Raw genomic sequence first — 57,671 nt, 5'->3', positions numbered from 1 at the left:
ACGTGCCAAGCGTTCCGCTCGGATCCTGGTACCAACCTGGCGACAATGGCGTTGTCGCCTGACTCTTATCTTGTGGTTCGGAGTCTCTAGTGATTGACGGTCGCTTCTGGGTGTCGGCCGCGGCCGGTCGCTCGGCGAGTTGTGTTGGTGTTGAATTAGTTTGAGGTGCGGATGCGGATAATGCGCTGGCGAATTGACTGCAGCTGTCGTAGCGGTCTTCGGGGCGTTTTGACAGCCCCCGCGCGAGAACGTCATCATAGGCAGCCAGGTCGGGCCGAGTCGCAGATAGCGGAGCAGGAACTGCGTTGAGGTGACGACTGATCACCACCGCGGGGTTCGGGTCTCGAAACGGTGGCGTCCCACTGAGCAAGTGGTAAGTCGTTGCGGCAAGGGAGTACTGGTCGGCCCTGCTGTCAAGGTTGTCACCCAGGAGTTGTTCGGGAGCGGCGTAGTCGACGGTTCCGACCGTCATATTCGTCTCGGTTAACCCGCTCTCATCTTCGAATACCCGGGCGATGCCGAAGTCGGTCAAGAACGTTCGATGCTCCGCGTCATTGTCTGCATTCGAGAGCATGATGTTGGCAGGCTTGACATCCCGATGCAGCAACCCCCGCTTGTGGGCATAGTCCAACGCGGATGCCACTGCGCGGATGATCGTGATCACAAGGTCGTGGGGCATGCCCGCCGGGTAGCGGTGACTCAGGAGCCCTCCGGCATCCTCGCCGTCGACATAATCCATCGAAATCCACAACTGGTCGTCAACTTCGCCACGATCGAGGACGCCGACTATGTGTGGATGTCGGAGAGTGCAGGCGAGATCGGCCTCGCGAAGGAACCTGGTGCGAAAGCTATTGTCCGCTGACACTCCACTGGATAACAGCTTTAGCGCGTCACGGCGAGGCAACCGGGGATGCTGGGCGAGATAAACCTCTCCCATACCGCCAGCCCCCAGTTTTCCAACAATCCGATAGCCGGCAAACGTTTGACCAACCCCCAGTGGCATCGCTGGATCCTACCTGTCGGTTCTTGCACTCCCACAGATCTACGAGAGTTATTAATCGGTTCGCTGCATGCAAAACGCTCGAAGTTTCAGCTATCCCACGGCAGAACCGGCGGGGCCAACCGGTTGTTCGCCGCGCGACTTTCGACGTAGGTAGACGGTAACGGGAGCGACTACGGCCGATGACTCGTGAGATAAATCGACCCGAAATTTGTGCGGGGGTGCTAAACACTTCCTGGAGTGGAGGGCAGATGCAGACGGGCCGTCCTGACTGCGATCTGTGCAACGAATACGGGGGCAAAGGTGCACATCTCGCGTGTTGAGATCGAGAATTTTCGTAACTTCGAGCAGCTGCGGCTGGATCAATTTCCTTCGCCAGCAGTGATCGTCGGCGAGAACGGCGTTGGTAAGTCGAACCTCCTAGAGGCCATGCGGCTAGTTCTGGATCCTTCACTTCCGGACACGCGCAGGATGCTTCGCGCCGAGGACGTATGGGAGGGTCACCCGCAAGGATTGAGCGGCGGCGCGGAGGTCAAAATCGTGATCGAACTCCAAGGGTTCGATAACGACGAAGCGGCCAAGGCGGTGCTGGGAGCCTGCGTTGTGGCGAGCAACCCGTACACAGCACGACTTACCTACCGATTCTTTGCGCGGAAGGCCCTCGACGGGGCGGATGGCTCAGGCAAGCAGGGCAGCGGCAAGCCGACACAGCCGCTGACTCCGCAGGACTATGACTTCGTCGTCTTCGGGGGCCTTGCGGAAGACGAAGACATTCGCTCCATCAGGCGTGACATCGCGATGCGTATGTTACCGGCGTTGCGAGACGCAGAAGGCGACTTGCAATCGTGGCGCCGCAACCCGCTCAGAGATCTCCTTGAGAGTCTCCCAATCGAGCCTGAAAAGCTAACGGCGACAGCAAACGCCATCGCAGTGGCGGTCAATGAGCTTACAAAGGACAAGAATGTTGATGCCCTGCAGACTCATCTGTCCAACCGATTGGGCGACATGCTGGGCCCTCGGTTCTCGGTGGACCCCACGCTCGGCTTCGCATCGACACGTGCCGATGAATTGTTGCGAGCTGTGCGGCTCTTCGTCGACAAAGAACGGTCACGCAGCGTGTCCGACAGCAGCCTTGGCAGTGCAAACGTCATCTACCTCGGCCTACTGCTGGAAGTGCTTACTCGGCAACGGGCCGCAGACCAATTCGTCGCGACCCTAGTAGCTGTCGAAGAACCAGAAGCCCACCTCCACGTCGGTTTGCAACGGCGACTGTTCCACTACCTGCTTCGCAGCGAGTCATCGCTCATACTGACAACTCATAGCCCGCACGTAGCTGCTGTCACGCCCATTGCTTCCTTTGTCGTTCTCCGTCGCGACAGCAGGGGCGCCGCGACCGTTGGAGCGACAACCTCCCATCTCCCCATCACAAAGACCGAAGCGGAAGATCTCGAGAGGTACATCGACGTCAGTCGTGCAGAAATCCTGTTCGCGGCTGGAGTCATTGTCGTCGAAGGCTTGGCGGAGCTTTACGTGCTTCCTGCGATAGCCTCTGCAGCCGGTTTTGATCTGGACAGTCACGGTGTGGTCGTCGCGAGCGCCCACGGCACCGATTTCCGACCCTACCGTGCACTTCTTGGGCAGCAGGGAATCAAGACACCACACGCGATTGTCACCGACGGCGATACGGATCCTGATAAGCGTGGACGAACCAGCGCGGGCATTAAGCGTGGGGCGGCACTTCTAATCGCGACGCAGAAAGAAAACATACAAAAGCGCATCAACGAACTTCCTGCTTTGGGCGATGACGACTTCGAGGACAAGACGAAGTCAATAGTCCACGAGTTAGAACGCGCCGAAATCTATGTGGGTTGGCAGACGCTGGAAGCTGACCTCTGCACGCTCTTTGGAGATGAAATCAAGGCGGCATTCGGAGAGCTGTCGTCGTCGACGGCCGAGCGCAACGACGTTAACGCTGGCGTCGACAACCAATCTGAAAACTCGGTAGACGTCGCGATCCGCGATGCGATGTTGTCCCGCATCACCTCTCTTGGTAAGGGAAGGTTTGCCCAACGCCTCGCTGCCCACATCTCGAAGGTTGATCTTCGGGCTCGGGTGGCTGCGCACGCGACTGGCGACCCGGCGATGGATCTGCCGGTCGGTGTCTACGACAGCTTCTCCTCCGGCTATATCTTCAAAGCGCTAAGTGCGATTTCAGAATTGGTACGAGGAGAACCCCTTCTACAACAATCTATTACGATCCCTTCGGAGTGACCGAATGATCCGGGTAAGTGATCACCTTGCGGCTGAACTATCCGACCTCAACACTGAACAGCTGGCTGCAGTTCTGCACGATGGCGATGCTGTTTTGAGCGCTGGACCCGGCAGCGGAAAGACGCGCACACTAGTCGCCCGTGCGGCCTACCTGCTAGAGGCGGATTTGTCCATCTTCCGGGGTCTTGCGTGCCTCACTTACACGAATGCAGCGGCGGATGAAATCGTACGACGTGTCTCTGCGATTGGCGCTCATGCTGGCCGCCGCCTGGCCTGTTCCACAGTTCACGCGTTCTGCAGAAACGAAATCTTAATCGCATACAGCGGTCTGACCGGATCTCAACCGCCGTCGGCAGGATCTGTCATGGGCGAAAGTGGACAGCGAAAGCTTCTGCAATGGTGCTTCGATGAGCTAGGCATCGCTGACCTTGATCCGAAATATAGGACTGCGACAAGCAACAGAATTCGTCGCGCGATCGCCTGCAAGGAAGACCTCGCGACGTTCGACCAACGCGAAGTGGCCGCGGCTCATCTCTATGAAGCGGAACTGGTAAACCGCGATAAGACGGACTTCGAAGCGATGGTTGTTGAAGCGTTGCGGATCGTTACTACCTTTCCGGCGGTCCGCGACTTACTCAGCGCGAAGTTCCCGCATCTGTTGGTGGATGAGTATCAGGACATGGGCGGCGTCCTTCATCAGCTGGTCGTCACGCTCCACGATATAGCCGGCATCTCAGTTTTCGCGGTCGGCGACGGGGATCAATCTGTGTTCGGCTTTTCCGGCGCGGACCCTCGCTACTTAAATGAGCTGCGCGAGCGTGAAGATTTCACTGACTTTCCACTGACGACGAATTACCGATCCGGCCAGGACATCATCGCTGCTGCGGAGGCAGCGTTAGGTATCGCACGTGGGAGAAAGGCCCGCGAAGGCGCACCTCCCGGCAACCTTGAAATCACTGGAGTGGAAGGGGGACTCGACGAGCATGCCAACGCCGCTGTCGAGATCGTTGCAGGCGCAATCAATGCCGGTGTTAAGTACGAACGAGTAGCGATCCTCTACCCAGCGCGTGGCCAGGTGCTCGATCGACTGCTCGCCGCGCTAGACGCCAGCAAAATTCCCTTCCTGCATGAACGCGACACACGACTACCGCCCGGCTCGGTGTCGAATTTCGTACAGCACTGTGCAAGCCGCACCATTGCCAACATGCGGATCCGTGAATCGCAAGCGGAAGTCGTGGCTGAGCTAACGCGGTCGACGCATGCCCCTAGAACGATGGATCTTGCCTACAGGCTAGAGCGGCTTCGCCGCGACTCTGAAATGTCGCCACCATCAACGCGATTGACGCTGGCGCGAACGCTGCAAGCTACCCTGGACCCGCCCGACGTGGGCTACGACCCAGAAGGGTCGGCAACCGACTGGCTCGACCGCCTGGTGACTAACCTTGAACTCGACGTCATAGCTTCGCGGCACCCGGACGAAGACAACTCCGCCGCTATCGATACGTTGTGCCGCGTCGTTGAGGAAGACGAGTTGTGTCTCATTGACATCGCGCGTTTCGCGGTAGTTGCGGGGAAGGTTGTTCTCACGACTTATCACAGTGCGAAGGGTCGAGAATTCCATACGGTCGTCCTGCCGGGTCTGCTGAAGGGCATCGTCCCGATGCAAGTGAAGAGCGCCGGTGGGTGGAGGCATCCGAGTCCCAAGGAGATGGAAGAACCTCGGCGTTCCCTCTACGTAGCGATCACTAGAGCCGAGCACGACGTTCAACTGATCGTCGGCCCCGGCTACTTCACTCCCTATGGCCGCTGGATTTCCGACGGTCCATCGCCTTTCGTAATCGATATGGCAGCCACCCTTCAGAAGAACACGGGTTGATCACCCTGTAGTTCAACTCGACAGATTGGGGAGTTCAGCGTCGGATTTGTGGACTCGGTGTCCGGGGGAAATCGCCGCGTCGGATAACCGATCGTGATCGCAACGAGAAGCGTCCACTGTTTCAATGCTGCAGTGCCTGAGTTGGCTTTGAGGAAAGCTGGATCGCCGAACCCGGCTGCCACCCGACCAGAGGTGGCTGCCTTCGTGGCCCTCCCGTCTGTCCGTGGCAACGAAACAGTTTGACAATGTCAAGACGGGCGGCACGTTTTCCTGCGATTCCGTCCGTTTTCGCCCGGATTCGTCAAACTAAAACCGCAGGTCAGTGCGTTCTCGTCGGGTTCAATTCCCGGCAGCTCCACCAGAGAAAAGCGGGTCAGGACGAAAGTCCTGACCCGCTTTTTTGTTTGCACTACCACCGCGGCTGTGAATGATCGCGGATCAGCCCCGCAAGCCGTCTCGGCTCGATGAACATCTACATGTGCCAGGCGTTGTCGAGCTCTATGCTGGGTGTGCGCGCGTGCATCGCGCTCATCGCCTCCGGTGTGGACACCTGATCCTGGGCGGCAGCGACGATCGTCGGGGCAGGAGATCGACGAGGTCTCCGTCGAACAATCGAATGTCGCGATTGCCCTCAGAGCAAGAGACCATGCTGCGCGGTCGGCCTCGACGAGCATCCTTCTGACCTGGCGTACGACGGGGCCGTCGGCAGCCAGTTCAGCGGGGCTGAACCACAGCGTCAGCCTCGACACCAATTCGGGTGCCCGGATGGCTAATTCGAGCGCGACCTGCCCGCCGTAGGAGTGGAGTGACCCACCACGTGCCACAGTGGTTCGGCCTCGATACCTAGCGTCGGCTCCTCGACGTCGAACGTGGTCGGGTAGAGGTATATCCATCGAGAAGGGGCCAGTGCTCTGTCCGAGACTGCGGGACCGAGGGGACACCATGCAGCAGTGGATAATTCGCTACTGCAGAAAGGTGCGGAGCAGTTCGGCTGTGGCCCCGACATGGTCCTGCATTACCTGTCGGGCGCGGTTTGGGTCACCGGCGCAGATGGCAGCAACGATCTGAGCGTGTTGCTCATGGGAGTGCTCCAACGCAGGACCCATGAACGGTACGACCTGCAACAGATTCTCGTTCAGAATCAACTGAACGTTGGCTATTGCGTCCACGAGCGCGCGGCAATCGCTCAGTTCGGCGATGTAACCGTGCAATTCCGCGTCTGCGACACGGAAGTTCGGTCCCCTTGTGGTGGCTTCAGCCAGACGCAATTCGAGAGCTTTGCGTTGAGCTGCGCTCAATCCGCGCTCAGCCGCCAGCGCGGCGGCGCCGGGCTCGAGCACCGAACGAAAACGAAGCGAGTCGAGCAGGCGGTCGCGCATCTGGTCGCTCAGCCGTCGATGGCTGCCGTCCTGAGTTGTCCTGTCCCAGATGACGGTGCTTCCACCAGATCGTCCCCGCTGGGTTCGCACGTAGCCCGCCTGCTGCAAGGCTCTGATCACTGCCCGAAGAGTTGTCCGGCTGATTTGTAGTTCCTCACTCAGTTCGCGCTCGGGAGGTAGCCGCATGCCTGCCTGTAGGTCACCATTGCGTATCCGCGAAACTACTTGGCCAAGAGCCTCTTCGAATGGGTTGCGCCCACTTTCGTCGCCTTGCTGCGCAAGGTCACCAACTGCGGCCGCGGGTTTCGGCATGAGTCACCCTTCGTCGTGTGCAGAGAGCATATCGCCGCCATCGATTTGTACCAACCATTTGCGGTATCGTCGCTCACATCCTAACATTTGGTGTGACCAAATCGACGGAAATTCGGACGCGCTTACCTCTGGCGAGGGGCCACCGACTCGAGAGGAGCGCGACATGCGTGCACCGATGACTATTGAGGATCTACGGCGGCGCGCGGCTGACGACACCATCGACACAGTCGTCGTTGCCATGCCCGATATACACGGCCGCCTGGTCGGCAAGCGACTCGATGTGAAGCACTTTCTCGATGACGTCCTAGGGCCTGGTGTGAACGCCTGCTCTTATCTGATCACCCGCGACATCGATATGGAGATCGTCGACGGCTTCGAGATCGCGGGCTGGGACTCTGGTTTGGGTGACTTCACCCTGATGCCGGACCTTGGCACGCTTCGGCCGGTGCCGTGGATGCCGGGAACCGCGATGGTGATTGCCGACGCTCGATGGGAAGATGCGCGTCCCGTCGTTCAGTCTCCGCGGGAGATACTCCGTCAGCAGCTAGCTCGCCTCGCGGAGCGTGGCTGGACAGCGCTCGTCGCAACCGAACTCGAGTTCCTCCTGTTCGATGACGATTACCGGCTCGCTCACGAGAAGCACTACCACGACCTCAGGCGGTCCACCTACTACAACATCGACTACACGATCTCGGGTACATCGAGCGCGGAGCCGCTCATGCGTCAGATCCGTCGTGGGATGCGTGACGCCGGTATGGAAGTGGAGGCGCTTAAGGGGGAGTGCAACGTGGGGCAGTTCGAGCTGGGTTTCAAGTACTCCGATGCCCTGACCACCTGCGACAACCACGTCATCTATAAAGATGGCGCGAAGGAAATCGCCACTGCCAACGATGTTTCGTTGACTTTCATGGCGAAGTTCGATGACGGACCGGGCAACTCATGTCACGTGCACCTCTCGCTCATTGATGAGGCGGGGGAACCCGTCTTTGCCGGCCGCGACGGCACCGGGTTTTCGAAGACTTTCGAACAGTTCCTGGCGGGGCAGCTTGCAACGGCACGCGAGTTCGGTGTCGCGGTTGCCCCGAATATCAATTCTTACAAGCGGTTTCGGGACGGGTCGTTTGCGCCGACAGCACTCAGTTGGGGACGAGACAATCGCACGTGCGCCGTGAGAGTGCTTGGAGAGAGCCGAAGTCTGCGATTGGAAAACCGCACGCCTGGGGCCGATGTGAATCCGTATCTGGCGGTGGCCGCAATCATCGCCGGCGGCCTGCACGGCATCGAGCAGAAACTCGAACTGAAATCCGCAGAAACAGGAAACGCTTACGAGAGCTCCGCCGAACGGATGCCAACCTCGCTCGCGGAGGCCGCCGCTCTATGGCAGAACAGTGAGATCGCAGCAAAAGCCTTTGGAGCCGACGTGGTCCATCACTATGCGAATGCTGCTTTTCAGCAGGTCGCGGCCCACGAGTCGGCTGTCACCGACTGGGACCGTGCACGTGGTTTCGAACGAAGTTGATCCAGGACGGACAATATGAACTCAATGAGGAGATTGATGTGAAAGCAGCAGTGCTGCGCGATGACTCGGACACTCTGAGCATCGAGGCCATCGAAGTCGACCACGTCGGACGGCACGAAATCCTGATCGAGACTGCTGCTGCCGGCCTCTGCCACAGCGATCTGTATCACCTGCGGGGAGTCTTTGACATTCCCCGGCCCACGGTGCTCGGCCACGAATCGGCCGGTGTGGTGCTGGAGGTTGGCGCCGGGGTAGAGATGTTCGCACCGGGTGACCACGTCATCACATGCCTGACGGCGTCGTGCGGGGTGTGTGAACGGTGCCTCAGCGGGCGGAGTTATCTCTGCAGCGGTTCGCACAGTGTCCGGGGGCACGGTGCTTCGCCGAGGCTTAAGCAAGGTGCCGACGAGGTGCATCAGTTCCTGAATGTGTCGAGTTTCGCCGAACAGCTCTTGGTGCACGAGTCTGCCGTGGTCCGCATCGACCAGGATATGCCGCTGGACCTGGCCGCCCTCATCGGGTGCGGGGTCACCACCGGACTGGGTGCCGTCCTCAACCGAGGGCAAGTCCGGCCAGGGCAGACGGTCGCAGTGATCGGTTGCGGTGGTATCGGTTTGAGCGCCATCCAGGGAGCGCGGTTGTCAGGGGCTTCTCGGATCATCGCGGTCGACCTCAACGCTGACAAGCTCACGACGGCATCATCTCTGGGGGCGACCGATGTCTTGGACGCCCATTGTGACGACGTGGCCGCCGCCATCCGTGACATGACGGGCGGTGGAGTGGACCAGTGCTTTGAGGCAGTCGGATCGCCGACAACAGCCGCGGCGGCTTTGGAGGCGCTTGACGTCGGAGGAACAGCAACCATCATCGGTCTGATGCCGGCAGGCAAGACGTTCCCCGTCCAAGGCCGCCTGCTGCTCGACGACCGGCGCCTGCAGGGCTCTTACATGGGCTCGGAAAACTTTCGCCTGGCGATGCCGAAGTACGTCGAAATGTACCTCGACGGAAAGCTTCTCCTGGAAGAGATGGTCAGCTCCCGGATAGGCCTTGATGGGGTTAACGATGCGTTCGCATCGATGGAGCAGGGGCGCGCGTTACGCGATCTGGTCGTGTTCTGATCCTTCGGAGGTGTGCGGTGCCCAAAGGCGCCGCACACCTCCGGAGTCGTTGCCGTGGTTGGGTTCAAGTGTGTGCGTAAGTCTCGATGTCGGAGTTGAATTCGGTCACTTGTTCCGCCGTCAGAGTCGGTCGAGTCACTCCCACTACATCCATAGAGTCCTGTGTTCGGCTGAAGCAGCGCGAGCCGCAGACGACGCTGCGTTCAAATGTGGTCTGGCCGCCGCTCGTGCGACGTGCGCGACTTCGGCCGGGGGGTGTAGTGCGCGGTGGATCGAACCAGCGTCGAGATACCTATGTGTGCTTCGTCCACATAACGCCGCCACAACTCGCCGCGGGCTTCTGCGTCCGGCGGACCGATCGGAAGAACGCAGTCGAATCGGCCATGGCGTAGAAACGCGGAGTCCAACTCACGCACCGAGTTGGTGGCCCAAACCAAGAGCCGTCCCGGCCGATCGCGGAACTGGACGAGACGCTTCAACAGTTCGTTCACGACCGCGGTCGTAGCGGGAGCGCCCCGCCCAGCGGCGAGGCCGCCCTCACCCATGGGCAGGTGCGCCGGGAACAGTTCGACGAACGGCCAGCCGAGCCGGCTCGCAATCGCGCGTACGAATGTCGTCTTACCGGTTCCTGGCGGAACGAAAATACGATCGCCTGTGGAGGCGTGACTCCGTGTTCCGCAGCCTGCTCCGGCAACGAGTGTGGAATCACGATCCGACGGTCGATCAACACTCCTCACCGAGTTGGCAACTGCAGACGCGGCGCGCACCCATCGGTCCACAAGGCCGATAGGTGCGCGTCTGCGGCGCCAGGGCGTCTTACATCGCGAGGGAATCGCTTTCGTCGAGTGAGCCGGCATCGTGCCGAGGCGCCACCCGGGTACTCATCACAAACCCGACGACGAAGAACACGAGTGGTACCAGTCCCATCAATACCGCGAGAAGCACGGTGCCGCCGACGATCACGGGCAGATTGACGATGATGAGAATCATGCTGGCTGAAAGAGCGATGACAGCAAGGCCACCGACAACCGTGGTCGTTGTCATCCCTTTCTTTCGTGCGAAGAAGACTGTGACGGCAAGTGCCGTCAACAGCCACAGAGCTGCCAGGCCCGTAATGCCCACGCCACCCATGGGGCCGAAGATCTCCAACAGCGGGTCGAGATGCAGTATGGCGAACAGACCGATGATCACAACGGAAAGAGCAGACACGACCAGCGATGCACGCGATGGCGCCCGATGCCGTTCGTGAGCAGTGCCCCATGAGGCAGGATAGATTCCCTGTTCCGCCAACACGAATTTGTATCGTGCCGAGATGTTATGGAAGGACAACGCGGCGGCGAACAGACTGACAACCAGCAGCACCTGGGTGATGTCCTTGCCGACCATGCCAAGGAACACGCCTGCGGTGTTCACAGTGAAGTTGTCGGGGTCTTCGGTGGCGATTGCGACCGCATCCGAGCCCCCGTTGCCCTCGATCAGGGCCCAGCTGGAAATGGCGTAGAAGACGGCGATGATGCCGACCGCCCAGTATGTTGCCCGACGTATGGTGCGTTGTGGATCTTTGGCTTCGTCGCGAAAGATGGCCGTTGCCTCGACACCGACAAAGCCGAAAAGGGAGAACAGGACTGCAACGCCGAATCCTTCGCCGATTCCGGCAGGTGTGAAGGAGTCGAAGGTGATTCCGTGAGTTCCGCCGCGGACAAAGATGACCGCGTCGAGGATGACCACAACGGCGATTTCAGAGACGAGGAAGACTCCCAACACCTTGGCGCTGAGTTCGATGTGGCGATATCCGAGAAATCCGCAGGCGCCCATCACCACAAATGACATCACCCACCATGGGAGTGACGGACCACCGAAATCGCTCACCAGAGTGGATAGCACCGCTCCGATGAAGCCATAGACCGCAAGCATCGTCGACATGTATGCCGCGTACGCAACCAAGGCAGAAGCGACGCCTGCTCGGCGGCCAAGCCCCCTCTCGATGTAGGCGTAGAACGCGCCAGCTTTGTTGACATAGTGCGTCATCGCCACGAAGCCTGCAGCGAAAAGCCCGAAGACCCCGCCGGCCACCAGGAAGCCGACGGGCGCACCGACGCCTTGCCCGAGAGCGATCATCAGGGGAACGTTCCCCGCCAAAGTCGTCAGGGGAGCGGCCGCGGCGACGACCATCAAGACGATTGCGGCAACGCCGAGATTTCCATGGAGACGGGCATTTTCGGGCGGATCGAACTGGTCGCGGATTAAGTCAGACATGATGGGCTACTCCTGGTGGCAGTGTGATCCGACGAGGATCTCGGATCAGTGTGGTAGGTCACAAGGAAGCCCCATACCGACATATTGTCGGAACGTGGTGCTCCTGCGGTCAGTGTGTCGGTCATCTCGCCACCCGACTGTTGGTCGCTGCTCATCGCTTGTCGCACAGAGACGTGACCATCACGGCGACGTGTAGCGACGTCCGAATGGCGGGATCCTCGAGCTGAACTCCGAGGACCGACTCGATCTTGGCGAGCCGCTCGTAGAGCACCGGTCGCGAGAGAAGAAGACGTTTCGCTGCGGCGGATTTGGGGCCGGGCGTTTCGAGAAAGCCTTCTAGACAGGAGAGCAAGGACGTCCCTCGCTCGTTGTCATAGGCGAGCAAAGGGCCGAGCTCACGGCGGGCGAACAGGCGCAGCCGTTCATCGTCCCGCAAGAGGTTTAGCAATCCGCGCAAGTGGACATCGGCGAGTGTGATCCACGGGCGTTGATCGTCAGGGTCCGTCGCGGCCATGATGCTCTTGGCGTCGATGAGGGTCTGGTAGGTAAGTTCCAGTCGGTCCACGACTTCGCCCCGAGCGACGTTGATGACAAGCGACTTTCGTACTTCTCGGGTCAATCCGGACAGGATCGCATCAGGGGAGAGGCTCTGGGGGCAACTGATGAGGGCAATCACGTGATCGGTCTCCAACCCCGCCAGCATCGAGAGATTCAACGTGCGGGCGACTTTCGCCAGGGTTGCGGCAACATCCGTCAGCGCCCAGTTCCTACCCGATTCGCCAACTATGTCCTGCCGCACCGCTATCGCAAAGAACTTGCGTCCGCGGACTGGAAAGTTGGCCGCTTCGCAACGCAGTTCCAGCTCAGGAGTGATCCTGAGTGCACGCAGATCTGCGATCAACGATGAATGGGTATTGCGTTCCACGCTGTCCCGGGCGCGGGCCCGCATCTGATGCAGTGACAGGGCAGCGGCCCCGCGCTCGATCAAGACATACTCGCGCCGGGTAGGCGGAACGTCGGCGATCATCACCAACCGGCCCCAGTCGTCACCCCGGGATCCCACCGTGGTCGTCAGCCATCCAGTCGGCCGGTCGTACCCGGTACGGCCGACGACACCTACGCCGCGCGACCGACGTGACCAATCGGGAAGGACGTCTTTGGGCTGTCGTCCCGCAAGGTGGTATCCGATGACCTGGCGGCTGGATGACTCCAGGACAATCGGCAATCCGGCGATCTGCGCGATCGCCGCCAAGATATCTTCAGGTCCCGCTGCATCCACATCAAGACGAGTGAAGGTTTCGTGGATGTGCTCGCTGGCTTGCAGGTCTGCGATTTGCGTAGCCAGGATCTGGGCGCCGACTTCCTCAACGACGCCGGCGAATCGGACGATTTTGTGAAGCGCCACCAGAACGAGGTCAGCAGCTTGGCAGGCGTTCACGAGTGAATGTGGCACTTGGGTCCAGCGTCGACCGAGTTCGACGACGAGACCGGCGGCACCGATGGCGGCCAGGGATTGGACGTAGTCGTGCATCGCGCCGACATCCTCGGACAACACGATGCCGGTGATCAGGACCAACTCGCCGCCGCGCAGAAGATGCGCGATGTCGGCAACCTCCGCTGGGTGGAGCCAGCGTACGACACGGTCGAGTTTGTCCGTGCCCGTGAGGATCTCTGGATCGGCAGATGCCAGCAACGGGGTAGCGAGCACCTGTCGGACGGTGATCGACACATTGCCTCCTCAATCTTCGGTGCGTGCGGTCGGCCATCACACGTCCACTATTTGTACACACCATTGCGCTCCAGTGGGGGGCTATTCTAGTATTTGGTGTGACCAATTATGGCGACGTCGATCGCTCTCCGGGCACGGACCCCTCTCTCCCACGGCAACTGCTGGTCGGAGTTTCAATGCCCCTCGAACGGGCTGCATGGAGAGTCTGGGCCGGCGAGGTTTACCTACTGAACCGGGCGTACGCCGACCATCTCCGTCGCGCACGACTCGTCCCGATCTTCTTACCTGTGGGGGAGACCGGTCGCGAAGCTGCACGGATGATCGATGGACTCGACGGCCTTGTGATCTCGGGTGGTGCTGACGTTCTTCCCGATTGGTACCGGCGTGAGCCCCATCCGGCGGCGGGCCCGTTCGACAGCAATCGGGATGTCTTCGAGTTTTCCCTCATCCGGGAAGCTGCGGACCATCGGATTCCGATCTTCGGGATCTGCCGCGGAATGCAGATGCTGAACGTCGCACTCGGCGGGAACTTGACCCAGCATCTTCCGGACGTGGTAGGCACCGATGTGCACAATCCGGTCGCAGGCGAGTTCGCCACGCACAGAGTCACTCTCGATCCTGGCAGTCGACTCGGCGGCGCCCTCGGGCCCGCGGCGGATGTGTCTACCTATCACCACCAAGCCGTCGACACAGTGGCACCGCAGCTTCGTCCGGTGGCATGGGCCGAGGACGGCACGATCGAGGCTGTGGAAGATCGGGAAGGACTCCTCCTGGCTGTGCAGTGGCACCCCGAGATCTCCATGTCCAACTCAGTTTTTGATCACTTTGCAGCGATGTGCCGCAGCGCGGCCCTCGCTACGCCGTAGCTATCACCCCCCAAACTTTCCGAGTACCGACGCAGCCAAGGACCTGACGATGACTACTGCCAAAATTGTTACCGCGAACTTTGAGCCTCTGCAAAATGCCAGGCAACAAAGGGATTTCATCGATGATGTCTGGAAGATCCCCTTCGCGACGTCTGCCACGATCGACGACCCCAACACGGGCGATGTGCGTCAATACCAGGTCGAGACCCCAGCTGCTTCGATTGATCATGCGATTGCGGTCGCGGCGAAACTGCATGCCGAGGGCGTCTGGGCCGAGTCGACGCTGGATCGGCGAAGCGCATTGCTCGACGCATTTGCTGCCGGGCTCGCAGCCCGTGCCGACGATATCGCGTACGAGGATGCCCTCGCCTCGGGCAACCCGATCGGGTTCGCACGAGTGATGGCATCGTCGTTGGCGCCACGTGTACGGGGGGCGCGAGAGCAGCTCGAAGTAATCGGAGATTCCGGTCGTCTGGAAGCCGGAGACAGGACAGTTCTGCAGTTGCGGCGAGCTGTCGGTCCTGCGGCGATCCTGGCACCGTGGAACGCCCCCACTTTTGTCGCGGTGGCGAAGACCGCCAGCGCCTTGGCGGCAGGTTGCCCGGTTATTCTGAAGCCATCGGAGTGGGCGCCAGGCGGCTGCCAGATCGTTGCCGAGATACTGGTTGACGCTGTTCGCGAAAGTGGTTTACCACCAGCGGTATTCCAGTTCGTGCACGGAGGAGTCAAGGCAGGCTCCCATCTCACCGCCGATGCGCGCATCCGAGCCATCTCATTCACAGGCGGCATCAGCGGTGGACGCGCAATCGCAGCCGCCGCAGCTCCGCACTTCACCGCCGTCCAACTGGAACTGGGCGGCCACAATCCGGTCATAGTTCACCGCGATGCCGATATCGGCAAGACTGCGACTGCGCTCGCCGAGGGTATGACCAAACTCAACGGCACCTGGTGCGAAGGTCCTGGGAAGATCCTGGTGCCCGACGAGTTGCACGACGATCTGGTCGACGCCCTCGCGACCGCCCTGAAATCGATTCAGATCGGGCATTGCCTGAACGAGGCTTCCGGGCTTGGCCCGCAGGCATATGCCCTGCAGCGTTCCCGTCTGACTGGACAGATCGACGGTTTGGTCGGTGCCGGGGGCGAAGCAATAGCTGCAGGATCGATTCCCGATTTCGGCGGATGGTTCATCGCACCGACGCTCGTGGTCGGCCTACCAGCGGAAAAATCTCAGGAGGAACTGTTCGGCCCAGTGGTGACAATGCACAAATTCGGTTCCACTACGGATGCACTGGCGGCCGCGCACGGACCTCAGACCGGGTTGGCCGCCTATGTATTCGGGACGGATGTGGATGCCGCACTACAGACCGCGAGCAAGATCATCGCAGGCGAAGTGAAGGTCAATGGGTGCAAACTTGACGACCTCGCCCCTGACGCCGAGCAATCATTCTGGAACAATGCTGGAATCGGTGGGCACGGTCCCACCGATATGGTGCGATTCTTTCAAGGCCGGCGCGTCGTCGGCGTCGACGACCCCGAGTTGCTCATATAGGGGGCGCTGGCGCTCGGAAGATACTGCGGTTCAGCGACTCCCATCGCATGGCCTTCCGACGAAGTGTTGGGCTACTCACCAGGGAACCGACACTGTGACGGTTCACATCGCGGCGGTTGACCGAAATAGTTGAGGCAGAAAGTGCTTCGGCTTTCCAGGATCACACCAGCGAGGATCACATGGGCAGTACACAATTCGAGCAAGTCGAACGTGGAACCGAATCAGCCGCCGACCGAACGCTCCGCCTGGACCGCCGACATGTATTCCACTCATGGTCAGCCCAGGCACAGCTGAATCCGATGGTGATCACCCGTGCCCGTGGGTCGTTCATCTGGGATGGAGCCGGCAACCGGTACCTGGATTTCGGCAGCCAGCTGGTCAACATGAACATCGGCCACCAGCACCCGCGAGTTGTCGCTGCCATCCAGGCCCAGGCCGAGCACATGTGCATGATCGCCCCCCAGCATGCCAACGACGCACGCAGTGAAGCGGCTCGTCTCATAGCAGAGCGGACCCCCGGTGACCTGGACCGAATCTTCTTCACCAACGGCGGAGCCGACGCCAACGAGCATGCGGTTCGGATGGCGCGCTTGATCACTGGCCGCTACAAGGTCATGTCCACCTATCGGTCGTATCACGGTGGCACCACCACCGCAGTCAACATGACCGGCGACCCTCGCCGCTGGCCCAACGATCACGCAAACACAGGCACGCTGCACTTCTGGGGGCCGTTCCTCTATCGGTCGGCTTTTCACTCCCGGACAGTGCAGGAGGAATGCGAACGCGCACTCGATCATCTCGAGCGGACCATTCTCTTCGAAGGACCGGACACCGTTGCAGCGATCATTCTGGAGTCGATCCCGGGCACTGCCGGGGTGATGGTGCCGCCTGTGGGCTACATGCGTGGGGTACGCGACCTCTGCGATCGCTTCGGGATCAAGCTCATCGCCGATGAAGTGATGTGTGGCTTCGGGCGGGCTGGGGCCTGGTTCGCCATCGCTGACATGGGCGTCGAGCCCGATCTGATCACATTCGCCAAGGGCGTCAATTCAGGTTACGTACCACTGGGTGGTGTCGCGATCAGCGACGAGATCGCCGACTTCTTTGCCGACCGGACGTACCCCGGCGGTCTGACCTATTCGGGTCATCCGTTGGCCACAGCGGCTGCGGTCGCAACGATCAACGTCATGGAGCGGGAAGGCATGGTGGCCAACGCGGCCCGGATCGGACGCGAGATCATCGAACCCAGACTCGCCGAGATGGTCGACCGTCATCCGAGCCTTGCCGAGGTCCGGGGAACCGGAGCGATGTGGGCCCTCGAGCTGGTCTCGAACCCGAAGACTCGCGAGCCGCTCGCTCCCTACGGCGGCACCAGCGCGGCGATGGCCGAAATGGTCTCATTTTTGAAATCACATGGGCTCCTTCCCTTTGTCAACTATCACCGCATGCATATCAAGCCACCACTGAACATCGCCGATGAAGATCTGGTCGAAGGACTCCGGCTGACAGACATGGCGCTGTCGATTGCCGATTCCTATGTGTCGATCTGATGGGGCGCCCACCCGGAAAGCAGACAATATGTCCACTCTCACCTATCTCGACGCGTCGCCTCGTCCGGATCCGCTCGGCGACGCACAAGCGCAGTTATCGGCAGCGGTAGGTATTCTCGGGTACGACGACGGGCTTGCAGGCATGTTGGCGGCACCTCGCCGGCAGTTGACAGTCAGCATCCCGCTTCGCCGTGATGATGGATCAGTCGAGGTCCTGACAGGACATCGAGTCCAGCACAATCTCTCTCGCGGACCGGCCAAAGGTGGTTTGCGTTTCAGCCCCGACGTGACGCTCGACGAAGTTCGTGCGTTGGCGATGTGGATGACGTGGAAGTGCGCGCTTCTCGACGTCCCCTACGGCGGGGCGAAAGGCGGCGTGCGGATCGACCCAGATCGCTATTCACACGGCGAACTCGAGCGGGTCACGCGTCGATATACCACCGAGATCAGTCCGTTCATCGGCCCCGAACGTGACATACCCGCGCCGGATGTCGGGACGGATGAACAGACGATGGCGTGGGTTATGGACACCTACTCGCATCAAAGTGGCCACACCGTCCTCGGTGTCGCAACGGGCAAGCCACTCGCGCTCGGAGGGTCGTTGGGGCGTGCAACGGCGACATCGCGAGGGGTGGTCCATGTGGCGCTGGCCGCACTTCTGGACGTGGGTATCGAGCCGGCCGAAGCGGCCGCTGCAGTCGAAGGATTCGGCAAAGTCGGGCGGTATACCGCAAGGTTCCTGGCCGAAGCGGGAGTGCGCGTTCTCGGAGTCAGTGATGCGCACGGCGCGGTGGCAGCTGCTGGAGGACTGGACATCAGCGCACTGGAGTTGCACGTCGATGCACATGGCACCGTGGCCGGGTTCCCCGGTGGCGAGGCGATCGCGCGTACAGACGTTCTGGAGCTCGAGGTAGATCTCCTGGTACCGGCCGCAGTAGAGGGAACGATCAACGCGCAGAATGCCAATCGAATTCATGCCATGGTGATCGTCGAAGGTGCCAACGGCCCGACCTCCGAACAAGCGGATGACATCCTGCGTAGTCGCGGCGTGGTCGTAGTACCGGACATTCTGGCCAATGCAGGCGGAGTCATCGTGTCCTATTTCGAATGGGTGCAAGCAAATCAGGCCTACTGGTGGAGCGCCGACGATGTGGAGAGCAGGCTGAAAGAGCGAATGCTGCAGGCATGGAACGGGGTTCAACAAAAGGCGCGCAGTCACGGCGTCTCTTTGCGCACGGCCGCCACGGTGATGGCGGTCGAGCGCGTCGCCAACGCCCACCTGCTCCGGGGACTCTATCCGTGAATCATGCGAACGAAGCACGCGGAAAATCCATCGATCATCCGAAATTCGAAAGTGAGGTCTGATGACCACTGCAACAAAGGCTTCCGAGGGTCTGAGCCTTCCAACCGCCAAAGACTATTCGATGTTCGTCGACGGTCGGTGGGTGACCTCGGAGAGCGGCCGGTGGACCGAGGTGACCACCCCCATCGTCCGCGGTCGCGTCATCGGTCGGACGCCGGAGGCCTCTGCCGTCGATGTGGATTCCGCGGTGCAAGCCGCACGCCGCGCCTTTCCCGGCTGGCGCGCACTGCACTTCTCTGATCGCCAGCGTGCCTTGGCCAGAATCGCGGACTCGGTGGAGGCGCGAAGTGGTGAGTTCGCACGGCTGACGGCGCTGGACACCGGAAACGCCATCCGCACCCAGGCGCGGCCCGAGGTGGCGGCGACAATCAACCTCTTTCGCTATTTTGCCGGCGTCGCCGGCGAAGTGAAGGGGACGGTTCTTCCCGCAGGGGACAATCAACTGCAGTACACACGTCAAGAGCCATTGGGCGTGGTCGGGTGCATCCTGCCCTGGAACTCGCCGCTTATGATCGCGGGGTTCAAGTTCCCGGCTGCGCTGGCGGCAGGAAATACGTTGGTGGTCAAAGCCGCAGAAGCCGCCCCACTGAGCCTGCTCCTGCTGGCCGAGGTCTGCGCCGAACATCTTCCTCCCGGTGTGTTCAACGTCGTCACCGGCCGCGGATCCGTGGCCGGTGAGGCGCTCACTACCCACCCCTGCGTCGACAAAGTGTCGTTCACAGGTTCTACCGAAGTGGGCCGGCACGTCGCGAAGGTCGCCGGGGATCGGCTGGCGCACGTGTCACTCGAACTCGGCGGGAAGAACCCTTCCATCGTCTTTCCCGATGCCGCACGCGACGATGACCTCATCGAGAACCTGCTCATCTCCTCCCGTGTGCACCGGCAAGGACAGAGTTGTACCGCCGGCTCACGATTGTTTCTCCACACGTCGATTTACGACGATGTGCTTTCCCGGCTAACCGATGAGTTGGCCCGTCAGGTGGTGGGTAATCCGCTCGACGAAACCACCGATATCGGCGCGATCATCAACGCGGAGCAGTTCCAATCGGTGAACAGCTATATCCAGGAAGGGCTTTCCGACGACAACATCAAGGTTGCGCTCGATGGGACAGCCGTAGATCTGAGTTCGGACGGGTACTACTTGGCGCCGACAGTATTCATCGGATCCGACAACACGTGGCGCCTGGCCCGCGAGGAGATCTTCGGACCCGTTCTGGTCGCTATCCCATGGTCTGATCGTGATGAAGTCGTCGCTATGGCGAACGATTCGCACTATGGCCTGGCCGCGTACATTTGGACGCACCATCTCGACGATGCCCTGGCGACGGCCCATGCCCTGGAAACTGGTTGGATCCAAGTCAATCAAGGCGGAGGTCAGGTCGTCGGGCAGTCCTATGGCGGCTACAAGCAGAGCGGGCTTGGGCGAGAGGTGTCTCTGGAAGGCATGATCGCTGGTTTTACCCAAACCAAGCAGATCAACGTTCGCATCGCGGTGTAGAGCTACGACCCGTACTTCCGAGAGGCAGAATTGATGTCAGCTGGACCGCTCGATGGAATTGTCGTGCTGGATCTTTCCCGTGCACTGGCAGGACCCATCGCCGCGATGGCGATGGGCGACATGGGTGCTCGCGTGATCAAGGTCGAGACACCCAGTGGCGGTGATGATTCACGGAGTTGGGGACCTCCCTTTGTCGGCACCGAAGAGGATCGTCACTCGACCTACTTCATGTCCGCCAACCGCAACAAGGAATCCGTGGTGGCGGACTTGAAGTCCGATCACGGGCAGGAGACGCTCACCAAATTGATTCGCCGCGCTGATGTCTTGATCGAGAATTTCAGACCGGGCGGATTTGCCAGACTCGGCTTCACGCCGGAAGTCCTCGAGCAGATCAATCCGCGTCTGATCACGCTGTCGGTGACCGGGTTCGGCCACGACGGGCCCGAAGGCGCGCGGCCAGGCTACGACCAGATCGCCCAGGGTGAGGCAGGGCTGATGTCGGTAACCGGCTCGCCTGAATCTGGTCCGACGCGCATCGGAGTGCCGATCGCTGATGTCCTTGCCGGCATCCACGGCGCCCTTGGCATCGCATCGGCGCTCATAGCTCGCCAGGCAACCGGCCATGGGGCGGTGGTTCGAACGTCTCTTCTCGCAGCGAGCATCAGCGCGCACGTCTTCCACGGCACCAAATGGACGGTGGGCAAGGAGGTTTCCGAACCTACCGGCAACCATCACCCGCAAATCGCACCCTATGGAAGCTTCCGAACCAGGGACGGATGGGTTCAGCTGGCGGTAGGCACGGAGGCGATCTGGAAGTGCTTCGCAGTGGCCATGGGCATTGATGCCGATGACCCTCGATTCGCGACAAATCACTTGCGCGTATCGAACCGGGATGTCTTGGTGTCCCGTATCGAGGAGGCGCTCGCCGCATCCGAACGGAGCAGCCTCGTTGAGCAACTGACCGAAGCCGGTGTGCCTGCGGGTGCTATTCGCACTCTCGACGAGGTCTACGAATGGGATCAGACGCTCAGCCAAGGCCTCGTGATCGATGTCGATCATGCGGCACTAGGTCCGATCCAGCTGCCAGGTCCGGCGATCCGCATCGAAACTGCCACGGGTGCCAGCATTCTGCGGAATACGCACGACGCACCACCTGTGCTCGGGGAGGATACCGAGACAATCCAGTTGTGGCTTGAAGAGACCGCAACCGAATTCGGCGAGCAGCGGACCGCGTAACTCTACTCAGATCGGCTCCATCAGATCGTCGGCCAGCAGCATCCGGGGTTGCTGAGTGAAGGCCCACCCACTTGCCGGCGGGGGTCAGAACGAACACCGTGTCATAGCGGCTCTCCGGCCAGGTCGCCGCAACTCTGCCATTTGGTTCTTCGTGTATCTACTGTTCACCGGAAGGATGAGCGCAGCCGCCAGCGGTGACGCGGTCTCGAACCACCGCTTACTGTCGCCGTCGCCAGGGTTGCGAGCGAAAATCATTGTCGGACTGCATACCCGGTGCGGGTGGGCAGTTGAGTGTTCTGCGCATCGCGAGGTCGAACAGCCCGACCAGGGCGCCGGCGCCGCATCCAGCCGCGCAGATCAGCGACGGTTGTCCAGGTTTCCAGCCTTCCTCGTCTGGATCGTGGGGATTGCGTGAGGTCCACTCGCCGAACGTCGCGATCTCCGCATCCGCTTTTTTGTTTCCCGTCCACGCCTACCATCCGCCGACCCAGCCCTCGAAGATCGCCTCGGGTTCGTCCTCGGGTCGTTGGGAACGCCCGACGAGGAAATCGAAGTCGCAGCCCTGGTGGGCCTGCAACACGTGGTCGACGTACATGGCGGTGTAGCCGCGCACATGCCGCGTCGCTGCGGGCGCCAGCTCGGCTCGGCGCGCCGCCAATTCGTCATCGGAGACGAGCATGTCGAGCTTTCCCGCATGGGCGTCGAGTGCGATGACGTCACCGTCGCGCACCAGGCCCAGCGGCCCTCCCGCCGCGGATTCCGGGCTGACGTGCAGCACGCAGGTGCCGTACGCGGTTCCGCTCATCCGGGCATCGGAGATGCGGACCATGTCGGTGACACCCTGTTTGAGGAGCTTGCTGGGGATGGGGAGTTGACCCCACTCCGGCATGCCAGGGGCACCGCGCGGCCCGGTCGAGCGCAGAATCAGGACGGAATCGGGGCTTACGTCCAGATCCGGGTCGTCGAACCGGCGCATCAGATCCTGCATGTTCTCGAACACGACGGCAGGGCCCTGATGTACCAGTAGCTCGGGACTTGCCGCGCTGCACTTGATCACCGCACCGTCGGGTGCCAGGTTGCCGCGCACCACCGCCAGGCCCTGCGGCGGCTGGAACGGCTCACCCAACGAGGCGATGACGGACGTGTCGGAGGATGCAGTCGTCGGCAGATTGTCGGCGACGGTCTTACCGGTGACGGTCAGGGCGTCGGTGTGTAGCAGCGTCTCCACCGACTTCATCACCGCCGGGATTCCACCGGCGTGGAAGACCTGCTCGACGAGGTGCTCACCCGCCGGGCGCACGTTGACCATCAGCGGTGTGCGGGCCGAGAGCTCGTGAAAGCGGTCCAGCGACAATGGAACTCCGACCCGTCCGGCGATCGCCAGCAGATGCACGATCGCATTGGTCGACCCGCCGACGGCCAGCATCAGCGTGATGGCGTTGTCAAAGGCCTCCGCGGTCATGATCTGCGACGGCCGGAGTCGCTCGAGTGCCAGCCCGACGGCCCGCGCACCGCATTCCTCCGCGACCTGCATTCGGCGTGAGTCCATGGCGGGGATGGCGGCACTCCCGGGTAGCGTCATGCCGAGACCTTCGACGAGCGTGGCCATTGTCGAGGCGGTGCCCATCTCGGGACAGTGGCCCCGCGACGGTCCGGCCGCGGCCTCCAGTTCCTCGTAGCCGGCCATCGACATGCGGCCGGCCCTGACGTCGTCGATGTATTCCCAGAGGTCGGTTCCCACCCCGAGCTGCTTACCCCGGAACACCGCCGGAGAGGCAGGTCCTCCCGTCAGTGCAATGGCGGGGACGTCGGCGCTGGCCGCACCCATCAGCTGTGCGGGGACCGTCTTGTCGCAACCGCCGAGCAGCACGACGGCGTCGAAGGGATAAGCCCGGATGGATTCCTCGACGTCCATCGCCATGAGGTTGCGGAACAGCATGGTGGTCGGCTTCATCAGCTGTTCGCCGAGTGACATGGTGGGGAATTCGAGTGGGAAACCTCCTGCCGCAAGCACTCCGCGGCGCACCGAATCGGCCAAGCCGCGAAAGTGCATGTTGCAGTTGACGACTTCGGACCACGAATTGCAGATGCCGATGATCGGTTTACCCTCGAAGGCCATCCGGGAGAACCCGGAAGCCCGCATTGCCGAGCGGTGGACGAATCCGGGAACATCTTGTCCGGCGAACCATTTTGCGCTCCGTAAGCGCCCTGGTGTGGTCGTCATGGCTAGCGGACGCGTGCGGCGTAGGCGGTGATCTTGCGCAGCGCGGGTTGGCGCGCGGCCTGGTACCCCACCCAGCGTCCCGGCCTGGTCGACATCAGGGTGCCGACCAGCCGTTGTTGCCACGGGGCCTTGCGGGTACCGCCTCGCGGGGTGGGGCTGCGCGCCGGGGCGGTGACACCCGCGGCGTCGTCGAGGGCGACCTTGGCTGCGTTGTGGCCGTTGGCGCCCATCACTCCACCGCCGGGGTGGGTACCGGAACCGCACAGGTAGTAATTTCCCACCGGGGTGCGGTAATTCGACAACTCCGGGATGGGACGCGCACCGAACAGCTGGTCCAGCATCATGCTGCCGTGGAAGATGTTGCCGTCGGTGATCAGGTACTCGTCGTTGAGATCGTCGGGCGTGATGATCGCGCGGTCGAGGATGTGCTCGCGAAGGTTGGGCGCGTAGGTGAAGAGATCTTCAAGCACGAGGTCGGCCCACTTCTCCTTCTCCGCCGCCCAGGTGGTTCCGGTCAACTCGGACGGGAGCTGCTGGATACCGAGGGTCATCGTGTGCAGGCCCGCCGGGGCCAACGAGTCGTCGGTGACCGACTGCGTGACGGCCTCGATGACGAACGTGCTCGGGAAGGTCCCGCGGCGCTGTGCCTCGTAGGCCTCCTCGAATGCCTCCCGGCTCGGTCCCAGCAGCTGATGGCCGTGGTGTTGCGGGCCCTCGGTGGCGTCGGGAAACGGAAGATATTGTGGCAGTTCGTCGATCAGCAGGTGGATCCTGGCCATCGATCCGCGGGTGTCGATGGCCTTGACGTCGCGGACCAGTGTGGCCGGTAGTACGCCGGGCTCGATCAGCTGCAGCAGGGACCGCTTGGGGTCGGCGTTGGAGAAGACCTGTCCGGCCGTGATGACGGTGCCGTCGGCGAGGCGTACTCCGGTGGCCGTGCCGCGCTCGACGACCACGGTGTCGACCGGGGTCGAGGTCCGGATCTCGGCGCCGTAGTGACGGGCGCCGGCGGCCAGCGCCTCGCTGATCGCACCCATCCCGCCGCGGGCCATGCCGAACTGTCCGAAGTTGCCGTTGAACTCACCCCAGGAGTGGTGGCCGTAGGTGTAGGCCGTTCCCGGTGACGACGGTCCGCCGAAGATCGACACCATCCCGAAGAACGTCAGCATGCTCTTGAGCCGCTCGTCGTCGAAGTACCTGTCGAGCAGGTCGCGCACCGACAGCAGGGTGAACTCGTTGAACAGCGTCTGCTCACCGGCCGCCTCGAAGGCGGCAAGCACCTCGGAGCGCTCCGGCGGGGAGGTCAGCAAATAGGGGGTGACGAGCCCGGCGAAGCGCTGCAACCGGACCCCGAAGTCGAGGAAGGCCTGGGCGTCCTTCTTGTTGATCTTCTCCAGTTCGCGCAGCGTCCGGTCGGTCTCCTTCCACATGGTGAACGAAGTGCCGTCGCGAAACAGGCTGAAGGACAGAGCATCACCCTGGTACAGCTCGAGGCCGAACCTGGCGAGCTCAAGTTCGGCGATGATCTCCGGGCGCAGCAGCCCCGCGATGAACGCGCAGGAGGACCATTTGCTACCGGGGATCAGCTCCTCGGTGACGCAGGCTCCGCCGACCACGTGGCGCGCTTCGAGGACCAGCACGCGCTTTCCGGCGCGCGCCAGATAGTTGGCGGTCACCAGGCCGTTGTGGCCGGCGCCGATGATGACGGCGTCGTAATCTGGTGTATCGGGCATGTCAATTCTCCTGTGGCAGCGGTGATTTGCGGGTCAGCAGCGTCGAAACGCTGTCCGGCTCGACGAGTTCATCGAACCTCTCGACCACGGGTTTGAGCTCCGGCGCGGAGTCACGGACCCGTTCCCATTCCGGCCACGACGAGACCGTCATGATCTCGACGACGTGGGTTTCGGTGGGTTCGGAATCGGTGGGTTCTGCCAGGAAGACGTCGAATTCGAGTACGACGTCGAAGGACAGGCACGTCGGCCGGTCCAGTTCGGCCGAGAACTTCTCGAACTCCTCGGCGTCGACCCCCGGACGTAGCCGGAAGGTGTTGACGGCACTCACCGCCATGTCAGGCGATCTCACGGTTGATCATGACGTGCTTGATCTCGGTGTACTCCTCGAGGGCATAGACCGACATGTCCTTGCCGTTGCCGGACTGCTTGAAGCCGCCGTGCGGCATCTCGGGGGTGACCGGCAGATGGTCGTTGATCCACACGGTGCCGAACTGGAGATCACTCGAGGCGGACATGGCCCGCGAGATGTCGTTGGTGAACACCGATGCGGCGAGGCCGTATTCGGTGTCGTTTGCCCAGGCGATGACGTCGTCGCGGTCGGTGAACCTTGTCACCGAGGTGACCGGTCCGAACACCTCGGTGCTGACGATCTCGTCTCCTTGGCGGGCGCCGACGACCACGGTGGGGGCGGTGTAGAAGCCGGTGCCGGGGTTGTCGCCCTGGATCAGCTCGGTGTGGCCGGTGGCCTTGGCCCGCTGGACGAAACCCTCGACCCGGTCGCGGTGCGCCGCGGTGATGACCGGTCCCATCGTGGTGTTGTCGTCCGCGGTGTCACCCAGATCGAGTTCCTTGACTGCCTTTTCGAGACCGGCTACCAACTCGTCGTGCACAGACTCGTGAACATAGAGCCGCGACGCGGCCATACAGTCCTGCCCGGAGTTGCAGAATGCGCCCTCGATGATCTTGCCGACGGCCAGCGCGACGTCGGCGTCGGGGTACACCAGCACAGGCGCCTTGCCGCCGAGTTCGAGATGCAGCCTCTTGAGGTTGGAGTCGGCGGAGGCGCGCATCAGAGCCCGGCCGGTGTCCACCGATCCGGTCAGCGACGACATCCGCACCCGGGGGTGGGCGACCAGGCGCGCGCCGACATCCTCACCGTCACCGGTCACGACGTTGAACACCCCGGCAGGAAACAGGTCCTGTGCGAGTTCGGCGAGCCGCAGGACCGAGAAGGGTGTGTGCTCAGAAGGCTTGAGCACCAGTGTGTTTCCGGTGAGTAGGGCGGGGGAGATCTTCCAGATCGCCATCAGCAGCGGATAGTTCCATGGCGCGACGGACCCGACGACGCCGAGCGGATCGCGCCGGATGATGCTGGTCTTTCCGCGGACGAACTCGCTGGCTGCGCGGCCTTCCATCGTGCGGGCGGCACCCGCGAAGAACCGGAGGTGATCGGGGATCATCTCCATCTCTTCCAGCGCCAGGCTGATTGGTTTGCCGACATTGCGAGACTCGATCTCGGCGAGCGTGCGCTGGTCGGCCTCGATCCGGTCGGCGAGGGTCAGGAAGGCCCGGGCCCGTTCGCCCACTGGCGTTCTGGCCCAGTCGGGGAAGGCGGCATCGGCCGCTGCCACTGCGCGATCGACGTCGGCGACGCCGCCGTGCGCGATCTCGGCGAAGGTTTCGCCGGTAGTGGGTGCAGGTACCTGATCGACGGCGCCGTCTGCAGCGTCGGTCCAGTTGCCGTCGATGAACATCTTGCTCTGGTAGGTCATGATCACTCCTTGGTCGGTGGTGTTCGGTGCTTGCCGGTCTGTGCTCCGTCGGCTGCCATGGTCAGAAGGTGGCGAACCTCCTTCTTTGAAATCGGTTGCTGTGCAATGGACATGCGCACCATCAGGCCCTCGACGACGACGTCGATGAGCCGGGCCGTGGCGCGGTCGAAGTGCTCGGTCAGGGCGTCCTCGGCGCGCTCGATCCACCGTTGCGTCAGGCGCCGGGTTTCGGGCTTGCGCACCGCATCGCCGTACAACTCGTAGGTCACGGCCAGCTCATTGGGGTGAGCGGCCAGGTCGTCGGTGATTGCCGCGGCAATGCATTCGATGATGTCGTCCGCGTCGTGGCAGGACGCCAGTCGCGCTTCGAAGCGGCTGGCCAGGTTGTCGACGTGGGTTTCGAACGCCTGGTAGACGATGTCGTCGAGGGTGGCGAAGTGGTAGGTGATCGAGCCCAACGGCACATCAGCGGCAGTGCCGATCGCGCGGTGCGTGATGCCCGCGATGCCGTCTCGGGCCAGCACCTCCAGCGCCGAGGTCACGATGCGCTCCTTTCTCTCGGGGTCGTGTCGACGTGCCCGTCGCGGTGTGGATGCCATGGGCCCTCCGTTGTTAAGAACGTTTGTACGCATCGATGCGGACAAATGTACGTAACGGTGGACGCCACTGCGCGCCGAATCGTGGAAAGAGGCGGTCGCTACTGAGCTTCGGGGGCGGGTTCGTCCAGCTCGCGCTCGTTGAGCGCCTGCCCTACGAGTGCGTACCTCGCCGGCGCGAAGATGCGCAGGTAGCCGCCATAGAGGAGACCTGCCAGTAGGGCGAGGAAAACCAGCGACAGCATGAACGTCGCCATCACGCCCTGGACACCGAGCAGAATATCGAGGCTGTTCAAGGTCAGGACGAAGAACGCGCCGAGTCCGAGGATCGCGAGGATCGGGGCGATCACTGTGTTCCAGGGGCGTTTGTCGACGTCCGACTTGCGGAAGAACGCGAAGATCGCGATGCCTGCGATGAGCTGCGACAGGATGACGCCGATCGTGCCGATCCCCGTCGCCCAGGTGAACAGAGTGGCGAACGGGTCCTGGCCGAAGACAGCGAACAGGGCGATGACGATGCCCACGGTCACACTCTGCACGATGCCCGAGACCCACGGCGTCTGGCGGCGCGGCAACGTCCAGCCCAGCGGTTTCCACACCAGTCCCTGCCTGCCGAGCGAGAACTGGTACCGCGAGACGTTGTTGTGGAAGGTGACGATGGCGGCGAAGGTCGCCGACACGATCAGCGTCTGGAAGACCACCGAGATGTTGTGGCCGATGATGGCATCGCTCGCCGCGAAGATGAAGTTTCCTCCGGTTTCGTTGGCCATCCCGACCACCTTGTCGATGCCCAGCGCATTGATGATGAGCCAGCCGGATACGGCGTACAGAACGCCCATGAACGCGATGGACAGATACGTCGCGCGCGGGATGGTGCGGGCCGGATCGCGCGCTTCCTCACCGTAGATCGCCGATCCCTCGAAACCGATGAAGGATGCATGAGCGAACATCAATGCGACGCCCAACGCCCCGCCGAGGACGACGCTCGGCTCGAAGGGCTCGAAGGAAAACTGCGATACCGGCACTGATTTACCCGACAGGCTGAACGCACTGAGGATGGTGATCATGGTGACTTCCAGTGTCATGAAGACCCCGAGCACCTTCGCCCCGGAGTGGACGCCCTGCACGCCCAGACCCAGGCACAGCACCAGAGCGCCGAATGCGTAGGCCCACCAAGGGATGTCGATACCCAGGGCCGGGTTGAGCAGCTCGGAGGCGTAGTACCCGAAACCACCGTAGAGCCCGGCCTGGATCGCGTTGTAGGCGAAGATCGCGAGGAACGCCGACCCCAGTCCTGGGATGCGTCCGAGGCCGAGCGTCACGTAGGCGTAGAACGCGCCCGCATTGGTGACGTGCCGACTCATCGCGACATACCCGACCGCGAAGATCATCAGGACCACCGCGGCGATGACGAACGCCCCTGGCATGCCCACACCGTTGCCCGCTCCGATGATGATGGGGAACAGCGCCACGACGACGGTGAGAGGGGATGCCGCGGCGATGATGTAGAAGAAGATGCTCGGCACGCCGAGGCTGTTCTCTCTGAGTCCGTGATTGCGCCGCCCGGCAGGCGGTGAGGTGCCGGGCGGAGACGACGACGGCGTCGCAGTGGGCCGTCGCGGTGGCAAGGATGCGGTGACGTTCTCCATGGTCGTTCATCTCTCGTGTTTTGGCGTGTCGATGATGCGTGCTGATCAACTCCCGGTTCTGCTCCGCAGCAGGGTCCGCGAACCGGGCGGGGGAGCGGTCTCTCACCTCCTCATGTCGAGGGCGAGATCGATGAGCAGATCTTCCTGGCCGCCGACCATCGACCTGCGGCCGGCTTCGACGAGCAGATCGCGCGTCTCGATGCCGACTTCAGCGGCAATACGCTCGGCGTGCAACAGAAAGCTGGAGTACACACCGGCGAAGCCCAAGGTCAGCGTCTCGCGGTCGACGCGGACGGGTCGTCGCTGCAATGGCCGGACGATGTCGTCGGCGGCGTCCATCAGCGCGTAGAGATCACAGCCGTGGTGCCAGCCGTTGAGTTCGGCGACGGCGACGAAGGCCTCCAGCGGGCAGTTGCCTGCCCCTGCGCCAAGACCGGTCAGTGATGCGTCCACCCGGTGTGCGCCTTCCTCGACCGCGGTGAGTGAATTCGCCACTCCCAGCGCCAGATTGTGATGTGCGTGCACGCCGATCGTCGTCGTCGACGCCAGGACGCTGCGGTAGGCACGGACGCGATCGCGAATCCCGGTCATGGTGAGGCGGCCACCGGAGTCGGTGACGTAGACGCACCCGGCACCGGCGTCCTCCATCATCTTCGCTTGCGCCGCAAGTTCATCCGGCTGCGCGAGGTGCGACATCATCAGGAATCCGGCGACGTCGAGGCCGAGAGTGCGGGCGGTGCCGATGTGCTGACCAGCGATGTCGGCCTCGGTGCAGTGGGTGGCCACCCGCACGGAGGTCACTCCGAGGTCGGCGGCGGCGCGCAGGTCGTCCAGGGTGCCGATGCCCGGAATGAGAAGTGTGGTCAGCCTGGCATTCTGGACGACGTCGGCTGCGGCGGCGATCCATTCGGCGTCGTCGTGGGACCCGGCTCCGTAGGTCAGGCTGCCGCCGGCCAATCCATCGCCGTGAGCCACCTCGATGGCCGATACACCCGCCTGGTCGAGTGCGCTCGCGATCCGCCTGACCTCGGTCACGGAGAGCGAATGCCCCACGGCGTGCATACCGTCGCGCAGTGTCACGTCCTGGACGTACACGTCGGTAGTCATCGTGCCGGCTCCTGGGTGACGCCGACCTCGGCCACGCGAACTGCGGCGGCCGTCATGATGTCGAGGTTTCCTGCATACGCGGGAAGGTAGTCGGCGGCGCCCTGCACTTCGAGGAATACCGTCACCTGAAGCAGTTCGGCGAACTCGCCTGCGGGGCCGGCCAGCCGCCGACGTCGATCTCCCATCGGGACCGGAGAGGTTCGGATCTCCTGCGCCAGGCGGTACCCCGGTACGTAGTGCGCCACCTCGGCGACCATCGCGGTGACCGCCGACGCGATCTTCGCCTCGTCGGTCGCCGACACCAGCGCGGCGACGGTGTCGCGCATCAGCATCGGCGGTTCGGCCGGGTTGAGGACGATGATCGCCTTGCCCCGCACGGCACCGCCCACGGACTCGATAGCGCGGGCAGTCGTGGTGGTGAACTCGTCGATGTTGGCACGCGTTCCCGGACCTGCCGATCGCGACGAGATGGACGCGACGATCTCGGCGTAGTGCACCTCGGTCAGGCCGGCGAGCGCCGCGACCACCGGAATGGTGGCCTGCCCGCCGCACGTCACCATGTTGAGGTTCCGGTACCCGCTGAGCCGGGACATGTTGACCGCGGGCACGACGTAGGGACCGATCGCGGCAGGAGTCAGGTCGATGACCCGCTTTCCGGCCCGCGCCAGTTTGGCATCGTTCACGCGGTGCGCGCCGGCGCTGGTGGCGTCGAACACCACGGCTACGTCGTCGAAGACGGCGAGGTCCAGCAGTCCGTCCACGCCGTCGGCCGTGACCGCCACGTCGAGAGCGGCAGCTCGCGCGAGACCGTCACTCGCGGAGTCGATTCCGGCCATTGCTGCGATATCAAGCACCTCGGAACGGCGAATTTTCATCATCAGATCGGTGCCGATATTGCCTGACCCGATGATCGCCGAAAGGTGGCGTTGTCCCACTTTTTCCTCCGTTCCGAGGTGCCGATGTCGTGTTGTCAGTTCGCGAGCGCTTGCGCAGCAGTACGCGGAACCGGCGATACTGCGACGTCTGAGGCATTGGTCTGCACGAGCTCGTTGAGAATCGCGGCGTGGCGGACCTTGTGGCGGACGAGCTCCTCGTGGAACTCGGGTCTGACCCAGCCGTTGTACATGACGGCCTCCGACTCGCCGGGCTCGATCTTGAAGTACACCGGTCCCGCGACGCGGGCGATATCGCCGGCCTCCCATAGCCGATTCATCCCGCCGAACGACTCGAAGGTCTCGGCCCAGACGTCGAGCGGGATGTCGACCGAGTGTCGGATGGCGGCGAGCATCGGGCGGGAGAGATCGCCAACGGGATTGACGCTGTCGGCGCCGAGGTCCTGCAGGATCCGGATGGAGGCGGGGTTGGCGTGGCCGGCGTAGACCGAGATCTTGAATTTCGCATCAGCAGGGATGTGGCCGGCGTCGCGCGCCTTGTTGAGGATGTCGAGAACGCCCTCATCCCACACCAGAACGCCGCGGATACCGGTCGAGAAGATCCTGAGGTAATCGTCGAGCAGGTAGCGGATGTTGTCGAGGCCGCGCACGCGTCGCCCACCGGCCTGGCCTTCGGTGCTCAGCGCCTGACGTCCGAGATCCCACCCGGTCCGCGGTCCGGGAACGGCGACGAGGTCGATGGAGTTCTCCGCTGCCAGAGCGGCGACATCACTGAGTTCCTTCGTGGTGAGCAGCGTGGTGCCGCCACCGAATGCGATGACGCGGTGAATGAACACGCCCTGCTTGTCGGCCTCGTCCAGCATGGCCTCCAAGGTCGAAAGCCGTTCTACGCCAGAGATTTCCAGACGGTACTTCCCGCCGTCGTCGAATGCCTTGACCGACGGCGTGAGGGCGTAGTCGTCGGCCGTCTGAAGGTTTTGCGAGGCCAGGATGCTGGCTCCGTCGACCTTGGAGTTACGGCTGTCGGCTGCGGTAGGCATTGCGTCTCCTTCGAGGAACGGATAGCGCGAAATCCGTATTTCACTGAGTGATATCTAACTGCGCTAGATGAAATCTATGTGGTGTGCACCACTCTGTCAACCGGAAAGCGACGAGCCGATCCAGCCGCGGACGGCGTGACACTGGGTACTGGTAACCTTCACTGAGTGAAAACAGCCGCCGTATCAGAGAAATCCGCCAGCCTGATCGGAGTCGAGCGCACGGCCAGGATCCTGACCGCCGTGGCGGAGTCCGAGGTCGGCAATCTCACCGAGATCGCCAGGCGCACAGAGCTAAACGAGGCGACCGTGCTGCGCTACCTGAACAGCCTGTCCGCGCTTGGATACGTCGAACGGTTCAACGCAAACCAGTACCGACTGGGCTGGGAGATCTTCAGGCTCGGGCAGCGCGCCTTCTCGAATCAGGTTCCTTCCGAGGCGGTGCTGCCCACCATGACGCGGTTGATGAATGAGTTCAACGAAACGGTGAACTTTGCCGTGCACAAGGACCACAGCGTCGTCATCCTCGAAGTCGTCGAGGGTAAACGCGCGGTCACGAAAGTCAGCGACGTCGGACAGACCGATCCCTGGCACGCCTCCGCATTAGGCAAGGCCATGCTGGCCACGATGCCGGACAGCGTGTGGCGTGACATCGTCGCCTCAGCCGGACTCCCGGAGTTGACCACCCACACCATCACGTCGATGAAGAAGATGGCGGTGGAGATCAAGGAGATTCGCGAACTGGGCTTCGCTGTCGATCGGGAAGAGGCCGCAGAGGAACTCACCTGCGTGGCGGCTGCCGTACCCTCTTCGAACGGAGGGCCATCTCGTTACGCGCTGAGCATCAGCTTCCTGACCCACAGGTTGGACCCGGAGAACCTGGAACGCGCGGGTGCCCAGGTTATCGCAGGCGCCCGTGAGATCGCGGCCAAGCTCCCCTGAGCCGTCCGCTCGGCCGGTTCGACACTGGCTCAGACGAGGGGTTGCGACGTCGTCGGTCCCTAGCGATGGACTTGGTTGGGTGCCCACGTGGTCGGGGCGGGAGGCTGGTGGTATTGCCGCAGGCTGGGGGTCGTCGTGGGAGCGGCGCTCGTTGAGGTCGCGGCGCTTGTCGAGGGACCCGCGGGTGCCGACGGGGTCACAGCTACTGGCGGGGCCACGGTTGCCGACGGAGCGACGGTTGCCGACGGGGCCAATGTTATCGGTGGGGCGACGGTTGCTGATGGGGCGACAGCGGGCGAGGGGGCCGTGGTTGCGGAGGCGACGACGGGCGGAGGAGCCGCGCTCGGTGCCGGGGGCGCGATGGGCAGGGCCGGGGCGTCTGCGGCCTCCGTAGGCTTTACCGGGGCCGGCGTGTAATCAGGGCCGCCGCCCGGCTTGTGTAGAACCGTCAGCACCACGATGACTGCCACGACTGCCGTCAGCGCCGTCATCACCACCCCGCGAACGGATGCGTGCCGTATCAGCCAGTGGTCCTCGATCCCTCGCACAGCGCCGAAGGTTACCGCATTCTCGACGCGCTCAACGGTTTCACGTTCGCATCCGTGTCCTCGATCAGATGAGTCTGTTGGCCCAGCCGTCGTCGTTGTGCGCCAACAGTTGCAATTCGCGCTCCCAGGCTCTTGTGCGCGATCGATCCAGCCATCTGCGCAAACCTGCCGCCACGAGGGCGGCAGCCGCCACCGCGCTGAGCCACACGGCCCAGGCCCGGCTCGTCATGCTGGACCTGACCTCGTCGGCCGTCGTCGGCGGGTGAACGATCTTTCCTGAACCGTCGAGCCAAACCGTAAGAGGTGCACCGGCTTTGAGGAACACCGGGCCGGGAACCAGCTCGGTGCGCAGTTGTGTCCCTTCCTTCCACTGCGCTCGGACCGGCGCCGGCTTGGCGAAGCGCGCGGAAGGTGCGGAGCTATCGTTGAGGGCCACTGCCGTCACCGGATGCCAGTCTCGCTGCTGCGCGGAGATCGTCTGCATGCGGGCTTCTGAAATATCGTCACCGATCCGATTGACGAAGGGGATGGCGATCAGGCTGAGTCCGATGATGAGAACGATCGAGATCGCTTCGAGTCGATCGGTCCTACGGATGAGCGGGTTGGTTCCGAGTGCATGCATCACCCAGCGGACGCGACTCACCAACTGTGTGTGACCCATCAGCTGGCGCCGGTACCGAGGCATGTTACGAACATGTTTCCATGGTGGCAGTTGGACCGCCGCGAATGCCAGCTACCGGGTCGCATCGCGACAGACATCACATCCGCAGCGGTCCGCCGTCGTCAATCGATCGTGAACGCGGTTGGGCGGCTGCGGGATTCAGGTGCGCTGGGAGCTGGGGCAAACACCTTGATCTGAGAGCGAATTTGATTCTCGCAGAGCAAAACTCGATCCGGCTAGTCGTTGGCCGCGTGGACTCACTGCGTTGGCGTGCGCCAACGCAGTGAGTTCCCTGTGAGCATCCACAGTGCGGAGAGGAGCGGCGCGGGCCGTCGACGATAAGCGGCACCTGCGTGGCGACAGCGCACTGATCCACTCGCCTCCTCGGCGAAGCCCGATCACCTCGCCTGGGTGTGCGGTGTCAGGGCAGCAGGCTGCTTAGCGGTGCCGGCTTGGCGCCGGTGAGGTGCTCAACCGCTGGCGTGACTGCGCTCAAATAGCCTTCGCGGATCGAGGCGCCGAACGAGGTCAGTAGTTGGGCGACGCCCCGTGGCAGTCCTGCTGTAACGAGGCCGGATTCGTAGGTGGTGTCGTCGACGTCGACGACCTCCACTGCGGGTCCCGCGAGGCGGGCGAGGTCGTGGGCGGAGAGCGCTTCGGGGCCGGTGACGTCGTAGGCCGTGTCGTCGGCGGCGAGCCCTGTCAACGCGCCGACGGCGGCGGCTGCGCAGTCGTCGCGGGTGACGTAGGCGGCGCGTCCGTCACCTACGTTGGTCACGAACTTGCCCGACGCGGCAGCGTGTTCGATAGTGGGCAACTGAATATCGGCATAAAGGTTGTTACGCAACGAAATCCACTTCATTCCGCTGGCGCGCAGGGCGTCCTCGGTGGCGCGATGATCGGGTACTACCAGCGCTGGGTTCACGTCGACCGGTTCGGGTACCGACGTGTAGACAACGAGTTCGACACCGGCCGCCGCGGCGGCCGCGATAGCTGCGAGATGGCCGGCCACCCGGTCGCCGACGCTGTCGGTCGACACCAGCAGCAGCCGGTCGACGTCGGCGAAGGCGTCAGCGAGCGTGGCGGGCTCGGTGAAATCGATCCGACGGATGCGGGCACCGCGGGCGGCGAACTCTGATAGCGAGTCCACCGAGCGACTGGTGAGGACCACCTCGGCGGGATCGACGGCGTCGAGCAGGCGGGCGGCGACCCGCCTGCCCAACAGGCCCGACGCACCTGTGACTCCGATCGACATCTGCCACTCCTCTTCGTATTCGCAATCACAATGATTGCGGTTTCGTGAACTGTAGTCGCGTCGGTTGCGGTATGCCAGGCTGATGGGGTGGCCACTCCGACGAACACCCAGTTCGCGGTGGCTGTGCACGTGCTGACCTATCTGGCCGGTGTCGGGGGCGCTGTCCTCGTCAGCTCAGAGGAGCTGTCGCGGAGCGTCGATGCCAACCCGGTCCACGTTCGGCGCGTCCTGACACCTCTGCGGCGCAGTGGGATGGTGACGTCACAACCAGGTGCCCGAGGAGGCTGGATGCTGACCCGTCCGGCCGATTCGATCACGCTCGCCGAGGTGTGGTGCCTCGTTCAGGCGGGCGATCCTGTCTTGGGCTTGCACGGCCCGAACCCATCCTGTCCGGTCGGTATCGATGTGCAGCGCGCGTTGGTGGTCATCGAACGACAGGTCGCCGACGCGGTCGAGACGCGTCTGGGCACGATCACGATCGCCGACGTGCTCAGCGATGCCGCCAAGTCTGCTGTCGACTCGCAGGCGGCCCCGCACGGCAACTGAGTCGCGATAGCCGCAGCGAACCGCCGGGACAGACGGTGGCGTGGAGAAATCACGTCAAGCCGTGCACGGCGAAGTACGCGGTGGCGCGCGCTGCGGTCAGATCGGGATCCGGGAACAAGCCGATCGCGTCGCCGGCACGGATAAGTTCCGCCAGATGTTCTAGGCAGCGGCCGGTTTCGAAGCCGCCGATCATCCGAAAATGACTCTGCTTTCCGTTGAGATATGCGAGCCAGGCCACTCCGACTTTGTAGTACTGCGTCGGTGGAGCGAACACGATTCGGCTCAGCGCCTCGGTGGGGCCGAGGATATCGCGGAAGCCCTGCTCATCCCCGAGGTCGAGCCGAGCGAACGCCGCCGACGCGTAGGGCGCGATGGCTGCGAATGCGCCCAGCAGCGCGTCGCTCGATCGGGTGCCGTCGCCGGCGATCAGGTCAACGTAGTTGAAGTCGTCGCCAGTGAAGATGCGGGCTGGCTCCGGCAGGCGGATGCGCAGTGCGATCTCGAGTTCTGGATCGAGCAGTGACACCTTGATGCCGCGGACGGCGGGCAGGTGTTCGGTGATGATCTGTACGACGGTGTCCATCGCTGCGTGCGGCTCGGTGAAGCCCCAGTATCCGGTGAGTGCGGGGTCGAACATCGAACCGAGCCAGTGCAACACGACCGGCCGGGACGCCGAGTCGAGGACGTCGCTGTAGACGGCGAGGTAGTCGTCGGGTCCGGTTGCGGCGCGCGCGAGGTCGCGGCTGGCCATGAGCACGACGTTGCCGCCGGCGGATTCGATGGCGTCGATCTGTTCGATGTAGGCGTCGCGGATCTCCTCAATGCTCGGCCGCGGATTGTCGAGCTGGTCGGTGCCGACCCCTACGACGACCTGACCGCCGACCGACCGCGCCTCATCGAGCGTGCGCAGGGCCAGCTTCTTGGCTGCAGCCCAGTCCAGCCCCATACCGCGCTGGGCGGTGTCCATCGATTCGGCCACGCCCAGTCCAAGCGACCAGAGATCATGCCGCAACTGCGCGGTGGCGTCCCAGTCGATGGCGTCGCCAAGATCGGCCGTGCAGGCGCGCACTGGGTCGGCGACGACGTGGGCAGCGGCGTACACCGCCCGGCTGGCCGGGGGTGTGGAGCGAACGTCGAGTTGGGCCGGCTCGTTGAGTAGTAACCGGGTGCAGGTGTGATCAGGTGAGGGGAGAAGTAGTGCAGCCATTGAGCGTTCGCTTTCAGCGTGCGTCGAGTCCACCGTCGGCCAGGATCGTCTGGCCGGTGATGAAGCTGGCGGAGTCACTGACCAAAAAGGACAGCAGAGCGGCGATCTCTTCTGGCTCGCCGGCACGCCCCAGCAGATTGGCGCGGACCTCTTTGCGGACTTCGTCTGACCAGGTCTCTGCCATATCGGTGAGGACGAAGCCGGGGGCGACGGAATTGACGGTGATGGTCGGTGCCAGGGCCTTGGCGAACGACACGGTGACGTTCTCCAGCGCGGCTTTGGCTGCCGAGTAACCGGTCACCTCGGGGCTGGCCAGGTTGTCGCGTCCACGGATGGAGGAAACCGTCACGATGCGTCCTCCGCCGTTGGTCAGCATCAGCGGGGCCACCGCGCGGATGAAGTTCACCGGTGCGAGCACGTTGGCGCGGTATTCGTCGAGCCAGGCGTCGGTGTTGCCGGTCATGGCGTCGGTGGCCTGAACGGCTCCCAATGTGCAGATCAAGGCGTCGGGGACGTACCCGCGATTCTTGACCTCGTCGACCATCGCGATGACCGCGTCGGCATCTTGACCGTCGCAGTTGAAGGCCGGTGCGCCGAGATCGGCCGAAAGTTTCTTCAGGGCTCCGGATTCGGTCCGGCCGTGCAGGATGACCTGCGAGCCGGCGGCCGCTTCGAGGCGGGCGGCGGCCGCACCGATACCGCGCGACGAGCCGGCAATCAACACGGTTCTGGTCATGAGTGGCTTCTCCTGAAGGTAGTAGTGGGTATGGTCTCGCCGGCCTCGGCGAGATAGGCGCCGGCCAGCGAGTCCAGCAATCCTGCGACGGCAGGCGCAGAGTGGTGCGCCAGAGCTTGTTTGAGGATGGATTGGGCAATCGGTGTGGTGTGCAGCAGGTCATCGACGAGCTGCTGCACACCGCTTTCGGCGGTGAGGGCGATGACGTCGACGATCCCGAGTCGCAGCGCGTCCTGAGCTGAGAACGTGCGGCCGGTCAACGCCAGCATCCGGGCAGCAGCCGGCCCGGCGATCCCGAGCACTCGGCTGACCCCGGACCAGCCCGGTGTTGTGCCCAGGGTGGCTTCCGGCAGCCCCAGGCCGATCTGCGGTGCTGCCACCCGGAAGTCGCAGTGCAAGGCCAGCTCCAAACCGCCGCCGAAGGCGCTGCCGTGCAGCGCCGCGACGGTGGTTTGCGGTAGGTCCGCCAGCGCGCCGAAGACTCGCTGACCCAGCCGGGTCCATCGGCCCCGGATGGTTTCGCTTGCGAGTCCGGCGAATTCGGCGGTATCGGCTCCGGCGCAGAAGACGCTGCCTTCAGCTTGGACGACAACCACCCGGACCTCGGCGCTGTCGGCGACGGTCGCGAGGCGGTCGTCGAGCTCGGTGAGCATGTGTGTGTTGAGCGCGTTTCGCTTGTGTGGCCGGTCCAGCACGATCCGGGCCAACGGGCCGTCCGTCTCGAGACGGACGCGCCCGCTGGTGTCGTCGGTCATCGTGGTGGGGAGGTGTTGCGCTGCAGGCTGGTCCACCGTCGCTCGGTGAGCAGGTCGATGTTGGCCCGCCCGCCAAGGTCATCGCCCAGTCCAGAAGCGGCGGTTCCGCCGAACGGCACGTGTGATTCATGCATGGCGGAGCCGTCGTTGACGTGGACCATGCCGGAGCGCACCCGGTCGGCCACCGCCCAGGCATTGTCGAGGTCGCGGCCGAATACCGCTGTCGACAACCCGAACCGGGTGCCGTTGACGATCTCCAGTGCTTGCTCGACGGTGTCGACGACGGTGATCGGTGCGATGGGAGCAAACACCTCCTCGTCGTGGAGTGCCATACCCGGCGCGACGTCTGTGACGACGGTAGGGCGCAGGAAGACTCCGTCTGCGGTGCCCCCTTCGACCACACGTGCTCCCATTTCCACACTGTGGGAGACCATTTCAAGTGCGCGGTCGGCCTGACGCGTCGACAGCATCGGTCCGAGGTCGACGTCGCTGACGAACGGATCCCCGACGGTCAGTGCGCGGGCGTGTTCGACGAGTCTTGCGATGTAAGCCTCGGCGACATCGGCCAGCACGATATGGCGACCGGTCGCGATGCACACCTGGCCCTGATGGCCGAATGACGACGTGGCACCGCACTGGGCCGCCAGGTCGAGGTCGGCGTCGGACAACACGATGCTGGCGTTGTTACCGCCCAGTTCCAGGGCAACCCGTTTGAGCAGTGGAGCCGCGGCCACGTTGATAAGGATGCCGGTCGGCTCGGATCCGGTGAAGTGGATCATCTGGACATCGGGGTGGTTCACCAGGGCGGGGCCCGCCTCGGCGCCGGGCAGCACCTGCACTACTCCGGCCGGTAGCCCCGCCTGGGCGAGGATCTCGGCGATCATCAGTCCGCCGACGAACGGTGTCTCGGGTGCCGGTTTCAGCGCGACGGCGTTACCGAGGGCGATGGCCGGTGCCAGAACCCGTAAAGCGATGTGCAGGGGGGCGTTCCACGCGGTGATGAGGCCGACGACACCGACCGGCACTCTTTCCACCAGGTTGACGCGGCCACGCTGGCCGGAGGGGATCACCTCCCCCAGGGGAGTGGTGGCCAGTTCGGCGGCCTGATAGAACTCGATGACGCTGGCGCCGATTTCGCCGAGAGCTTTCGGCCCGGTGGCGCCACCCTCGCGGACGAGCACATCGCGAAATCGTGGGGTCGCCGCGTCCAGCAGGGCGCCGGCGCGGCGCAGGATCGCGGCCCGCTCGGTGGCCGGGGTGGCATGCCAGTCACGTTGGGCGGCAACCGCTCCGGCGACGGCGCGGTCGACTTCGGCGATGGTGGCCGATGCGGTGGTACCGATCACCTCGCCGGTGGCCTTATCTGTCACCGGAAGAGGTTCGCCGTCGGAGGTGATGAACTGGCCGTCGACGAAGATAGCGCCCGGCCTGAATGAATCGGTCGGTGTGCCAGGTGCTGCGGTAGTGGTGGTCACGTCGCCTCCTTCGGAGGGGATTGGTCAGGCGTGGATGTCGATGAGGGACCAGTCGGCGCGTGCTGCCGCTCGGCCCAGCATCAGGGCGTGGATCTCGCTTGTGCCGTCGATGATCTGGGTGATCTTCGCGTCGCGCATCAACCGTTGCACCGGATAGTGCAGATGTACCCCGTAACCGCCGTGGAGTTGGACCGCCTCGGTGGTATGGCGCATTGCTGCATCGGAGGCGAACATCTTGGCCGCCGAGATCAGGTGCGCGTCACCGCCGCCGCCGGCCGCGAAACTCTCCACCCCGGACCGCAACAGGCCGCGCGCCGCCAGGTAGTCGGCGTGCATATGGCCCAGCTTCTCCTGCACGATCTGCAGATCTCCCAGGGTCTTGCCGAACGCTTCCCGGTCACGGACGTACGTGCTGGTTTCTCGCAGTGCCGCCCTGATGAAGCCTACGCCGTAGCAGCCGGCGTCGAGGCGGGCCAGATTGAGCCCTTCGAGCATGCCGCGGAAGCCGTCGACGTGCAGACGGGCCGTCGAGGGCAGCCTGGCACCGTCGAAATGCACGTTGGCCATGGGCATTCCACGGAAGCCTGACATCGGCTCGTCCTTGCCCACCGTCACTCCCTCGTGGTCCAGCGGTACCACGAACGCTGCGGTGGGGGCATCCCGGTCCGCCGATTCGAGCTTGGCCAGCACGATGCAGAAGTGCGCTGCGGGGGACTGAGTGATCCACGCTTTCTCACCGGTGATGCTGACGGTGTCCGCATCGATCGTGGTGGCGACCGTCCGGCCGGCACGAATATCGGTACCGGAGTGGGGTTCGCTGAGGGCGAAGGCGCCGCGGATCGTGCCGTCCATCAGCCCTGGCAGCCACCGGTCCCTGATCTCACTCGGCGCGTAAGCGGCCAGCAGATACCCGTGCAGTCGGGCAATCGAGATGCCGAGCGCGACAGCGCCGGAATACGAGGCGATCAGTTCGGTGGTCTCGTGGGCCAGGGCGAACATCGCCGGGTCGATCTTGCCGTCTTCGGAGAAGATCAGTCCTTGGAGTCCGAGGGCCGCGGCTTCGGCGAGCAGGTCAGGGAAGAACTCGCCCGTAAGGTCGATTTCCTGAGCTCGTGGTGCGACCCGGCTCTGACAGAAATCATTGACGACCGCCAGGAACTCCCGTGCGTCGGCGTCGAGTTCGTCGTGCGCGCTCACGGGGTATCCACTCCGTTGTCTGCCCATTCGTAGCGGATGACACCGCGCAGGTTCTTCCCGGACAGCAGGTCGTCGTAGGCGTCGTTGATCTGCTCCAGGCGGTACTCGTTGGTTACGAGATCATCGAGATTGAGTTGTCCACTGTCCCAAAGCTTCAGCATGGCCGGGATGTCGTTGCGTGGGTTGCACCCTCCGTTGAGTGAACCGGTCAACGTTTTCTGCCAGAGCACGAAGTCCGAAGGGTTGATCGGGATGTCGGGCTGATCGTGACGGGTAAGCCCGACCACCGTCGCCTGACCGCCTTTGCGGAGGGCCCTGACGGCCTGGCCGATTGTCTCCGGTGTTGCGACCGCCTCGAAGGACCGGTCCACGCCGACCCCCCAGGTGAGCTGGTTGGCGAATTCGACCGGGTCTGTGATATTCGGATTGACGGTGTGAGTGGCGCCGAAGATCTTGGCCTGCTCCAGTTTCCAGTCATTGATGTCGCAAGCGATGATGCGCTTCGCCCCCGCCAGCTTGGCGCCTTGGACGATGTTCATCCCGATGCCGCCGACACCGAAGACCATCACGTCGTCGCCTGGGCGGACACCACCGCGGTAGATCGCCGTGCCGACCCCGGTGGTGACGCCGCACGCCACCAGGCAGGCCCGTTCGAGACGGTAGTGCGGGTCCACTTTGACCACCGATTGACCCGGTACCACCGTCCACTCGCTGAACGTCGAGACCAGGCAGAACTGCCCGAGCTCGGTGCCCTCGTCGTCGCGGAACCGGTAGGTGCCGTCGATCTGCGGGCCAAGGACGGTGTAGGCGCCCAGGTCGCACAGGTTGGTCTGCCCGCCGGTGCACCAGCGGCACGTCCCGCAGGACGGTAGATAGGACATGACGACGTGGTCACCGGGCTGCACATGGGTGACATTGGCGCCGACCGTCTCGACGACGCCGGCCCCTTCGTGGCCGAAAATCATTGGCAGTGCTGCGATCTGGTCACCGGTCACGTTGTGCATATCAGAGTGGCAGATGCCGGACGCGGCCAGGTGGACCAGTACTTCATTGGGTCCGGGCTCGTCGAGTTCGACCTCCTTGACCTCGAAGCGGGTGTGAAGACCGTAGATAACGGCTGCCCTGGTGCGCATATCAGTGCTCCTTCTTGATCGAACCGTCGGCATTGGCGATCGGCGGTGGGGGTGGGGTGCCCGGCGTGCGGTGTTCGGCGAACAGTGACGCCGACATCGACCGAATCTCGTCGGCGCGTTTGGGTTCGAAATCCATCAGGGCGATGATCTGGTCCGCGGTCCAGCCGGGAGCGACCTCGACCAGGACTGGGCCCTCGTCGCCGAGAACGAATACCGCACGCTCGGTGACATAGACGACCTCCTGGCCGCGTTGGCGGGCCAGCTGCGCATTGAACGTGACCTGGCGAACCTGCTGGATGAACTTGTGGTGTCTGCCCTCGGTGGTCACCCGTAGGCGTCCTTCGGACAGGTCGGTCCGCAACCCACCTGCCGTCAGTGAGCCGCAGAACACCACCTTCTTGGCGGCCTGGGAAATGTTGATGAAACCGCCTGCCCCGAAAATGCGCCCGTCGACCAGCGAGGAGTTGACGTTGCCGTCGCGGTCGACTTCGGCGAAGCCGAGGCAGGTGACGTCGAGCCCACCGCCGTCGTAGAAGTCGAACTGTGCGGAGTGGTCGATGACGGCTTCGGGGTTCCAGGAAACCCCGAAGATGACGCCGCGCTCCGGGACGCCGCCGATCATGCCCTGTTCGACGGTGAGAGTGATGTCCTTGAGCCGGCCTTCTTCCAGGGCCGCGGTGGCCACCCCGTCGGCCATGCCGACGCCGAGGTTGACCACCGATGCGGGTTCGATTTCATCGAGGGCGCGCCGCGCGACGACTTTGCGTTCACTGAGTGCCATTGCTGGTGAACGCCCGAATGGTACGTAGACCTCTCCAGAAAAGGCAGGGTTGTAATCGTTGATGGCAGTCTGCCGTTGATTCTCGTCGAGGACGACGATGTCGATCAAATGGCCCGGTACTACAACGCTTTTCGCGTTGAGGGTATGCGCGCCTGCGATCCGCTTGACTTGAGCGATGACCAGGCCACCGCTGTTTCTGGCGGCAGTCGCGGCCGCCAGGACGCCAAGTTTGGCGGTTTCGTGTTCGAGGGTGAGGTTGCCGTTCTCGTCTGCGGTGGTACCGCGGATGAAGGCGACGTCGAAGGACGGGCTGGGATAGAAAAGGTACTCCTCGCCGTGCAGAGAGAGCACCTCGACAAGGTCGGCGGTGGTCGCGGTATTGAGCTTGCCGCCACCTTGGCGGGGGTCGCAGAAGGTGCCGAGTCCGACTTTGGTGATCAGTCCGGGGCGTTTGGCGCCACTTTCGCGCAGTAGCTGTGCCAGCACTCCCTGCGGGAGGTTGTAGGCCTCGATATCGCCGTCGTGCGCCATTTTCGACAATCCGGGGGTCATCGCCCAGTGCCCGGCGACGGCGCTGCGGATCAGTCCCGGCAGGGCCAGGACATCCATGCCCGAGCCGTTGCGGTCACCGATGCCGCTGCAGAAATACACCGACAGTTCCGACGGTGCGGCGGTGTGGCGGTATCGCTCGGCCAACGCGGCGAGTAACGCGGTCGGTTCGATCACGCCGCCGCCGGAAGCTTCCACCAGGAGGCAGCCGCGATCGGGGATACGGTCGACGGCCTCACGGGCAGAAAGAAATTCGGGTGCGATCAGCTTGCTGAGTCTCATGGCATTACTCCTCCGCCGTTGACGTTGATTGTCTGCCCGGTGACAAAGCTCGTTTCCTGGCCGGCGAGCCAGGAGACGGCAGTCGCGACTTCGTCGGCGGTGCCGAAGCGGTGCATGACAAGTTGACGGGTTTTCGTTTCGCTCCACTCGGGGGTGGCGTGCGCGGCGGTCATCGGAGTTTCGATGGGCCCTGGTGCGACACAGTTGACCCGCACGTCGGGGCCCAACTCGCGGGCCAGCGCCCTGGTGAGCCCGCCGACGCCGGCCTTGGAGGCACTGTAGGCGGCGCAGTTCAGACCGCCGGTGTAACCGAGCTGGCTGCCGATCGTGACCACCGCGCCGCGGGTCTTGCGGAGTTCGTCGGCCGCCGCGGTGACGGCCAGGAACGTTCCGGTCAGGTTGACCGCCAAAGTCTGGTTCCAGGTGGCCAGGTCAAGTTCGGGCAGGAATTTCTGTTCCATCACCCCGGCGAGGGTGACCAGGACATCGACGCGACCGTGCCGGCTCACTGCAGTATCGACCAGGTGTCGCATGTCGGCTTCGGACGTGACGTCTGCCGGCACCGGCATCGCCCGTTCGAGTGAGTGGTTTGAGGTGATCTCGCTGCCGGGACGATGTCCCAGGATCAGACTGAAACCGTCCCTGCCCAGACGTTGGGCCACGGCTTGTCCGAGGCCCCCTTCGGCTCCGGTGAGTACCGCGACGCGGTCAGTCATCGCCGGCTCCACCCTGGAATGCCAGCTTCATCACGGACTCTTCGTTCGCCTCGCCGCGGCCGAGCTCGCCGACGGTCCGTCCGCCGCGCATGACCACGATGCGGTCCGCGGCGCCGAGCAGTTCAGGCAGCACCGACGACACCATGATGATCGCCATGCCTTCGTCGGCGAGACCGCGGATGAGCCGGTGCACTTCGGCTTTGGCGCCGACGTCGATGCCGCGGGTCGGTTCGTCGAGAAGCAGGACGCGGGGCTTGGTGGCCAGGACCTTGGCGAGCGCGACTTTCTGCTGGTTGCCGCCCGACAGCGCACCGACCGGTAATGAAGGGCTCGCCGCTTTGATCCGCAGCTCCTTGAAGAAGTGCTCGACGATGCGCTTTCCGCGCCGCGGACGTAGCCATGGCCCGGTGCTCATGTCGTTGAGGCTGGCCAATTCGATGTTGGAGCTGATCGACATCCCCAGATGCAGGCCCTGGTTCTTCCGGTCCTCGGGTACCAGGGCGATTCCGGCCCCAAGCGCGGAGTGCGGGTGCGCCGGCCTGTGCGGACGTCCGTCGTAACTCATGGCGCCCGCGGTGACTCGAGCCGCTCCGAAGATCGCCGCCAGCAGCTCGGTTCGGCCGCTGCCGACCAGTCCGCCGATGCCGAGGATTTCACCGGGGCTGACGTGCAGCGAGGCGGAGACCACTCCGGGGGCACTGATGTTCTCGACGCGCAGGATCGGCGCCTGCGTAGCGGCTGTCGCCGTGTTGTGGCCGTGATAAAGGGCGTCGATGTCGCGGCCGATCATCTGTTTGATCAACGACTCTTCGGTGAATTCCGCAGCGGGCGCGGTGATGATGTGGATGCCGTCACGCAGGACCGTGATGGTGTCGGCATATTCGAGTACTTCGGGCAGATCGTGGCTGATCAGCACCACCGCGGTCCCCGCGTCGCGCAGATCCCGCAGCAGGGATAGCAGTCTGAGTGAATCATCGTGCGGCAGTGATGAAGTCGGTTCGTCGAAGAAGACCACGCGCGCGTTGAGCGAGAGAATCCTGGCGATTTCGACGAGCTGTTGCTCGGCGATGGACAGGTCGCTGGCCGGTCGGCGGGGATCGATGTCGAGCCCGACGCGGGTCAGGTGGGTTCTGGCCTGCTCGATCAGCGCTCGCCGGTCGAGGAATCCCCAGCGCGATGGTTCCGCGTTGACCAGGACGTTGTCTGCCACCGAGACCGATCCGATCACAGACAGTTCCTGGTGCACGATCGCGATACCCAGGCTCGCGGCCTGCGACGGGTTGCGGGGGTGCACCTGTTCGCCGTCGAGCAGGATGGTCCCGCTGTCCGCTGACTCGAACCCGGACAGGATTTTCGACAGCGTGGACTTACCGGCTCCGTTCTCGCCGACCAGTGCGTGAATCTTGCCGGGCTCCAACGTGAGTGACACATCGCTGAGTGCCGCGACGCCGGCGTAGTGCTTGGAAACACTGTTGGCTTCGAGAATTGCGGCTCGAGGCGGTGCGGCGGCGAGGGTCATTCGCCCGGCTCCCCGCGGGTGGCCCGGTCGAGCACGACCGCGGCGACGACGACAGCGCCGGTGACGATCTGCTGCCAGTAGAACGGCACATTCATCAGCGTCAGGCCGTTGCCCAGTACCGCGATCACCAGGGCTCCGAGGAAGGTGCCGGCCAGCCGGCCTCGTCCCCCGAAGAGGCTGGTGCCGCCGACCACCACGGCAGCGATCACGTCGAGCTCGAAACCGACACTGCCTGCCGGTTGGCCCGAGGACAGTTTGGCGGTCAGGATGAGGGATGCGACCCCAGCGCATAACCCGGCAAAGGTGAACGCGAACAACAGGACTCGTGAGACCCGGATCCCGGACAGCCGTGCGGCATGCCGGTTTCCGCCGACCGCGTAGATACGCCGGCCGATCTTCAGTCGGTGCAGGATCACATAGCCCACCGCGAAGGTGGCTGCCATGATGATGACCGGGATGGGTACCGGACCGATCTTGCCGAGCCCGATCTGGGTGAAGGAGGTGTTCTTGATCGAGATCGGATAGCTGTTGGTGATGAGCAGGGCGATGCCACGCAGCGCCGTCAACGTGGCCAGTGTCGCGATGAATGCCGGCACTTTGGCCATGGTGACCAGCAAGCCGTTGAGCAGCCCGCACCCGGTGCCGACCACCAGGCTGATGATGACCGCGACGACTGCGGACATACCAGCCCCGAGAGTGGCGTGCTGGAGGTAGAGCGCAGCGACGCTACCGGTGAGGGCGACCACCGAACCGACTGAGAGATCGATACCCGCCACCAAGATGACCACGGTGGCCCCGACGGCGGCCACTGCCGTGATCGACACTTGTTGCAGGACGTTGGTGAGGTTACCCGCGGTGGTGAATTGCGGTGCCTGGACGGCGAAGAACGCTGCCAAGAGAACCAGCGCGACGACCGGCCCGAGTTGGGCGAGCTGCTTCACCTTGCGGTTGTGCAGAATTCCTACCCTGGCCGCCGGCGCAACGGATCCCGTCTGCGGCGGCCTGGCCGATGTTGTGGTCATGGCTACTCCTAAGACCGTTGCGCCGTGGCTGGGACGGTGCAGTGGATGGGTGGGACAGATCAGAACGCGGGTTCGGCGCTACCTGCGTCGATCGTCTCTTTGGTCACGAGATCCTCAGGCAGGACTTTGAACTCGGGCACCGGCTCGCCCCGCAGATACTTGACGGCCTCGTCGACAACGATGCCCGCGGTGGGCTTGTGGATCACTGTCGCGAGCGCCTGCCCGTTCTTGATGGCGGTGAACATGTCTGTCTCACCGTCCATCCCGACGACATCGACGCCTGTGCGACCCGCCGACTGCAGCGCGGACAAGCCACCGAGAGCTGCCTCGTCGTTGGCGCCGACCACCAGATCGACGTTGGGATTGGCGGACAGCATGTTCTGCGCGGCCTTCTCCGAATCTCCCCGTCGGTAGTTGCCGGGTTGGTTAGCGACGATGTTGAAGGTGCAGGCGCGCAGCAGCGGCAGGGCGAACGCGTTGACGCGGGCATCACTGGAGGCGTCACCGGGGATGCCGGAGATGATCGCGACGTTCACGTCCGAGCGGCCTTTGTAGTGGTCGACCACCCACTCGCCGAGCATCTTGCCCTCGTTGGCGTAAGGGGCGAGCACCTGGGATGCCGGCTTGACGCCGAGCATCCCCTTCTGGGTGAAGAAGTAGGGGATTTTCGCGGTCTCGGCTTGCGACAACACCGCGCCGAGCCCTTCGGTGTTGGCCGGCATCATCATCAACGCGTCGGTGCCCTGCGCGATCGCGGTCTGAAGGTCGTTGAACTGTTGATTGACATCGTCATTGGCGCTGACGACGTTGATCTTCACGCCGTTGCGCGCAGCGGCTTCCTCGGCGAGTTGTTTTTGCTTGACTAGGAACGGGTGGCTCAGGCCTTCGATCGAAAAGGTCAGTGTGATGGGATCTCCCGCGCCTTTCGGGTCGGGGTTGGTGTTGGTTCCCTTGTCGGACTGCTCGGCGGCGATACCGTAGAGGTTGTTCGCCAGTGTCTGTTGAGCCTTGGCGATGGCGTCGTGGTTCTTGGTGCAGCCGCCGTCGTCGACGCTGATATCGGTCGCCGAAGCTGCCGTCGGGTCGGCATTGTTGTCGACGCTGCTGCTGCAGGCGGACATCGCCAGCGCGGTGGCGGCGCAGACCAGGGTCGGCAGGGCTTTGCGGATAGGGCTCATCGCTTCTCTCCTTTGGGGAACGCGACGACGGCGGTTCCGGTGATCAATTTCGTCTGGGTGTTGTCGTCGACGACGGTGGTGGTGAAGGTGGCCCGGCGGGTCACCGTGTCGAGCTGCGTGCAGGTGGCGCTGGCGGTGACGGTGGTCCCGACGAATGCCGGGCCCACCAGGTCGAGCTGGTAGCTCGTCGACACCCCGCCCGGTGCAACGAGTTTGGTCAGTGCGGTCTGGATGAAGCTGCCGACGAGCAGCCCATGCGCAACGGGTCTGGCGAACCGTGTTTTTCCGGCGTAGGCCTCGTCTTCGTGGATGGGGTTGTGGTCGCCGCTCATCGCGGCGTAAGCGGTGACCATCTCGGTATCGATCAGCGCGCCGTGGGACGCGGTGGACCCGATCCGCATGTCGTCGATGGTGCGCATGGTCGGCATGTTCATTGCGCGGCTCGATCTGTGCTCTGGGCACCGGGATCGCTCCTGCGCAGCAGTTCAGCGCTGATCGCCTTGGCGGTGGCGGTGACCAGCTCGGCCAATCGGCCGCGCAAGTCCTCTTCGGTGACCCGGAAGATCGGGCCGCCGACACATACCGAGGCGACGACGTTCCCGGCCGCGTCCAGAACGGGGGCTGCCACCGAGCGGACGCCGAGCTCGCGTTCCTCGAGGTTCAGCGCATAGCCGTCCCGTCGAACCTCGTACATAGTTTCGTGCAGCTCGACCGCCGAGGTGATGGTGGATGGCGTGAAGCGGGGGAGCTCCAGCTGGTCGATGATCCGCTCACCGACGCCGGGCGGGAGGAAGGCCAAGATGACCTTTCCCTGGCTGGTGGCATGCAGCGGAATCTGTTGGCCTCGTTCGCCATACATCTGCACCGAGTGGGATGCCGTCATCACGACCAGATAGGTCAACTGCAATCCCTCGCGAACCGCGAGAAACACTGTTTCCGACGCGTCGTCGCGCAGTTTGGCCAGCAGCGGCTGGCCTATGTCGTTGAGGGTGGCGTGGTCGACGCCGTCGCCGGCGAGGACTCGAAGCTGTGGTCCGGGCACGTACTTGCCGGATTCGTTCTGCACGGTGAAGCCACGATCACACAGGACCTTCAGCAGCCGATGAGCCGTCGGCGCGGTCACGTCGACCTTGCGGGCGATTTCGCCGGCGGTCGATCCGCGCGGGTTGACGGATACCTCGGTGAGGATGTCCAAGACCCGGTACGCGCTCTGCGCTCCTGGGATCTCCATAATGTGGGCTCCGCCTCCATAATGTGGATGTGTGACTCAGACCATAGAGTGGTCGGCGGGGCACGTCAACACCCCCGGAGTCCTCCCGCAGTCTCGGGCGCGGCCCCTGGATCGTCGCGGAATTTGCTGAAGTGTTGTGCCAGCCGCGCTTACCGCGCAGAAGAGGCGGCGTGGATCTGCCTATTTGTGCTGATCTCCGCGCACGGTGAACTATCCTGCCGGGCAAGAAGTTTCAGGCGTTCGCCGTAGGTACGGCGGCTCAGGTGTGCAGGATGGCTACGCTTAGCCGAATGCTGCCGCGGTCATTGCCCGGGCGGCCTCGCGTAGCGCAGTGGGATTCCCTGCCTCCGCGACGGTGGTGATATGCAGCGCACGACGTTCCTCGTCGGTCACGTCGCAGCGCCCGACCAGCGCCCATACCGGTGTGGCGTGTCGCAGTGCCCGCTCGGTGACACCGGAGATGACTTTGCCGTGTGCGGTCTGAGCGTCCAACCGACCTTCTCCGGTGATGACTGCGTCTGCGCCACTGAGTATTTCGTCAAACTTTACGAGGTCCAGGACGTGATCTATTCCGGAGACGAGACGCGCGTCATGGACTGCCCACAACGCTCCTGATAAACCTCCGGCCGCGCCCGATCGCGGTATCGACCGGGGATCGCGGGGGAGTTGCTGGGCGAACTCGGTGAGTAAGCGTTCCAGGCGCGCCACGGTGTTCGGGTCCGCGCCCTTCTGCGGCCCGAAAATCGGCGCGGCGTCGGTGTAGAGAGTGGACACGTCGCAGAGAACGGTCAGCTTGGCGCTGCCCAATCCACCGCCGTCGGCGATCGCCTCGATCGCCCCCCGGCCCCCGTCCGTGCTTGCGCTACCACCCACCCCGACCCAGATCTCCGATGCGCCGGCGGCTGCTGCCGCCGAGATCAAGACGCCGGTCCCGTAGGTTGTGGCAGCCTCGGCGTTGGCCGGTGTCGGCGAGCTCATGTGTAGCCCGGTAGCGGTCGCAGTCTCAACCACGGCGATCGTTCCGTCGTGGGAGAGAAGTATCGATCCGTCCATCGGCTGACCCAGCGGTCCGGTGGTGGGGACCGTGATGAGCTTGGCGGACAAAGCGTTACGAAGCGCCTGTCCGGTACCCTCGCCGCCGTCCGCGAGGGCCACGACCACCGGGCTGGCCCCGGCGCCCCGTACCCCCGCGGCAACAGCCTCAGCCACCTCATCGGCAGACATCGTGCCCTTGAACGAGTCCGGAGCGACGACGATGGTCGCTGGGTCGGTCATTTCTGGGCCGCCTTTCCGGATTGGAACTCCACAGGGCTCAACACCCGGGCAGCCTCACATGTCGGCTGTGAACGTGTCAACGTGTGACTTCTCGCGGGTAGGCCCGGGTGGTGACCTCGAGGAGAGCGCGATCGAGATTGCTCAGCGCCCGGATGGCGCCGCGCACGGGTCCCGGTGGGATATCCGAGGATCCGGTCACGTCCAGGATCATCGTCTCCGTTGTCTTTTCCGGCGGATCGCCATCCACCCCTGCGACGATGTCCTTCACCGCGGTGATGGTGCCGCAGACGTGAGCGGCGGCATCGCGCAGTGCGGCCGCAGTGGCGTCCGGGGGAGCGGCGTCAGCCCCCGCCCTCGCGGCGTTGACGCCTGCGCGCGCCAGCGCGTGTGCCGACCGGTTGCTCACCTGGAGCCCGCGCAGCAGCCGTCGCACACCGCGGCGGCTGCGCACTGCCGGTCCCATCTGCAAGGGTTTGCCCGCAGTGACAACGTCCTGCAGGGCGTTGTCGAGCCGCCTCGTCTCGGCGACGAGATCGGTTTCGCCCCCCGGCGCGACTACGGATTCGATGCCGGCGTTGATCAGGTCGATCATCTCGTCGAGGTAGTCGTTCACCTTCTCGACGAAGGTGTCGCGGGTCCCCGTCGAGAAAATGAAATACGCCGACGCGATGCCGACGATGCCACCGGCTGCGGTCTCCGCGATGCGCAGCTCCAGAACCTTCACGCTGAAGTCGCCGAGCAATCCGTACAGCATCGCCAGCAATACGGTCACGAAGAAGGTCAGCCAGGCGTAGGCGACGGTGACCAGATAGAACGCGCAGAACACACAGACCACCAACAGGACGATCTGCACCGGCTGGTTGTTTCCGACCACCGTGGCCAGAGCCACGCCCGCCACCACCCCGGCGACGGTGCCGACGATGCGGTGCCCGGCGCGGGTCAGGATCTCACCGCGCGTCGAGACGCCCGTGAAGACGAGGAAGGCCGTCAGCACTGCCCAGTACCAACGATCCGGTGAGATCAGTTCACCCAGCAGGGTGGCAGCGCTGGTGGCGACCGCCACCTGGATGGCGGCTTTGGTACTGGGGTTCAGTCCGGAGTCCTCGGCCTCCGGCGTGGTCTTCGCTTCCGGCTCGGCGGCCTGGTCGGTGTCAGCGTCGGCGACGCCCAACGCGTTGGTGGTGATGTGGTGAATGGCCAGGTTCGCCTGCACGACGCGATAGGCGACCACCGTCGCAATACCTTCCGCGACAGCCAGATCCGCACGGTCAGCAGCAGCGGCCGCCCTCTTCCGCGCAGCACGCAGATCGTCTTCTGGCGGACGGTTCTGCAAGCAGATTCGCACCGAGGCGACTGCGTCGTCGAGTCCGCTGGGCCACGTGGCACCCGGTTCGATCGACCACAGCAGACTGGCCAGTTGTTCCATCGATATCTGCGCGTCGAAGACCCGCATTGCCAGGTCCTCGCTGGTGATGCTCAGCGATTGCGCGGCGTCGTGACGATCGAGCCAATCGTCGATCATCAGTGCCGTTTCGCCCAGACGATCCAGCCTCCGTCGCAATACCGTCAGATCGTGATCGTTGCGATTGGTCACGACCTCGAGCACCGAACTCGACGCGGAGCGAAGTGCGCGGACCAGTCTGCGCACCTCAACCCGCGGCCGATCAGGAAAGACCAGCGTCCGCACGAGCAGTGAAGCGCTCAGCCCGACGACGATGGCGACGGACAGGATCGGGATCTGGTGGGGCGCGGCCCGCAGGAACAGCGCGAAGAAATAGGAGATGAAGGCGACCATCCCCAGCGCATTGCCCCGGGGTCCGAACCGCCGGACCCAGACGGCCCCGAAGAGCACCGCGATGAAGCCGACGTCGGCGACCTTGCCGAACTGGGACAGCACTGAGGCCAGCGACACCGCGCCCACTGCGGGGAAGAACAACAGCACAGTGGTGACGACCCGGCTGCGCTGCTGGCGGTCCTTCACCGCCGCCGACGACTGCATGGCGACGATCGTCCCGAGCATGGCTACTGTGACGGGCTGGTCGGCAACGCGGATGAACGTGAGCAGCGCGACCATCGCGAGAACCAGCGCCAGCGTCGTTGCCGCGGCGTTGCGCAGGCGCAACCGGCCTGGGTCGGCGTCGATGAGGAACCGGGTTGCTGCCTCGGTCATCGCCGACAGTTGCATGCGTCGATTGTGCGTTACCGAGCTTTGATTGATAGTCATGCGCAACGGCTAGTATCCCGCACCATGTCGGCCTACCCCTGAACTGTCACTGAACCGAGTCGCGAGATCGACGTCATCCACGAAACAGATGTGCTGGTCGTCGGTTCGGGACCGGGTGGGCTGGCTGCAGCGTTGGCCGCCGCGCGGGCCGGTGTCAACGTGGCCCTGGTCGAACGGTTCGGCTGCTTCGGCGGCAACATCACCACGGTCGGCGTCGAGGGCTTCGCATGGTATCGCCGCGAGCAGACGATCGAAGCCGGCGGCATCGGCTGGGAATTGGAGTAGCGCGCCAAGGAGATGGGCGCGGCAGTGCCCGAAAGTCAGTCGCTGTCCTACGAGCTGGACTCCGAGGGTTTCAAGCTGGTTGCCGACCGTCTGGTCGAGAAGGCGGGCATCCACGCGATGCTGCACCGGCAGTTCGTTGCCCCGCTGATGGACGGTGACATCGTCATCGGGCCTAGTTGACGGCCTTGGCCCAGTTGGTGTCGAGGTACTCCGCGATGCTCTTGCTCTGCGCGTCGGTCGGGACCACCGGTGTGCCCTGGACCGCGGGCAGCGCGCCCAGCGCCGTCTTGTCGATGGTGTCGGCCGTGGTCATGGCGTCGGCGCGGACCGGACGGGCGAGGCCCTTCAGATAGAGGTTCTGGCCCTCGTCGCTGAAAAGGAACTCCTGCCACAACCGGGCCGCGGCGGGGTGGCGACCGTCTTTGTTGATCGCCTGGAAGTAGTAGGCGCCGACGAGCGCGTTCGACGGTACGAACACCTTCCAGGTCGGGATCTTCTTTGTCTCAGCCGAATTCAGGTAATCCCAGTCGATGACGACGGGCGTCTGGCCGGATTCGATGGTCGCCGGCGTCGGGTCGACCGGCACGAACTTAGCTGCGGTGTGCAGCCGTCCGAAGAAGTCCACGCCGGCCGCGATATCGTCGACAGATCCGCCGTTGGCGATTGCGGCCATCAGCACCCCGTTGGCGGCGGCGCTGGCCGTGGTGGGATCACCATTGAGGGTGTTCGCCAACGCGATCGCCTGGCCCAGATCGAAGACGTCGGGCGCGGTGCTCTTGCCCTTCTGCTGCTTGGCGGCGTTGATCTCGTCCTGGCTGTTGGCGTCCGGCTGAGCGGAGGTCACCTTGATGCCGTACTTACTGGAGAAGGTATCAATGACCTCTTTGTAGTTCGCCCAATCAGGCGGCAACGCAATGACATTCAGCGCCCCCTCGGCTTTGCCGGCCGTGACCAGGCTGTCCATTCCGCCGAAGTCCTGGGCGGAGATGGCTTCGCCGGCATTCACTCCGGACTCGGTCTTGGCGCCGGAGTCCTTCTTCTCGGGGGGTGCGCACGCGACCGAACCGCTGACGACGAGGGCGGACGCTGCGGCGGCTGCGAAGAGCCGTGATGTGGTCATTGCCGAACCTTCGCGGTGAATGGATCGTGGGCGGTGTCACTATCGGCGAGGTTGGACACGGCAAAGGTGCGGCGTGCCGGACTGTGTCGCCGGCCTGGCAGTTTGACACACCCTCTAATCTAGATAGATAGGCTAAGTAGAATTAGTGGGCGCCGAAGGGAATTCCTATGGTCAGGACTGACGACGACACGTGGGATATCAATGAGAGTGTGGGGGCAACCGCACTGGGTGTCGCCGGCGGACGGGCCGCGGAGACCAACAGTGCCGACCCGCTGATCAGCGACCCCTACGCTCAGCTCTTCCTGGAAGCCGCCGGAGACGGTATCTGGAAAATCTATCTCGATGGTGAGCTGGCGGCGGAATTGGCCGACCTCGACACTCAGTTCGGCGAGCGTATGCAGGCGATGATCGGGTACACGGCGTCTCGGACGAAGTTCTTTGACGAGTTCTTTCTCGATGCCGCGGCTGCCGGTATCGAGCAGGTAGTAATCCTGGCGGCCGGCTTGGACTCGCGGGCGTGGCGGCTGCAGTGGCCCGAGGGCAGAGTCGTGTTCGAGATCGACCAGCCGAAGGTGCTGGCCTTCAAGATTCAAACCTTGGAAGCGCACGAGGTCGCCTCCATTGCCAAGCAGGTGTGCGTCGGCATCGATCTGCGCCAGGACTGGCCGAAAGCCCTAGTGGATGCCGGCTTCGACATCTCGGCCCCCACCGCTTGGTCGGCGGAGGGATTGTTGCCGTACCTCACCAGTGCCGCCCAGGATCTGCTGTTCGAGCGCATTCGGTCCCTCAGTGCCCAGGGTAGTCGGGTCGCGGTCGAAGCCTTCACCAACGAGTTCTTCGGCGCCGAGAGCTTCGCCCGCCGAGCGGAGCAGATGGAGCGCTACCGCGAGGCTGCAAAAAAGTTGGGGGGCAAGGATATCGGCGAGTCCGGGAACTTGCTGTACGAGGAGGAGAGGGTCGAGGTCGTGGACTGGTTGCGAGCGCACGGCTGGGACGTCACGACCGCCACGGGCGCCGAAGATCTGATGGCGGGCAACAACCGGGCTGTGCCGAGCAGCCTGGATGGGGCGGTACCGGAAAGCGTGTTCGTCGAAGCCCGCTTGCCATAGCTTCGCCGACCGGTGGGCAGCGTGGTGGAAACCGGTGAGCATCGGTGCGCTCAGAAAGCTGCGATGGCCCTCGCCGCGACGCGCTCACCGAAGTGGTCCGGAACATGGTCCACCGGGGGAGCCGATCTGTTATCGAGATCCTCTGTGCGTGACCGCTGCGCGACATAGACTTTGCGAATGCAACCTCTGGCGCTCGCAGGGCAGGTCTTGAGTGCCATTGCTGCCCGCGTCACGGGCGCGGATGCGTCGCACCCCGCCGCCGGCGATGGTTATCGGGGGTGGATCCTGACCCTTACCTCGCTACTGGTGGTCTTCGCAGTCGGCAGCGCAGCGTCCCGAATGGCGCGCCAGCTGGACCGGACGCTCCCATCTGAGCTGACGTTGTTGCTGAATGGATCGGCTGCGTTCTACCGCCGCTGGCCCGAACACCGCCAGGCCGGTGCACCTGTCGGCGAGTTGATGGCCGAGGCCACTCGCTGTCAACGGATCATCGAGTTGTTGGAGCAGCGGGAGGCCGCCGGCATCGTCGGTGGCCCCGCGGCACGCGGGCCTATCGACGGCCTGAATGCGTGGATCGCGTTGTTGCACAAGCAAATTAACGCTCGAGATGTAGCGCCGGCGGGGCCGGCGTACGTTTAGCAGCTTTCGGCGCGGTTGACGTGTTCGCGGACCGGCTCAGGAAAGCGGTCGCGGTCCGGTCGGAAGATGTCATGCGGTGAATCCTGGAATTCGGCCAGGTGTGCCAGCGGGCCCACCTCGGCCTCCCCAGCCGCCACAAGGTGAACGGCCGGGTATTACCCGATCGACGACGGTGCCGACGCTCCCACACAGCGCGGGGAAGTCGTACCCGCTCAGCGGCGCAGCGCTTCGCCCACGCCCGCGAAATTCCATCACCACGACCCGGGGACCGAAGAGGGGTATCTCCTGGGTGTAGTCCTCGGCGATATCCGTCATGCCGGGGACGAAGACGATCGGAGAATCGCGGTCGTCGCCGCCCGAGTCGAGCTAGTGCGGGCGAGCGTCGCCGTTATTCGGTGCGACACCAATGGATCATTGACATCGATAACGGATAACGCAAAATTCGAAATCACTTGTGTCACTGTTGTTTCAGGTGTCGCAGCGTCGGCGGTGTTGTCGGTGGGGCGGGCTAGTTTCGGGGTATGAGTTCTGGTCGGGAGGCAGTGCTGGAGGCGCTGGCGGGGGTGGAGGGTGCGGTGGAGGTGTTGGCTGGGGTGTCGTGGGACGGGTTGGCTGGGCCTGAGGTGGTGCGGGTGTTGGTGCGGTTGGAGATGCTGTCGCGGTGTCAGCCGGTGGTCGTGCACCGCTTGATCGGGACGTTGGTGCGCGACGGGTCGGCGAAAGAGTTGGGTGCGAAGAATTTCAGCGATGTGT

The 57,671-nt window shown here is 63.7% G+C and carries 48 protein-coding genes and 1 pseudogene (1 of these 49 running past the window's edge); 17 read left to right on the top strand and 32 right to left on the bottom strand.

What is annotated here, in order from left to right; genetic code table 11:
- Nucleotides 1-1,003, bottom strand: partial view of a protein kinase domain-containing protein gene (locus H7J73_RS33590; protein WP_276031713.1) — the 5' portion only. 608 nt of this gene lie to the left of the window's left edge; the window shows 1,003 of its 1,611 coding nt (coding positions 1-1,003); the start codon lies at nucleotides 1,001-1,003; the stop codon falls past the left edge of the window.
- Between the two features lie 300 nt (nucleotides 1,004-1,303).
- On the opposite strand from H7J73_RS33590, the gene H7J73_RS24190 reads away from it, so the two are divergent.
- Together H7J73_RS24190 and H7J73_RS24185 are read left to right on the top strand one after the other, a co-directional pair.
- Complete coding sequence (locus tag H7J73_RS24190) at nucleotides 1,304-3,271, top strand: ATP-dependent nuclease (RefSeq protein ID WP_264070270.1); 1,968 nt, start codon at nucleotides 1,304-1,306, stop codon at nucleotides 3,269-3,271.
- Nucleotides 3,272-3,275: 4 nt separating this feature from the next.
- A complete protein-coding gene (locus H7J73_RS24185; protein WP_264070269.1) occupies nucleotides 3,276-5,147 on the top strand; it encodes an ATP-dependent helicase in 1,872 nt (623 codons plus the stop codon).
- 962 nt (nucleotides 5,148-6,109) lie between these two features.
- Here H7J73_RS24185 and H7J73_RS24180 read toward each other — a convergent pair.
- Nucleotides 6,110-6,838 carry a FadR/GntR family transcriptional regulator gene (locus H7J73_RS24180; protein WP_264070268.1) on the bottom strand — a complete coding sequence of 243 codons (729 nt, stop codon included), beginning with the start codon at nucleotides 6,836-6,838 and terminating at the stop codon, nucleotides 6,110-6,112.
- Nucleotides 6,839-7,001: 163 nt separating this feature from the next.
- Between H7J73_RS24180 and H7J73_RS24175 the strand changes: the two genes are divergently transcribed.
- The gene (locus tag H7J73_RS24175) at nucleotides 7,002-8,357 is read left to right on the top strand and encodes a glutamine synthetase family protein (RefSeq protein WP_264070267.1); all 1,356 of its coding nucleotides are present in this window, start codon (nucleotides 7,002-7,004) and stop codon (nucleotides 8,355-8,357) included.
- A 38-nt stretch (nucleotides 8,358-8,395) separates the two neighbouring features.
- Entirely contained in the window at nucleotides 8,396-9,475 is a 1,080-nt protein-coding gene (locus H7J73_RS24170) for a Zn-dependent alcohol dehydrogenase (RefSeq protein WP_264070266.1), read from the top strand.
- 203 nt (nucleotides 9,476-9,678) lie between these two features.
- Here the strand turns inward: H7J73_RS24170 and H7J73_RS24165 are convergent, their stop codons facing one another.
- The 3 genes from H7J73_RS24165 to H7J73_RS33735 form a co-directional block, all read right to left on the bottom strand.
- On the bottom strand, nucleotides 9,679-10,332 hold the full coding sequence (locus tag H7J73_RS24165; RefSeq protein WP_264070265.1) for an AAA family ATPase: 654 nt from the start codon (nucleotides 10,330-10,332) through the stop codon (nucleotides 9,679-9,681).
- Nucleotides 10,292-11,731: an APC family permease gene (locus H7J73_RS24160; protein ID WP_264070264.1), complete on the bottom strand. Its 1,440-nt coding sequence runs from the start codon at nucleotides 11,729-11,731 to the stop codon at nucleotides 10,292-10,294. Before H7J73_RS24160 ends, H7J73_RS24165 begins: the two co-directional genes overlap by 41 nt.
- 151 nt (nucleotides 11,732-11,882) lie before the next feature.
- Nucleotides 11,883-13,460 (bottom strand): PucR family transcriptional regulator, encoded by a 1,578-nt coding sequence (locus H7J73_RS33735; protein ID WP_264070262.1) that lies wholly within the window; start codon nucleotides 13,458-13,460, stop codon nucleotides 11,883-11,885.
- A gap of 23 nt (nucleotides 13,461-13,483) precedes the next feature.
- On the opposite strand from H7J73_RS33735, the gene H7J73_RS24150 reads away from it, so the two are divergent.
- From H7J73_RS24150 to H7J73_RS24125, 6 genes are all read left to right on the top strand, one after another.
- Nucleotides 13,484-14,326 carry a gamma-glutamyl-gamma-aminobutyrate hydrolase family protein gene (locus H7J73_RS24150; RefSeq protein WP_308207444.1) on the top strand — a complete coding sequence of 281 codons (843 nt, stop codon included), beginning with the start codon at nucleotides 13,484-13,486 and terminating at the stop codon, nucleotides 14,324-14,326.
- Nucleotides 14,327-14,375: 49 nt separating this feature from the next.
- Nucleotides 14,376-15,875, top strand: a complete 1,500-nt coding sequence (locus H7J73_RS24145) for an aldehyde dehydrogenase family protein (protein WP_264070261.1) — start codon at nucleotides 14,376-14,378, stop codon at nucleotides 15,873-15,875.
- Nucleotides 15,876-16,054: 179 nt separating this feature from the next.
- On the top strand, nucleotides 16,055-17,425 hold the full coding sequence (locus H7J73_RS24140) for an aspartate aminotransferase family protein (protein WP_264070260.1): 1,371 nt from the start codon (nucleotides 16,055-16,057) through the stop codon (nucleotides 17,423-17,425).
- A 28-nt stretch (nucleotides 17,426-17,453) separates the two neighbouring features.
- Complete coding sequence (locus H7J73_RS24135; RefSeq protein WP_264070259.1) at nucleotides 17,454-18,728, top strand: Glu/Leu/Phe/Val family dehydrogenase; 1,275 nt, start codon at nucleotides 17,454-17,456, stop codon at nucleotides 18,726-18,728.
- A gap of 61 nt (nucleotides 18,729-18,789) precedes the next feature.
- Nucleotides 18,790-20,286 (top strand): aldehyde dehydrogenase family protein, encoded by a 1,497-nt coding sequence (locus tag H7J73_RS24130; protein WP_264070258.1) that lies wholly within the window; start codon nucleotides 18,790-18,792, stop codon nucleotides 20,284-20,286.
- Between the two features lie 33 nt (nucleotides 20,287-20,319).
- The gene (locus H7J73_RS24125) at nucleotides 20,320-21,522 is read left to right on the top strand and encodes a CaiB/BaiF CoA transferase family protein (RefSeq protein ID WP_264070257.1); all 1,203 of its coding nucleotides are present in this window, start codon (nucleotides 20,320-20,322) and stop codon (nucleotides 21,520-21,522) included.
- Between the two features lie 472 nt (nucleotides 21,523-21,994).
- On the opposite strand, the gene H7J73_RS24120 is transcribed toward H7J73_RS24125, so the two are convergent.
- The 9 genes from H7J73_RS24120 to H7J73_RS24080 form a co-directional block, all read right to left on the bottom strand.
- Nucleotides 21,995-23,746: an IlvD/Edd family dehydratase gene (locus tag H7J73_RS24120; protein WP_264070256.1), complete on the bottom strand. Its 1,752-nt coding sequence runs from the start codon at nucleotides 23,744-23,746 to the stop codon at nucleotides 21,995-21,997.
- Nucleotides 23,747-23,748: 2 nt separating this feature from the next.
- Nucleotides 23,749-25,479, bottom strand: coding sequence for a phytoene desaturase family protein (locus H7J73_RS24115; RefSeq protein WP_264070255.1), 1,731 nt, complete (start codon nucleotides 25,477-25,479; stop codon nucleotides 23,749-23,751).
- Between the two features lies 1 nt (nucleotide 25,480).
- On the bottom strand, nucleotides 25,481-25,828 hold the full coding sequence (locus H7J73_RS24110; RefSeq protein WP_264070254.1) for a RedY/HapK family protein: 348 nt from the start codon (nucleotides 25,826-25,828) through the stop codon (nucleotides 25,481-25,483).
- Nucleotides 25,815-27,251, bottom strand: a complete 1,437-nt coding sequence (locus H7J73_RS24105) for an aminobutyraldehyde dehydrogenase (RefSeq protein ID WP_264070253.1) — start codon at nucleotides 27,249-27,251, stop codon at nucleotides 25,815-25,817. The genes H7J73_RS24110 and H7J73_RS24105 overlap by 14 nt, the downstream gene beginning before the upstream one ends.
- Nucleotides 27,252-27,253: 2 nt before the next feature.
- Nucleotides 27,254-27,793, bottom strand: a complete 540-nt coding sequence (locus tag H7J73_RS24100) for a TetR/AcrR family transcriptional regulator (RefSeq protein ID WP_264070252.1) — start codon at nucleotides 27,791-27,793, stop codon at nucleotides 27,254-27,256.
- Nucleotides 27,794-27,948: 155 nt separating this feature from the next.
- On the bottom strand, nucleotides 27,949-29,496 hold the full coding sequence (locus H7J73_RS24095) for an APC family permease (RefSeq protein WP_264070251.1): 1,548 nt from the start codon (nucleotides 29,494-29,496) through the stop codon (nucleotides 27,949-27,951).
- 102 nt (nucleotides 29,497-29,598) lie between these two features.
- A complete protein-coding gene (gene dmpG / locus H7J73_RS24090; protein WP_264070250.1) occupies nucleotides 29,599-30,603 on the bottom strand; it encodes a 4-hydroxy-2-oxovalerate aldolase in 1,005 nt (334 codons plus the stop codon).
- Nucleotides 30,600-31,538, bottom strand: a complete 939-nt coding sequence (locus tag H7J73_RS24085) for an acetaldehyde dehydrogenase (acetylating) (protein ID WP_264070249.1) — start codon at nucleotides 31,536-31,538, stop codon at nucleotides 30,600-30,602. The genes dmpG and H7J73_RS24085 overlap by 4 nt, the downstream gene beginning before the upstream one ends.
- A gap of 35 nt (nucleotides 31,539-31,573) precedes the next feature.
- Nucleotides 31,574-32,536 (bottom strand): hypothetical protein, encoded by a 963-nt coding sequence (locus H7J73_RS24080; protein ID WP_264070248.1) that lies wholly within the window; start codon nucleotides 32,534-32,536, stop codon nucleotides 31,574-31,576.
- A gap of 165 nt (nucleotides 32,537-32,701) precedes the next feature.
- Between H7J73_RS24080 and H7J73_RS24075 the strand changes: the two genes are divergently transcribed.
- Entirely contained in the window at nucleotides 32,702-33,475 is a 774-nt protein-coding gene (locus H7J73_RS24075; protein WP_264070247.1) for an IclR family transcriptional regulator, read from the top strand.
- 612 nt (nucleotides 33,476-34,087) lie between these two features.
- On the opposite strand, the gene H7J73_RS24070 is transcribed toward H7J73_RS24075, so the two are convergent.
- Nucleotides 34,088-34,666, bottom strand: a complete 579-nt coding sequence (locus tag H7J73_RS24070) for an Rv1733c family protein (protein ID WP_264070245.1) — start codon at nucleotides 34,664-34,666, stop codon at nucleotides 34,088-34,090.
- Nucleotides 34,667-35,105: 439 nt separating this feature from the next.
- Complete coding sequence (locus H7J73_RS24065) at nucleotides 35,106-35,939, bottom strand: NAD(P)H-binding protein (protein ID WP_264070244.1); 834 nt, start codon at nucleotides 35,937-35,939, stop codon at nucleotides 35,106-35,108.
- A gap of 87 nt (nucleotides 35,940-36,026) precedes the next feature.
- Between H7J73_RS24065 and H7J73_RS24060 the strand changes: the two genes are divergently transcribed.
- Complete coding sequence (locus H7J73_RS24060) at nucleotides 36,027-36,485, top strand: Rrf2 family transcriptional regulator (RefSeq protein ID WP_264070243.1); 459 nt, start codon at nucleotides 36,027-36,029, stop codon at nucleotides 36,483-36,485.
- 49 nt (nucleotides 36,486-36,534) lie between these two features.
- Here the strand turns inward: H7J73_RS24060 and H7J73_RS24055 are convergent, their stop codons facing one another.
- The 15 genes from H7J73_RS24055 to H7J73_RS23985 form a co-directional block, all read right to left on the bottom strand.
- Nucleotides 36,535-37,692 (bottom strand): DUF993 family protein, encoded by a 1,158-nt coding sequence (locus H7J73_RS24055; RefSeq protein WP_264070242.1) that lies wholly within the window; start codon nucleotides 37,690-37,692, stop codon nucleotides 36,535-36,537.
- A gap of 13 nt (nucleotides 37,693-37,705) precedes the next feature.
- Complete coding sequence (locus H7J73_RS24050; RefSeq protein WP_264070241.1) at nucleotides 37,706-38,428, bottom strand: SDR family NAD(P)-dependent oxidoreductase; 723 nt, start codon at nucleotides 38,426-38,428, stop codon at nucleotides 37,706-37,708.
- Entirely contained in the window at nucleotides 38,425-39,219 is a 795-nt protein-coding gene (locus H7J73_RS24045) for an enoyl-CoA hydratase/isomerase family protein (RefSeq protein WP_264070240.1), read from the bottom strand. Before H7J73_RS24045 ends, H7J73_RS24050 begins: the two co-directional genes overlap by 4 nt.
- Nucleotides 39,180-40,658, bottom strand: coding sequence for an aldehyde dehydrogenase family protein (locus tag H7J73_RS24040; protein ID WP_264070239.1), 1,479 nt, complete (start codon nucleotides 40,656-40,658; stop codon nucleotides 39,180-39,182). The genes H7J73_RS24045 and H7J73_RS24040 overlap by 40 nt, the downstream gene beginning before the upstream one ends.
- A gap of 24 nt (nucleotides 40,659-40,682) precedes the next feature.
- Nucleotides 40,683-41,855, bottom strand: coding sequence for an acyl-CoA dehydrogenase family protein (locus H7J73_RS24035; RefSeq protein WP_264070238.1), 1,173 nt, complete (start codon nucleotides 41,853-41,855; stop codon nucleotides 40,683-40,685).
- On the bottom strand, nucleotides 41,852-42,988 hold the full coding sequence (locus tag H7J73_RS24030) for a Zn-dependent alcohol dehydrogenase (protein ID WP_264070237.1): 1,137 nt from the start codon (nucleotides 42,986-42,988) through the stop codon (nucleotides 41,852-41,854). Before H7J73_RS24030 ends, H7J73_RS24035 begins: the two co-directional genes overlap by 4 nt.
- A 1-nt stretch (nucleotide 42,989) precedes the next feature.
- Entirely contained in the window at nucleotides 42,990-44,600 is a 1,611-nt protein-coding gene (locus H7J73_RS24025; RefSeq protein ID WP_264070236.1) for an acyl CoA:acetate/3-ketoacid CoA transferase, read from the bottom strand.
- Complete coding sequence (locus tag H7J73_RS24020) at nucleotides 44,597-45,316, bottom strand: SDR family oxidoreductase (protein WP_264070235.1); 720 nt, start codon at nucleotides 45,314-45,316, stop codon at nucleotides 44,597-44,599. The genes H7J73_RS24025 and H7J73_RS24020 overlap by 4 nt, the downstream gene beginning before the upstream one ends.
- The gene (locus H7J73_RS24015) at nucleotides 45,309-46,835 is read right to left on the bottom strand and encodes a sugar ABC transporter ATP-binding protein (RefSeq protein WP_264070234.1); all 1,527 of its coding nucleotides are present in this window, start codon (nucleotides 46,833-46,835) and stop codon (nucleotides 45,309-45,311) included. Before H7J73_RS24015 ends, H7J73_RS24020 begins: the two co-directional genes overlap by 8 nt.
- Nucleotides 46,832-47,857 carry an ABC transporter permease gene (locus tag H7J73_RS24010; protein ID WP_264070233.1) on the bottom strand — a complete coding sequence of 342 codons (1,026 nt, stop codon included), beginning with the start codon at nucleotides 47,855-47,857 and terminating at the stop codon, nucleotides 46,832-46,834. The genes H7J73_RS24015 and H7J73_RS24010 overlap by 4 nt, the downstream gene beginning before the upstream one ends.
- Nucleotides 47,858-47,916: 59 nt before the next feature.
- On the bottom strand, nucleotides 47,917-49,035 hold the full coding sequence (locus tag H7J73_RS24005; RefSeq protein WP_264070232.1) for a substrate-binding domain-containing protein: 1,119 nt from the start codon (nucleotides 49,033-49,035) through the stop codon (nucleotides 47,917-47,919).
- Nucleotides 49,032-49,469 carry a MaoC/PaaZ C-terminal domain-containing protein gene (locus tag H7J73_RS24000; RefSeq protein ID WP_264070231.1) on the bottom strand — a complete coding sequence of 146 codons (438 nt, stop codon included), beginning with the start codon at nucleotides 49,467-49,469 and terminating at the stop codon, nucleotides 49,032-49,034. The genes H7J73_RS24005 and H7J73_RS24000 overlap by 4 nt, the downstream gene beginning before the upstream one ends.
- Nucleotides 49,466-50,266: an IclR family transcriptional regulator gene (locus tag H7J73_RS23995; RefSeq protein ID WP_264070230.1), complete on the bottom strand. Its 801-nt coding sequence runs from the start codon at nucleotides 50,264-50,266 to the stop codon at nucleotides 49,466-49,468. Before H7J73_RS23995 ends, H7J73_RS24000 begins: the two co-directional genes overlap by 4 nt.
- 282 nt (nucleotides 50,267-50,548) lie before the next feature.
- On the bottom strand, nucleotides 50,549-51,541 hold the full coding sequence (locus tag H7J73_RS23990) for a glycerate kinase (RefSeq protein WP_264070229.1): 993 nt from the start codon (nucleotides 51,539-51,541) through the stop codon (nucleotides 50,549-50,551).
- A 76-nt stretch (nucleotides 51,542-51,617) separates the two neighbouring features.
- Nucleotides 51,618-53,726 carry an FUSC family protein gene (locus H7J73_RS23985; RefSeq protein ID WP_264070228.1) on the bottom strand — a complete coding sequence of 703 codons (2,109 nt, stop codon included), beginning with the start codon at nucleotides 53,724-53,726 and terminating at the stop codon, nucleotides 51,618-51,620.
- 105 nt (nucleotides 53,727-53,831) lie between these two features.
- Here H7J73_RS23985 and H7J73_RS23980 point away from each other — a divergent pair, with 105 nt between their 5' ends.
- Both H7J73_RS23980 and H7J73_RS23975 read left to right on the top strand, forming a co-directional pair.
- Nucleotides 53,832-54,050, top strand: coding sequence for an FAD-dependent oxidoreductase (locus tag H7J73_RS23980; RefSeq protein ID WP_264070330.1), 219 nt, complete (start codon nucleotides 53,832-53,834; stop codon nucleotides 54,048-54,050).
- A 12-nt stretch (nucleotides 54,051-54,062) separates the two neighbouring features.
- On the top strand, nucleotides 54,063-54,230 hold the full coding sequence (locus tag H7J73_RS23975; protein ID WP_264070227.1) for a hypothetical protein: 168 nt from the start codon (nucleotides 54,063-54,065) through the stop codon (nucleotides 54,228-54,230).
- Here H7J73_RS23975 and H7J73_RS23970 read toward each other — a convergent pair.
- The gene (locus tag H7J73_RS23970; RefSeq protein ID WP_264070226.1) at nucleotides 54,223-55,170 is read right to left on the bottom strand and encodes an ABC transporter substrate-binding protein; all 948 of its coding nucleotides are present in this window, start codon (nucleotides 55,168-55,170) and stop codon (nucleotides 54,223-54,225) included. The two genes, H7J73_RS23975 and H7J73_RS23970, sit on opposite strands and share 8 nt — an antisense overlap.
- Nucleotides 55,171-55,337: 167 nt before the next feature.
- On the opposite strand from H7J73_RS23970, the gene H7J73_RS23965 reads away from it, so the two are divergent.
- The 3 genes and pseudogenes from H7J73_RS23965 to H7J73_RS23950 form a co-directional block, all read left to right on the top strand.
- Nucleotides 55,338-56,279, top strand: a complete 942-nt coding sequence (locus H7J73_RS23965) for a class I SAM-dependent methyltransferase (RefSeq protein ID WP_264070225.1) — start codon at nucleotides 55,338-55,340, stop codon at nucleotides 56,277-56,279.
- Between the two features lie 177 nt (nucleotides 56,280-56,456).
- On the top strand, nucleotides 56,457-56,918 hold the full coding sequence (locus tag H7J73_RS23960; protein WP_264070224.1) for a hypothetical protein: 462 nt from the start codon (nucleotides 56,457-56,459) through the stop codon (nucleotides 56,916-56,918).
- A 521-nt stretch (nucleotides 56,919-57,439) separates the two neighbouring features.
- Nucleotides 57,440-57,671 (top strand): annotated as a pseudogene (locus H7J73_RS23950) (hypothetical protein); the annotation flags it as partial.

The organism is Mycolicibacterium komossense (assembly GCF_025822605.1).
Lineage (GTDB): Bacteria > Actinomycetota > Actinomycetes > Mycobacteriales > Mycobacteriaceae > Mycobacterium > Mycobacterium komossense.
This window is presented reverse-complemented; position numbering and strand designations above follow the sequence as displayed.

Coding starts and splice junctions, on each gene's coding strand:
- H7J73_RS24180 (WP_264070268.1), bottom strand. CDS start 6,838: ATGCCGAAACCCGCGGCCGCAGTTGGTGACCTTGCGCAGCAAGGCGAC.
- H7J73_RS24115 (WP_264070255.1), bottom strand. CDS start 25,479: ATGCCCGATACACCAGATTACGACGCCGTCATCATCGGCGCCGGCCAC.
- H7J73_RS23975 (WP_264070227.1), top strand. CDS start 54,063: ATGGGCGCGGCAGTGCCCGAAAGTCAGTCGCTGTCCTACGAGCTGGAC.
- H7J73_RS24010 (WP_264070233.1), bottom strand. CDS start 47,857: ATGACCACAACATCGGCCAGGCCGCCGCAGACGGGATCCGTTGCGCCG.
- H7J73_RS24140 (WP_264070260.1), top strand. CDS start 16,055: ATGGGCAGTACACAATTCGAGCAAGTCGAACGTGGAACCGAATCAGCC.
- H7J73_RS24095 (WP_264070251.1), bottom strand. CDS start 29,496: ATGGAGAACGTCACCGCATCCTTGCCACCGCGACGGCCCACTGCGACG.
- H7J73_RS24050 (WP_264070241.1), bottom strand. CDS start 38,428: ATGACCAGAACCGTGTTGATTGCCGGCTCGTCGCGCGGTATCGGTGCG.
- H7J73_RS24185 (WP_264070269.1), top strand. CDS start 3,276: ATGATCCGGGTAAGTGATCACCTTGCGGCTGAACTATCCGACCTCAAC.
- H7J73_RS24135 (WP_264070259.1), top strand. CDS start 17,454: ATGTCCACTCTCACCTATCTCGACGCGTCGCCTCGTCCGGATCCGCTC.
- H7J73_RS23970 (WP_264070226.1), bottom strand. CDS start 55,170: ATGACCACATCACGGCTCTTCGCAGCCGCCGCAGCGTCCGCCCTCGTC.
- H7J73_RS24065 (WP_264070244.1), bottom strand. CDS start 35,939: ATGTCGATCGGAGTCACAGGTGCGTCGGGCCTGTTGGGCAGGCGGGTC.
- H7J73_RS24130 (WP_264070258.1), top strand. CDS start 18,790: ATGACCACTGCAACAAAGGCTTCCGAGGGTCTGAGCCTTCCAACCGCC.
- H7J73_RS24080 (WP_264070248.1), bottom strand. CDS start 32,536: ATGCCTACCGCAGCCGACAGCCGTAACTCCAAGGTCGACGGAGCCAGC.
- H7J73_RS24160 (WP_264070264.1), bottom strand. CDS start 11,731: ATGTCTGACTTAATCCGCGACCAGTTCGATCCGCCCGAAAATGCCCGT.
- H7J73_RS24105 (WP_264070253.1), bottom strand. CDS start 27,251: ATGACCTACCAGAGCAAGATGTTCATCGACGGCAACTGGACCGACGCT.
- H7J73_RS24015 (WP_264070234.1), bottom strand. CDS start 46,835: ATGACCCTCGCCGCCGCACCGCCTCGAGCCGCAATTCTCGAAGCCAAC.
- H7J73_RS24005 (WP_264070232.1), bottom strand. CDS start 49,035: ATGAGCCCTATCCGCAAAGCCCTGCCGACCCTGGTCTGCGCCGCCACC.
- H7J73_RS24055 (WP_264070242.1), bottom strand. CDS start 37,692: ATGGCTGCACTACTTCTCCCCTCACCTGATCACACCTGCACCCGGTTA.
- H7J73_RS24165 (WP_264070265.1), bottom strand. CDS start 10,332: ATGCCGGCTCACTCGACGAAAGCGATTCCCTCGCGATGTAAGACGCCC.
- H7J73_RS24125 (WP_264070257.1), top strand. CDS start 20,320: ATGTCAGCTGGACCGCTCGATGGAATTGTCGTGCTGGATCTTTCCCGT.
- H7J73_RS23985 (WP_264070228.1), bottom strand. CDS start 53,726: ATGCAACTGTCGGCGATGACCGAGGCAGCAACCCGGTTCCTCATCGAC.
- H7J73_RS24145 (WP_264070261.1), top strand. CDS start 14,376: ATGACTACTGCCAAAATTGTTACCGCGAACTTTGAGCCTCTGCAAAAT.
- H7J73_RS24030 (WP_264070237.1), bottom strand. CDS start 42,988: ATGCGCACCAGGGCAGCCGTTATCTACGGTCTTCACACCCGCTTCGAG.
- H7J73_RS24020 (WP_264070235.1), bottom strand. CDS start 45,316: ATGACTGACCGCGTCGCGGTACTCACCGGAGCCGAAGGGGGCCTCGGA.
- H7J73_RS23960 (WP_264070224.1), top strand. CDS start 56,457: ATGCAACCTCTGGCGCTCGCAGGGCAGGTCTTGAGTGCCATTGCTGCC.
- dmpG (WP_264070250.1), bottom strand. CDS start 30,603: ATGACTACCGACGTGTACGTCCAGGACGTGACACTGCGCGACGGTATG.
- H7J73_RS23990 (WP_264070229.1), bottom strand. CDS start 51,541: ATGACCGACCCAGCGACCATCGTCGTCGCTCCGGACTCGTTCAAGGGC.
- H7J73_RS24175 (WP_264070267.1), top strand. CDS start 7,002: ATGCGTGCACCGATGACTATTGAGGATCTACGGCGGCGCGCGGCTGAC.
- H7J73_RS24000 (WP_264070231.1), bottom strand. CDS start 49,469: ATGAACATGCCGACCATGCGCACCATCGACGACATGCGGATCGGGTCC.
- H7J73_RS24120 (WP_264070256.1), bottom strand. CDS start 23,746: ATGACGACCACACCAGGGCGCTTACGGAGCGCAAAATGGTTCGCCGGA.
- H7J73_RS24025 (WP_264070236.1), bottom strand. CDS start 44,600: ATGAGACTCAGCAAGCTGATCGCACCCGAATTTCTTTCTGCCCGTGAG.
- H7J73_RS23965 (WP_264070225.1), top strand. CDS start 55,338: ATGGTCAGGACTGACGACGACACGTGGGATATCAATGAGAGTGTGGGG.
- H7J73_RS23995 (WP_264070230.1), bottom strand. CDS start 50,266: ATGGAGATCCCAGGAGCGCAGAGCGCGTACCGGGTCTTGGACATCCTC.